Origin of the sequence: Frigidibacter sp. SD6-1 (assembly GCF_030143255.1) — a bacterium.
In the GTDB taxonomy this organism is placed as follows: Bacteria; Pseudomonadota; Alphaproteobacteria; order Rhodobacterales; family Rhodobacteraceae; genus TMP-24.
Map to the genome: position 1 here is coordinate 1 of NZ_JARJNR010000009.1, position 54,597 is coordinate 54,597.

61 protein-coding genes (1 of these 61 only partly in view) are annotated in these 54,597 nt (G+C 65.9%); 39 read left to right on the forward strand and 22 right to left on the reverse strand.

Annotation, left to right across the window (positions count from 1 at the left end):
* Positions 1-125 precede the first annotated feature (125 nt).
* The gene (locus P0645_RS15730; RefSeq protein WP_284165544.1) at positions 126-1,316 is read right to left on the reverse strand and encodes a 2-aminoethylphosphonate--pyruvate transaminase; all 1,191 of its coding nucleotides are present in this window, start codon (positions 1,314-1,316) and stop codon (positions 126-128) included.
* A gap of 127 nt (positions 1,317-1,443) precedes the next feature.
* On the opposite strand from P0645_RS15730, the gene P0645_RS15735 reads away from it, so the two are divergent.
* The gene (locus P0645_RS15735) at positions 1,444-2,316 is read left to right on the forward strand and encodes a LysR substrate-binding domain-containing protein (RefSeq protein ID WP_284165545.1); all 873 of its coding nucleotides are present in this window, start codon (positions 1,444-1,446) and stop codon (positions 2,314-2,316) included.
* Between the two features lie 81 nt (positions 2,317-2,397).
* On the forward strand, positions 2,398-3,273 hold the full coding sequence (locus P0645_RS15740) for a hypothetical protein (protein ID WP_284165546.1): 876 nt from the start codon (positions 2,398-2,400) through the stop codon (positions 3,271-3,273).
* Between the two features lie 19 nt (positions 3,274-3,292).
* On the opposite strand, the gene P0645_RS15745 is transcribed toward P0645_RS15740, so the two are convergent.
* Positions 3,293-3,550, reverse strand: coding sequence for a DUF2312 domain-containing protein (locus P0645_RS15745; protein ID WP_284165547.1), 258 nt, complete (start codon positions 3,548-3,550; stop codon positions 3,293-3,295).
* Positions 3,551-3,689: 139 nt separating this feature from the next.
* On the opposite strand from P0645_RS15745, the gene P0645_RS15750 reads away from it, so the two are divergent.
* Positions 3,690-3,905: a hypothetical protein gene (locus tag P0645_RS15750; protein WP_284165548.1), complete on the forward strand. Its 216-nt coding sequence runs from the start codon at positions 3,690-3,692 to the stop codon at positions 3,903-3,905.
* Positions 3,906-3,966: 61 nt separating this feature from the next.
* Complete coding sequence (locus P0645_RS15755) at positions 3,967-4,329, forward strand: VOC family protein (RefSeq protein ID WP_284165549.1); 363 nt, start codon at positions 3,967-3,969, stop codon at positions 4,327-4,329.
* A gap of 93 nt (positions 4,330-4,422) precedes the next feature.
* Here the strand turns inward: P0645_RS15755 and P0645_RS15760 are convergent, their stop codons facing one another.
* Both P0645_RS15760 and P0645_RS15765 read right to left on the reverse strand, forming a co-directional pair.
* Entirely contained in the window at positions 4,423-5,604 is a 1,182-nt protein-coding gene (locus tag P0645_RS15760) for a deoxyguanosinetriphosphate triphosphohydrolase (RefSeq protein WP_284165658.1), read from the reverse strand.
* A 62-nt stretch (positions 5,605-5,666) separates the two neighbouring features.
* Complete coding sequence (locus P0645_RS15765; protein WP_284165550.1) at positions 5,667-6,242, reverse strand: TetR/AcrR family transcriptional regulator; 576 nt, start codon at positions 6,240-6,242, stop codon at positions 5,667-5,669.
* A 123-nt stretch (positions 6,243-6,365) separates the two neighbouring features.
* On the opposite strand from P0645_RS15765, the gene P0645_RS15770 reads away from it, so the two are divergent.
* The 3 genes from P0645_RS15770 (at position 6,366) to P0645_RS15780 (ending at position 8,685) form a co-directional block, all read left to right on the forward strand.
* The gene (locus tag P0645_RS15770; protein ID WP_284165551.1) at positions 6,366-6,908 is read left to right on the forward strand and encodes a carboxymuconolactone decarboxylase family protein; all 543 of its coding nucleotides are present in this window, start codon (positions 6,366-6,368) and stop codon (positions 6,906-6,908) included.
* Between the two features lie 127 nt (positions 6,909-7,035).
* A complete protein-coding gene (locus P0645_RS15775; RefSeq protein ID WP_284165552.1) occupies positions 7,036-7,368 on the forward strand; it encodes a HesB/IscA family protein in 333 nt (110 codons plus the stop codon).
* Between the two features lie 45 nt (positions 7,369-7,413).
* The gene (locus tag P0645_RS15780) at positions 7,414-8,685 is read left to right on the forward strand and encodes a hemolysin family protein (RefSeq protein ID WP_284165553.1); all 1,272 of its coding nucleotides are present in this window, start codon (positions 7,414-7,416) and stop codon (positions 8,683-8,685) included.
* Between the two features lie 6 nt (positions 8,686-8,691).
* On the opposite strand, the gene P0645_RS15785 is transcribed toward P0645_RS15780, so the two are convergent.
* Positions 8,692-9,117 carry a hypothetical protein gene (locus tag P0645_RS15785; protein ID WP_284165554.1) on the reverse strand — a complete coding sequence of 142 codons (426 nt, stop codon included), beginning with the start codon at positions 9,115-9,117 and terminating at the stop codon, positions 8,692-8,694.
* Positions 9,118-9,270: 153 nt separating this feature from the next.
* Between P0645_RS15785 and xth the strand changes: the two genes are divergently transcribed.
* A complete protein-coding gene (gene xth / locus P0645_RS15790; RefSeq protein ID WP_284165555.1) occupies positions 9,271-10,050 on the forward strand; it encodes an exodeoxyribonuclease III in 780 nt (259 codons plus the stop codon).
* Complete coding sequence (locus P0645_RS15795; protein ID WP_284165556.1) at positions 9,998-11,329, forward strand: NAD(P)/FAD-dependent oxidoreductase; 1,332 nt, start codon at positions 9,998-10,000, stop codon at positions 11,327-11,329. The genes xth and P0645_RS15795 overlap by 53 nt, the downstream gene beginning before the upstream one ends.
* 88 nt (positions 11,330-11,417) lie before the next feature.
* Here P0645_RS15795 and P0645_RS15800 read toward each other — a convergent pair whose 3' ends face one another.
* Together P0645_RS15800 and dksA are read right to left on the reverse strand one after the other, a co-directional pair.
* Entirely contained in the window at positions 11,418-12,593 is a 1,176-nt protein-coding gene (locus tag P0645_RS15800; RefSeq protein ID WP_284165557.1) for an FAD-dependent monooxygenase, read from the reverse strand.
* A gap of 103 nt (positions 12,594-12,696) precedes the next feature.
* Entirely contained in the window at positions 12,697-13,119 is a 423-nt protein-coding gene (dksA, locus tag P0645_RS15805; RefSeq protein ID WP_284165558.1) for an RNA polymerase-binding protein DksA, read from the reverse strand.
* A gap of 177 nt (positions 13,120-13,296) precedes the next feature.
* Here dksA and P0645_RS15810 point away from each other — a divergent pair, with 177 nt between their 5' ends.
* From P0645_RS15810 to P0645_RS15825, 4 genes are all read left to right on the forward strand, one after another.
* Positions 13,297-14,136, forward strand: coding sequence for an AAA family ATPase (locus P0645_RS15810; protein WP_284165559.1), 840 nt, complete (start codon positions 13,297-13,299; stop codon positions 14,134-14,136).
* A 90-nt stretch (positions 14,137-14,226) separates the two neighbouring features.
* Entirely contained in the window at positions 14,227-15,615 is a 1,389-nt protein-coding gene (locus P0645_RS15815; protein WP_284165560.1) for a DUF2927 domain-containing protein, read from the forward strand.
* A 4-nt stretch (positions 15,616-15,619) separates the two neighbouring features.
* A complete protein-coding gene (locus P0645_RS15820) occupies positions 15,620-15,781 on the forward strand; it encodes a hypothetical protein (RefSeq protein ID WP_284165561.1) in 162 nt (53 codons plus the stop codon).
* A gap of 4 nt (positions 15,782-15,785) precedes the next feature.
* The gene (locus tag P0645_RS15825) at positions 15,786-16,967 is read left to right on the forward strand and encodes a vWA domain-containing protein (protein WP_284165562.1); all 1,182 of its coding nucleotides are present in this window, start codon (positions 15,786-15,788) and stop codon (positions 16,965-16,967) included.
* A gap of 86 nt (positions 16,968-17,053) precedes the next feature.
* On the opposite strand, the gene P0645_RS15830 is transcribed toward P0645_RS15825, so the two are convergent.
* The gene (locus P0645_RS15830; protein ID WP_284165563.1) at positions 17,054-18,217 is read right to left on the reverse strand and encodes a M20 aminoacylase family protein; all 1,164 of its coding nucleotides are present in this window, start codon (positions 18,215-18,217) and stop codon (positions 17,054-17,056) included.
* A gap of 61 nt (positions 18,218-18,278) precedes the next feature.
* Here P0645_RS15830 and mazG point away from each other — a divergent pair, with 61 nt between their 5' ends.
* The 4 genes from mazG to P0645_RS15850 all read left to right on the forward strand — a co-directional run bounded on the left by mazG (position 18,279) and on the right by P0645_RS15850 (position 23,640).
* Entirely contained in the window at positions 18,279-19,121 is an 843-nt protein-coding gene (gene mazG / locus P0645_RS15835) for a nucleoside triphosphate pyrophosphohydrolase (RefSeq protein ID WP_284165564.1), read from the forward strand.
* A 67-nt stretch (positions 19,122-19,188) separates the two neighbouring features.
* Entirely contained in the window at positions 19,189-21,486 is a 2,298-nt protein-coding gene (locus P0645_RS15840; RefSeq protein WP_284165565.1) for a glycosyltransferase family 2 protein, read from the forward strand.
* Positions 21,483-22,556 carry a glycosyltransferase family 2 protein gene (locus tag P0645_RS15845; RefSeq protein ID WP_284165566.1) on the forward strand — a complete coding sequence of 358 codons (1,074 nt, stop codon included), beginning with the start codon at positions 21,483-21,485 and terminating at the stop codon, positions 22,554-22,556. The genes P0645_RS15840 and P0645_RS15845 overlap by 4 nt, the downstream gene beginning before the upstream one ends.
* Positions 22,557-22,719: 163 nt before the next feature.
* A complete protein-coding gene (locus P0645_RS15850; protein ID WP_284165567.1) occupies positions 22,720-23,640 on the forward strand; it encodes a phosphoadenosine phosphosulfate reductase in 921 nt (306 codons plus the stop codon).
* Positions 23,641-23,749: 109 nt separating this feature from the next.
* On the opposite strand, the gene P0645_RS15855 is transcribed toward P0645_RS15850, so the two are convergent.
* The 3 genes from P0645_RS15855 to P0645_RS15865 form a co-directional block, all read right to left on the reverse strand.
* On the reverse strand, positions 23,750-24,364 hold the full coding sequence (locus P0645_RS15855) for a hypothetical protein (protein ID WP_284165568.1): 615 nt from the start codon (positions 24,362-24,364) through the stop codon (positions 23,750-23,752).
* Positions 24,365-24,442: 78 nt separating this feature from the next.
* Positions 24,443-24,751 (reverse strand): DUF4156 domain-containing protein, encoded by a 309-nt coding sequence (locus tag P0645_RS15860; protein ID WP_284165569.1) that lies wholly within the window; start codon positions 24,749-24,751, stop codon positions 24,443-24,445.
* A gap of 171 nt (positions 24,752-24,922) precedes the next feature.
* Positions 24,923-25,339: a lysozyme inhibitor LprI family protein gene (locus P0645_RS15865; RefSeq protein ID WP_284165570.1), complete on the reverse strand. Its 417-nt coding sequence runs from the start codon at positions 25,337-25,339 to the stop codon at positions 24,923-24,925.
* Between the two features lie 129 nt (positions 25,340-25,468).
* On the opposite strand from P0645_RS15865, the gene pyrC reads away from it, so the two are divergent.
* The 14 genes from pyrC (at position 25,469) to P0645_RS15935 (ending at position 37,893) form a co-directional block, all read left to right on the forward strand.
* On the forward strand, positions 25,469-26,509 hold the full coding sequence (gene pyrC / locus P0645_RS15870) for a dihydroorotase (protein ID WP_284165571.1): 1,041 nt from the start codon (positions 25,469-25,471) through the stop codon (positions 26,507-26,509).
* A 104-nt stretch (positions 26,510-26,613) separates the two neighbouring features.
* Positions 26,614-27,294: an orotate phosphoribosyltransferase gene (locus P0645_RS15875; RefSeq protein WP_284165572.1), complete on the forward strand. Its 681-nt coding sequence runs from the start codon at positions 26,614-26,616 to the stop codon at positions 27,292-27,294.
* A gap of 222 nt (positions 27,295-27,516) precedes the next feature.
* On the forward strand, positions 27,517-29,010 hold the full coding sequence (locus P0645_RS15880; RefSeq protein ID WP_284165573.1) for a replicative DNA helicase: 1,494 nt from the start codon (positions 27,517-27,519) through the stop codon (positions 29,008-29,010).
* A 146-nt stretch (positions 29,011-29,156) separates the two neighbouring features.
* A complete protein-coding gene (gene alr / locus P0645_RS15885) occupies positions 29,157-30,224 on the forward strand; it encodes an alanine racemase (protein WP_284165574.1) in 1,068 nt (355 codons plus the stop codon).
* Between the two features lies 1 nt (position 30,225).
* Positions 30,226-31,008, forward strand: a complete 783-nt coding sequence (locus tag P0645_RS15890) for an MlaE family ABC transporter permease (RefSeq protein WP_284165575.1) — start codon at positions 30,226-30,228, stop codon at positions 31,006-31,008.
* Positions 31,005-31,757: an ABC transporter ATP-binding protein gene (locus tag P0645_RS15895; protein ID WP_284165576.1), complete on the forward strand. Its 753-nt coding sequence runs from the start codon at positions 31,005-31,007 to the stop codon at positions 31,755-31,757. Before P0645_RS15890 ends, P0645_RS15895 begins: the two co-directional genes overlap by 4 nt.
* Positions 31,758-31,839: 82 nt before the next feature.
* Positions 31,840-32,187, forward strand: coding sequence for a hypothetical protein (locus P0645_RS15900; protein ID WP_284165577.1), 348 nt, complete (start codon positions 31,840-31,842; stop codon positions 32,185-32,187).
* Positions 32,184-32,636: a paraquat-inducible protein A gene (locus P0645_RS15905; RefSeq protein WP_284165578.1), complete on the forward strand. Its 453-nt coding sequence runs from the start codon at positions 32,184-32,186 to the stop codon at positions 32,634-32,636. The genes P0645_RS15900 and P0645_RS15905 overlap by 4 nt, the downstream gene beginning before the upstream one ends.
* Before the next feature lie 93 nt (positions 32,637-32,729).
* Positions 32,730-34,097: a DNA repair protein RadA gene (gene radA, locus P0645_RS15910; protein WP_284165579.1), complete on the forward strand. Its 1,368-nt coding sequence runs from the start codon at positions 32,730-32,732 to the stop codon at positions 34,095-34,097.
* Positions 34,098-34,121: 24 nt separating this feature from the next.
* Positions 34,122-34,772, forward strand: a complete 651-nt coding sequence (locus P0645_RS15915; RefSeq protein WP_284165580.1) for a CvpA family protein — start codon at positions 34,122-34,124, stop codon at positions 34,770-34,772.
* A 97-nt stretch (positions 34,773-34,869) separates the two neighbouring features.
* Entirely contained in the window at positions 34,870-36,333 is a 1,464-nt protein-coding gene (purF, locus tag P0645_RS15920; RefSeq protein WP_284165581.1) for an amidophosphoribosyltransferase, read from the forward strand.
* Positions 36,330-36,749 (forward strand): DUF1284 domain-containing protein, encoded by a 420-nt coding sequence (locus P0645_RS15925; RefSeq protein WP_284165582.1) that lies wholly within the window; start codon positions 36,330-36,332, stop codon positions 36,747-36,749. Before purF ends, P0645_RS15925 begins: the two co-directional genes overlap by 4 nt.
* Entirely contained in the window at positions 36,746-37,471 is a 726-nt protein-coding gene (locus P0645_RS15930) for an alpha/beta fold hydrolase (protein ID WP_284165583.1), read from the forward strand. Before P0645_RS15925 ends, P0645_RS15930 begins: the two co-directional genes overlap by 4 nt.
* Complete coding sequence (locus tag P0645_RS15935; RefSeq protein WP_284165584.1) at positions 37,468-37,893, forward strand: DUF1284 domain-containing protein; 426 nt, start codon at positions 37,468-37,470, stop codon at positions 37,891-37,893. The genes P0645_RS15930 and P0645_RS15935 overlap by 4 nt, the downstream gene beginning before the upstream one ends.
* A 62-nt stretch (positions 37,894-37,955) precedes the next feature.
* On the opposite strand, the gene P0645_RS15940 is transcribed toward P0645_RS15935, so the two are convergent.
* Positions 37,956-38,546, reverse strand: coding sequence for a biotin transporter BioY (locus P0645_RS15940; RefSeq protein ID WP_284165585.1), 591 nt, complete (start codon positions 38,544-38,546; stop codon positions 37,956-37,958).
* 108 nt (positions 38,547-38,654) lie between these two features.
* On the opposite strand from P0645_RS15940, the gene P0645_RS15945 reads away from it, so the two are divergent.
* From P0645_RS15945 to P0645_RS15965, 5 genes are all read left to right on the forward strand, one after another.
* The gene (locus P0645_RS15945) at positions 38,655-39,320 is read left to right on the forward strand and encodes an SDR family NAD(P)-dependent oxidoreductase (protein WP_284165586.1); all 666 of its coding nucleotides are present in this window, start codon (positions 38,655-38,657) and stop codon (positions 39,318-39,320) included.
* A 5-nt stretch (positions 39,321-39,325) separates the two neighbouring features.
* Positions 39,326-39,775 (forward strand): GNAT family N-acetyltransferase, encoded by a 450-nt coding sequence (locus P0645_RS15950; protein ID WP_284165587.1) that lies wholly within the window; start codon positions 39,326-39,328, stop codon positions 39,773-39,775.
* 296 nt (positions 39,776-40,071) lie between these two features.
* Complete coding sequence (gene surE, locus P0645_RS15955) at positions 40,072-40,857, forward strand: 5'/3'-nucleotidase SurE (RefSeq protein WP_284165588.1); 786 nt, start codon at positions 40,072-40,074, stop codon at positions 40,855-40,857.
* The gene (locus P0645_RS15960) at positions 40,857-41,507 is read left to right on the forward strand and encodes a protein-L-isoaspartate(D-aspartate) O-methyltransferase (RefSeq protein ID WP_502854229.1); all 651 of its coding nucleotides are present in this window, start codon (positions 40,857-40,859) and stop codon (positions 41,505-41,507) included. Before surE ends, P0645_RS15960 begins: the two co-directional genes overlap by 1 nt.
* A 58-nt stretch (positions 41,508-41,565) precedes the next feature.
* Entirely contained in the window at positions 41,566-42,765 is a 1,200-nt protein-coding gene (locus P0645_RS15965; RefSeq protein ID WP_284165590.1) for a peptidoglycan DD-metalloendopeptidase family protein, read from the forward strand.
* Positions 42,766-42,913: 148 nt separating this feature from the next.
* Here P0645_RS15965 and P0645_RS15970 read toward each other — a convergent pair whose 3' ends face one another.
* The 4 genes from P0645_RS15970 to P0645_RS15985 all read right to left on the reverse strand — a co-directional run bounded on the left by P0645_RS15970 (position 42,914) and on the right by P0645_RS15985 (position 47,333).
* Positions 42,914-43,885: a 2-hydroxyacid dehydrogenase gene (locus P0645_RS15970; RefSeq protein WP_284165591.1), complete on the reverse strand. Its 972-nt coding sequence runs from the start codon at positions 43,883-43,885 to the stop codon at positions 42,914-42,916.
* Positions 43,886-43,994: 109 nt separating this feature from the next.
* Complete coding sequence (sucD, locus tag P0645_RS15975) at positions 43,995-44,888, reverse strand: succinate--CoA ligase subunit alpha (RefSeq protein ID WP_284165592.1); 894 nt, start codon at positions 44,886-44,888, stop codon at positions 43,995-43,997.
* The gene (locus P0645_RS15980) at positions 44,885-46,084 is read right to left on the reverse strand and encodes a malate--CoA ligase subunit beta (protein WP_284165593.1); all 1,200 of its coding nucleotides are present in this window, start codon (positions 46,082-46,084) and stop codon (positions 44,885-44,887) included. The genes sucD and P0645_RS15980 overlap by 4 nt, the downstream gene beginning before the upstream one ends.
* A 10-nt stretch (positions 46,085-46,094) precedes the next feature.
* Positions 46,095-47,333: an aminotransferase class V-fold PLP-dependent enzyme gene (locus P0645_RS15985; RefSeq protein ID WP_502854371.1), complete on the reverse strand. Its 1,239-nt coding sequence runs from the start codon at positions 47,331-47,333 to the stop codon at positions 46,095-46,097.
* 186 nt (positions 47,334-47,519) lie between these two features.
* Between P0645_RS15985 and P0645_RS15990 the strand changes: the two genes are divergently transcribed.
* The 3 genes from P0645_RS15990 (at position 47,520) to P0645_RS16000 (ending at position 50,547) form a co-directional block, all read left to right on the forward strand.
* Positions 47,520-48,179 carry a response regulator transcription factor gene (locus tag P0645_RS15990; protein WP_284165595.1) on the forward strand — a complete coding sequence of 220 codons (660 nt, stop codon included), beginning with the start codon at positions 47,520-47,522 and terminating at the stop codon, positions 48,177-48,179.
* Positions 48,180-48,311: 132 nt separating this feature from the next.
* The gene (locus P0645_RS15995; RefSeq protein ID WP_284165596.1) at positions 48,312-49,289 is read left to right on the forward strand and encodes an HpcH/HpaI aldolase/citrate lyase family protein; all 978 of its coding nucleotides are present in this window, start codon (positions 48,312-48,314) and stop codon (positions 49,287-49,289) included.
* A gap of 1 nt (position 49,290) precedes the next feature.
* Positions 49,291-50,547, forward strand: coding sequence for a glycerate kinase type-2 family protein (locus P0645_RS16000; protein ID WP_284165597.1), 1,257 nt, complete (start codon positions 49,291-49,293; stop codon positions 50,545-50,547).
* Here P0645_RS16000 and P0645_RS16005 read toward each other — a convergent pair.
* The 6 genes from P0645_RS16005 to P0645_RS16030 all read right to left on the reverse strand — a co-directional run.
* Positions 50,541-51,680, reverse strand: coding sequence for a M56 family metallopeptidase (locus P0645_RS16005; RefSeq protein ID WP_284165598.1), 1,140 nt, complete (start codon positions 51,678-51,680; stop codon positions 50,541-50,543). The genes P0645_RS16000 and P0645_RS16005 overlap by 7 nt on opposite strands.
* Positions 51,667-52,062, reverse strand: coding sequence for a BlaI/MecI/CopY family transcriptional regulator (locus P0645_RS16010; protein WP_284165599.1), 396 nt, complete (start codon positions 52,060-52,062; stop codon positions 51,667-51,669). Before P0645_RS16010 ends, P0645_RS16005 begins: the two co-directional genes overlap by 14 nt.
* 78 nt (positions 52,063-52,140) lie before the next feature.
* On the reverse strand, positions 52,141-52,407 hold the full coding sequence (locus tag P0645_RS16015; RefSeq protein WP_349775093.1) for a DUF2160 domain-containing protein: 267 nt from the start codon (positions 52,405-52,407) through the stop codon (positions 52,141-52,143).
* A gap of 131 nt (positions 52,408-52,538) precedes the next feature.
* Positions 52,539-53,336 carry a carbohydrate ABC transporter permease gene (locus P0645_RS16020; RefSeq protein ID WP_284165601.1) on the reverse strand — a complete coding sequence of 266 codons (798 nt, stop codon included), beginning with the start codon at positions 53,334-53,336 and terminating at the stop codon, positions 52,539-52,541.
* A gap of 8 nt (positions 53,337-53,344) precedes the next feature.
* A complete protein-coding gene (locus tag P0645_RS16025) occupies positions 53,345-54,208 on the reverse strand; it encodes a carbohydrate ABC transporter permease (RefSeq protein WP_284165602.1) in 864 nt (287 codons plus the stop codon).
* Positions 54,208-54,597, reverse strand: the 3' end of a protein-coding gene (locus tag P0645_RS16030) for an ABC transporter ATP-binding protein (protein ID WP_284165603.1). Its footprint extends 690 nt past the window's final position; the window shows 390 of its 1,080 coding nt (coding positions 691-1,080); its start codon lies beyond the right edge, outside the window — the gene reads right to left on this strand; the stop codon is at positions 54,208-54,210. Before P0645_RS16030 ends, P0645_RS16025 begins: the two co-directional genes overlap by 1 nt.

Below are 54,597 nucleotides of genomic sequence, written 5' to 3' on the forward strand. Positions count from 1 at the left end.
GCACCCGTCCAGACAGATCGCCACGGCGGGGACCTTCGGCCAGGGATAGGCGCGGTCATTCGCGATCACCGGCGCGCGATTGATCATGTTCATTCTTCGTCCTTCCGTCAGATATCGGTGCCGCGTCAGGCGGCCAGTTTCGCGCGTTCGGCAATCGCCGCCGCAGGCGGCGCGGCCGAGGCCACGCCCATCTCGGCCAGCGCCTCCTGCGCGGCCTGCACCACGCGCGCCATCACATGTTCGTCCATCCGCCCGATGCAGCCGACGCGGAAACTGTCCACCACCGTCAGCTTGCCCGGGTAAATGATGAAGCCCTTCGCTTTCATCAGATCGTAGAAGGTGGCAAAGACGAACTTCGGATCGGCCGGGCAGAAGAAGGTCACGATGATCGGGCTGAGCCAGCGGTCTTTCAGCAGTGTCTCGAACCCAAGGCCGCGCATCCCCTCGACCATCACGTCGCGGTTCCTCGTATAGCGCCCCCCGCGCCCCGCGACCCCGCCTTCCGCCGCATGCAGTTCCAGCGCCTTCAGGAAGGCCGCGACCACATGTGTGGGCGGGGTATAGCGCCACTGGCCGGTTTTCTGCAGGTAGGCCCATTGCGCATGCACATCGAGCGCCAGCGAATGGCTGTTGCCCTTCGCCGCCTCAAGCTCGCTCTTCCGCGCGATGACGAAGCCGAAACCCGGCACCCCCTCGATGCATTTGTTGGCCGAGGAAACCATCGCCTCGTAGCGGATCTCGGTCACATCGAGGGAAAGCGCCCCGAAGGCCGACATCGAATCGATCAAAAGCTTGCGCCCCCGCGCATAGACCGCCTCCGATATCTCGGCGACCGGATTGAGGATGCCTGACGAGGTCTCGCAATGGATGGCGATCACATGGGTGATCGAAGGGTCTGCATCAAGCGCCGCCCCCACCTCGTCACCCCGCGGCGGCAGGTAATCGCCCTTGTCGATCAGGGTGTAGGCCCGGCCCAGATATTTCATCGTCTCGGCGGCCCTCAGCCCATAGGCGCCGTTCGCCAGGACCAGCACCTTGCCGCTGCGCGGCACGAACGTGCCCAGCATCGCCTCGACGCAGAAAGACCCCGAGCCCTGCATCGGCACACAGGCAAACTCTCCGTCGCGATCCCCCGCAAGCGCCACCAGCTGATCGCAGAGCGATTTCGTCATCGCCCGGAAATCGCCGTCCCACGACCCCCAGTCCCTCAGCATCGCCTCCTTGACCTCATAGGCCGTGGTCAGCGGCCCGGGCGTCAGAAGATAGGGTTCGCCAAGTCGCGGCGCGGGAAGGGGATTTTCGGGAGACTGGAGCATGATGCACCCTGCAGAACCTTGTTTGACCCCGTATGTCTCATGTACCGATATATCTGTAAAATCGTTATTTTGTATTGTCACATAAGTCTGACTTGTAGATGATCCGGGCGAAACCCGGAGGATAGACATGCGATACGTCCAGCTGCGCGCCTTCCACTATGTGGCAATCTGCGGCGGCTTCTCGCGCGCGGCAGAGGAGCTCTACCTCACCCAGCCCGCGATCTCCGATCAGGTCAGGAAGCTTGAGGAGGAATATGACCTCCTTCTCTTCAATCGCCACAAGAAACAGGTGATCCTGACCGATCAGGGCGCGCGGCTTCTCGACATCACACGGCGGCTCTTCGAGCAGGAGCAGCAGGCGCTGGAACTTCTCTCCGAGGCACGCGCGCTGCGCTCAGGCACGCTCCGCATCGTCGCCGACAGCGCCCACCATCTCCTCCATATCCTCGCCCGCTTCCGCGAGACCTATCCCGGGGTCCGAATCACCATGCGCGCGGGCAACAGCGACAATGTGATCGAAAGCCTCTACAGTTACGAGGCCGACATCGGCGTGCTGGGCGAGATCCCCCAAAGCCGCGACTTCGACTATCTGGCACTGAACGCGACACCGATCGTCGCCTTCACAGCCAGGACCCACCCGCTTGCCGGCCGCACCAGTTTCACCTTCGCCGACCTGGCGGAAGCGCCGCTCGTGATGCGCGAGCGCGGCTCGCGCACCCGGGCAAAGCTCGAAGAGGCAGCCGCCGCCGCCGGGGTACAGCTGCAGGCCGCCATCGAGGCCGAAGGCCGCGAGGCGGTACGAGAAATCGTCGCCTCCGGCGCAGGCATCGGCTTTGTCTCGGCGGCGGAATTCGGGCCCGACCCCCGCCTTGTCGCCATCCCGGTCGAGGGCACCGATCACGTCCGCATGGACGAGGCGCTGATCTGCCTGCGCGAACGCAAGGGCGGCAAGCTCGTGCAAGCTTTCTTCAACATCGCTGCCAGCATGGCGGCGATTTAGCCCTCGACGCGGCGCAGGGCGGTTTCCTCGCGCGATGCACCCGTATAAGGTGCGGGCCAAACGGGCAGAACCGGCAGGACGATGCGGATCAATTTTCACCTTGGTGTCCATGCGACGGACGACAGCCGCCTGATACGCGCCGTGTTGAAGAACCGCGGGACCCTGGCCGCGCAGGGCACCTATGTCCCGGCACCGCGCCAATACCGCTCGCTCATCCGCGATGCGCTCAACGCTCTCGGCGGCGGACGGGCCAGCGCCGATGCGCAGCAGGCGCTGATCGACGCCATCACCGACAGCGACGAGGTCAAACGTCTCGTGCTGTCGCATGAAAGCATCATCGCCATGCCGACGCGCGCCGTGCAGGAGGCAGGGCTCTATGTCCAGGCGCCGAGCCGGTTGAAAACCATCCAGAACCTGTTTCCCGACCACGAGGTCGAGTTTTCCATCGCGCTTTGCAACCCCGCGACCTTGATCGCCGGACTGGCAGCCCTCGCCGACGCGGCATCGCTGGCCGAAATGATCGCCGCCGCCGACGCGGTTCACCTGAGCTGGCTGCACACGATGCGCCGCATCTGCGACGCGGGACTGGAGCTGCCGGTGACCGTCTGGTGCAACGAGGATACGCCGCTCCTCTGGCCCGAGGTGCTGCGCGCGATCACCGGCTGGACAGAAGAGGCGCCGATGGAGGGCGAATTCGATCTGGTCGCGATGCTTCTGACCGACGAAGGTCTCGCGGCACTGCAACAGTCGCTGGCGGACGCACCGCCTGCCGATCGGGCCGACTATCGCGCGCGGCTCAGCGAGGCGCTCACTGCGCACGGGCGTCGCGATCAGCTGGAAATGGAGATCACCCTCCCCGGCTGGACCGAGGAGATCGTCGCGCGGATCACCGAGCGTTACCTGCGCGAGTGGGAGGAGATCTGCGCCCTGCCCGGCCTCACCGTGATCCGGCCCTGACACGGGTGTCCGGCCGTCGTCAGCTCATGCCGAGCGCGGCCTTGTAGACCTCCAGAACTGCCTCTTCCTCGGCCAGATCGTCCTTGTCGCGCTTCCTCAGCGCGATGATCTTCTTCATCACCTTGGTGTCATAGCCACGGCCCTTGGCCTCGGCCATCACCTCTTTCTGCTGCTCGACGATGTCCTTCTTCTCCGCCTCCAGATGCTCGAAACGCTCGATGAACTGCTTCAGCTCGTCGGCGGTCACGCTATAGGCATCGGGTGGGGCGGCGTTCATGGGCATCTCCTTCGGATCAGGCCCCCTGACTAGACCGCGCGGGCGCCCGCTTCAAGGGCCCCGCGCACCCACAAGGCAAGCCCTTGCCCGGCGGCCCGGTTCGGGCTAGGCGGAAGGCAAGGGACAGAGCGAGGGCAAGATGGACATCCTGATCTGGATCGGCGCGGGCGTCACGCTTCTGGGCGTTGCGGGGCTCGTCTGGTGCATCGCGACGGTCGCCCGCGCCCGCAAGGCGGGCCTCTCCGACCACGACCTGCGCGCCCGCCTGCAGAAGGTCGTGGCCCTCAACATCGGCGCCGTCCTCCTCTCCGCCCTCGGACTGATGCTGGTGATCCTGGGGATTTTCCTCGGCTGACCCGCCGCTTGCCGCCTGCACCCGACAGCGCTACGCTCGCCCGCACAGACAGGAGGCACCCATGCCCGTAACCGGCATCGGCGGCATCTTCTTCCGCGCGAAGGACCCCGCCGCCCTTCAGGACTGGTACCGCAGCCATCTCGGCACCTATATCGACTATTCCACCCCCTGGCAGCAGGAGGCGGGACCGACCGTCTTCATGCCCTTCGCCGCCGACACGGACTATTTCGCCCCCGACCGGCAATGGATGATCAACCTGCGCGTCCGGGATCTCGACGGGCTCCTCGCCGCGCTCCACGCCGCCGGGATCGAGGCCACGACCAATCCCGACTGGGACATGCCCGAGATCGGCCGCTTCGCCCGCGTCCACGACCCCGAAGGCAATCCGATCGAGCTTTGGGAACCCGCACCGGGCGCGCCCTAGCTTCGCCCCCTTCATCTTGGCTCAAATACCTCGGGGGGTCCGGGGGGCTGGCCCCCCGGCGGATCGGCCCGCCGAAGGCGGGACGAAACCGATCTAGCTCCCGCCGACCAGCCTTTCATGCTCCTGCAGCGCGAACCGGTCGGTCATCCCCGCCACATAATCGAGCACGACGCGGGCGAGCGCGGTCTCGTCCGCCGCCGCCGCCACATCCGCCTGCCATTCGTCGGGCAAGAGCCCCGGCTCCTTCAGGAACAGCGGAAAGAGATTGTTCACCACCGCCGTCACCCGCTTCCTCTCCACAACAACCGTCGGCGCGCGATACATGCGGGTGAAGAGGAAACTCTTGATCGCCTTGAGATTCTGGTAAAGCGGCTTTGAAAACCGGATGATCGGCCCGTCCATCGCCCGGATCGCGTCGGCCGACTGCGGCTGGCTCGCCTGCAGCCGGTTCTGCGCCACCGCGATCACATCCTCGACCATTACGCCAAAGACCCGCCGCAGCGCCTCGTGCCGCCGCCGCATCGGGTCGAGGCCCGGGTACATCTGGTCGACCTCATGGAAGGCCGGGCCCGTCACCGGCAGGTCCATCAGATCCTCTTCGGTGAAAAGCCCCGCGCGCAGCCCGTCATGCAGGTCATGATGATTGTAGGCAACGTCATCGGCGACCGAGGCCACCTGCGCCTCCGCACTCGCGAAGGTCGAAAGCTCCAGATCGATCCGCCCGTTCACCTCGGCCAAAGCATAGGGCATCAGCGCCGGATCGCTGACCGAATGCGAGCCGCTCGCATTCGGGCCGATCACCGGCCCATTGTGCTTGGCCATGCCCTCAAGCGTTTCCCAGGTCAGGTTCAGCCCGTCAAAATCGGCATAATGCCGCTCGAGCCGCGTGACGATCCGCAAGGCCTGCGCATTATGGTCGAACCCGCCATAGGGTTCCATCAGCACGGCCAAGGCATCCTCGCCAGTATGGCCGAAAGGCGGATGGCCGAGGTCATGGGCCAGGGCCACCGCCTCGGCCAGTTCGACATTCAGCCCAAGCGTCGCCGCGATCGTGCGGGCGACCTGCGCCACCTCGATCGTATGGGTCAGGCGGGTGCGGTAATAATCGCCCTCATGCTCGACGAACACCTGCGTCTTGTGCTTCAGCCGCCGGAAGGCCGAGGAATGGATGATCCGGTCGCGGTCGCGCTGGAAGGGCGAACGGAAGGTCGAGAGCTTCTCGGGAAACAGCCTGCCCCGGCTTTGATCGGGCTGGCAGGCATAGGGGGCGAGCATGGGCATGGGTCTTTCGTCTTTGCCCCGACTATAGGCGGCGAAGGCCCCAGCGAACAGGCCCTTCAGATCGACAGAAGCAGATCGTCCGCCGCCTCGCGCATCGCCGCCTCGTCGAACGCGCCCTTCACGAGGATCCGCAGCCCCACATAGGCGGCCAGCAGATGCCGCATCCGTGCCCGGCGCAGGCCCGCATCGTCGCGGTAGCGCGCGTCGGCCGAGAGCGCCCCGTCAAAGGCCGACGCCATCCGCCCGCTCATTATCGCCAGAACCTCCGCCGTCTCGGGATCAGCCGCACTCGCCTCGGCGCTGGCATTGGCAAGGAAGCAGCCGCGTACATCGCCCGCGTCCGAGGCCGAACGGATCACCCAATCCAGAAGCGCCGCGAAGCGCGCCCGCGCGGACCCCGGCGTCTGACCCAGTATGCGCTCGGCCTCCGCCACGACACAATCCTCGTATGTGCGCAGCGCCGCCAGATACATCGAATGCTTGTCGCCGAAGAGCCGGTAAAGGCTTTGCTTCCTGAGCCCCGTCGCCACCTCGATATCCTGCATCGACGTCGCCTCGTAGCCCCTCGCCCAGAAGATATTCATCAGCGCGGTCTTCGCTTCCTCAGGATCGAATCCGAGTGGACGTGCCATGGCCTGCTCCCGAATTTGTTACCAAATGGTCCGATATTATTATTTACCATACGGTCCGTAATATTATAGGACCCATGTACCGGCGCTGCAAAGCCCCTTCCCCAGAAAGTGAGAAAGACCGACATGCCCCGCATTTCCCCGCTGACCGATGCCAATGCCACGCCCGATGCCGCCGCGATCTTCGCCGCGGTCAAGGCCAAGATCGGCATGGTGCCGAACCTCTACCGCACCACGGGCCACAGCCCCGCGACGCTTTCCGCCCTCCTCGGCCTCGGCGAGGCGCTCGGCAAAGGCAACCTGACCGCGCAGGAACGCGAGGCGGTCGCCCTCACCGTCGGCCAGACCAACGGCTGCGATTATTGCCTCTCGGCCCACAGCGCCATCTCCTCGGGCCTGAAAGTGCCCGCGTCCGAGATCGCTGCGAACCGCCAGGCAGCATCTGCCACGCCGCGCACCGCGGCAATCCTCAAGCTCGCCCGCGCCATCACCGAGAAGCGCGGCCTGATCGCTGACGCAGACCTCGAAGCCGCCCGCGCTTCGGGTCTGACCAATGCCGATGTCGTCGAAACCGTGGGCGCCGTGGTGCAGAACATCTTCACCAACTACCTCAACCATATCTTCGCCACCGACATCGACTTCCCCGTGGTGCGCGCCGAAGCCGCGTGACCGGCATTCCGCAACCGGGTCCGATGTGCCTTGAACCCTGACCTTGGCCCAATGTCCCCCCAACCCGGTTGCGGAACCCCCTCCCCGCCACTATCTTCGGACATGAGAACAACCAGACGCGGCGACCATGTCCCTCACCCTGCCCCCGAAAGTCACCGACCGCGCCTTCGCGCGGCTGGCCGAGATCAATGAGGCCTCGGGCGAGGCCAAGGCCCTGCGCGTCGCGGTCGCGGGCGGCGGCTGCTCGGGCTTTCAGTATGAGATCAAGCTCGACGACCCCGCTGCGGACGATCTTGTGCTGGAAGGCTGGGGCCAGAAGGTGCTGGTCGACACGGTATCCCTGCCGTTCCTCGCCAATGCGACCATCGACTTTTCCGAGGAACTGATCGGCGCGCGCTTCGTGATCGACAATCCCAACGCGACGTCCTCCTGCGGCTGCGGGACCAGCTTTTCCATCTGATCCTTTCCCCCTATAGTCGCCCGACATTGCCGCGACCGGACCCGTATGCTCATTGAAATCCTGACCGTCCTCTGCCTCACCGTCCTCAACGGTCTATTGGCCATGTCGGAACTTGCCATCGTCTCGGCCCGGCCCACGAGGCTGAAGGTTCTGGCTGATCAGGGCCGCACGGGCGCCCGCACCGCGCTCGCGCTGCAGGAACATCCCGGGCGGTTCCTTTCGGCCGTGCAGATCGGCATCACGCTTGTCGGCATTCTTTCGGGCGCGATCTCGGGCGCCACGCTCGGCCTCAGGCTGACCAATGCGCTGGAGGCCGCGGGCTTTTCCGCCTCCTGGGCGCAGACGCTGGGCGTCGGCTCCGTCGTCGCCGCCATCACCTATCTGTCGCTGATCGTGGGCGAGTTGGTACCGAAGCAGATCGCATTGAAAAACCCCGAAGGGGTGGCGATCCGCATGGCCCCGCCGATGCGGGTGATCGCCGCGATCACGACGCCGCTTGTCTGGTTCCTTGACATATCCGGCAAGGCGCTTCTCTTCCTCCTCCGCCAGCATTCGGTCTCGGGCGAGGAGATGACCGACGAAGAGGTCAAGCTGACCATCGCCGAGGCGGAAACGGCTGGCGTCCTCTCCTCCGACGAACGCGAGATGATCGCGGGCGTCATGCGCCTTGCCGACCGGTCGGCCCGCACGCTGATGACGCCGCGCACCGATGTCGAGGTCCTGGACATCACCGCGGGCCCCGCCGCCGCGCTTAAACAGGCGCGCGAGACCGGCAAGGCGCTGCTGCCCGCGACCGAGGGCGGCGCGGATGCGATCATCGGCGTCATCCCGGTGCGCGACCTTCTTCTCGCCACCAAGGCCGCCACCGCCGACCTGCGCAAGTTCGTGCGCGAGGCGCCGATCGTGATCGACGTGGCCGACGCCGCGCAGGTGATCGAGAAACTGCGCGAAAGCACGGTGAACATGGTCCTCGTCTTCGACGAATACGGCCATTTCGAAGGCGTCATCACGCCCATGGACGTGCTCGAAGGCATCACCGGTTCCTTCGACACGCCCGGCGAGGAAGAACCCGACATGGTCGCGCGCGACGACGGGTCCTTCCTGGTGTCCGGCTCGATGGCGGCGGACGAGTTCGGCGACCGGATGGGCCTCAAGCTGCCCGATGACCGCGAATACGAGACCGTCGCGGGCCTCGTCCTCGACCATCTCGGCCATATCCCGAAGCTTGGCGAGAAACTCACCTTCGGCCCCCTGCAGATCGAAGTCATCGACCTCGACGGCTTCCGCATCGACAAGCTTCTCGTGCGCAACGCCTGACGGCGATCAGCCGTCCGCCGCGTTCAGTATCTTGCACAGGCCCGGCCGCACATGCCGGTCTTCCGCTACCTGCCCGGCCCTGATCCTGAAAGATGCCCGCGCCCGCGTGCCGTCCTTGGTCTTCTTGGCCGTGACCGTAAGCTTCTGCGTCCGCCCCGAACCCGAAGTCTCCTGATAGGCGGTGATGGTCAGACGCCCGCTGTCGACCTTGATGCCCGAAAAACCCTCGGACTTGACCGCGCGCGCCATGCGTTTCAGCGCCTTGTCGGGCGCCAGCCCTTTGAAATCCATCCAGGATTCGAAGACGATGGGCGTGACCAGCGGCACGCCGACCGCCGTGTAGTGCTTCTCGCACGGCCCCGCCGAGGCAGCCGTCGCGAACCAGACGGCGGCGAGCGCGGCAGGAAGGGCACGTATTGCAGACAAGGTCATGAACAGTCTCCGTGATCCGCCCCCCGGACCGCGACGAAAGCACGTCACGCGTGACAGATCGAGTAGGGAATTCCCGCCCCCCAAGGGCTCGCGCCCGACGGCTTGCGTCCGGGGCGCCCAGGACCGATGATAGGGTCAGACAGGGGAACCCGGATGAAGATCGCCACATTCAACATCAACGGCATCAAGGCCCGCGCCGAGGCGCTGCCCGCCTGGCTGGACGAGGCCGCGCCCGACATCGTGCTGTTGCAGGAAATCAAGTCGGTCGACGAGGCTTTCCCGCGCGACCTGTTCGAGGATCGCGGCTATTTCGTCGAAACCCACGGCCAGAAGGGCTTCAACGGCGTGGCGATCCTGTCGAAACTGCCCTTGGAGGATGTCGAACGCGGCCTGCCCGGCGATGCGGAGGACGAACAGGCACGCTGGATCGAGGCGACGGTTGTCGGCAAGGATGCCATCAGGCTCTGCGGCCTGTATTTGCCGAACGGCAATCCGGTGCCGGGACCGAAATACGACTACAAGCTCGCCTGGATGGGGCGGATGCGCGCCCGCGCGGCCGACCTGCTTGCGACCGAAATGCCGGTGGTGATGGCGGGCGATTACAATGTGATCCCGCAGGCGGAAGATGCGGCCAGGCCCGAGGTCTGGACCGAGGATGCGCTGTTCCTGCCCCAGACCCGCGCCGCCTTCCGCCGCCTCCTCAACCTCGGCTATACCGAGGCCTTCCGCGCCCGCGAGCCCCGCCCCGGGCACTATTCCTTCTGGGACTATCAGGCGGGCGCGTGGGAGCGGAACAACGGCATCCGCATCGACCATCTGCTTCTGAGCCCGCAGGCCGCCGACCGGCTGAGGGACTGCCAGATCGACAAGGCGGTGCGCGGTGGCGACAAGCCTTCCGATCATGTGCCGGTCTGGATCGACCTCGACGCCTGACATGGCTTTCCCCGACACCTGGTACGCCCGCACCGCCGCCGACCGGACCCGGCGCCCCGTGCTCTCGGGTCGCGAGGAGGCCGATGTCGCCATCGTCGGCGGCGGCCTTGCGGGCCTTACCACGGCGCTCGAACTCGCGCGCGCGGGTCTCGCCGTCGCGGTGATCGAAGCCGAACAGGTGGGTTTCGGTGCCTCGGGCCGCAATGGCGGGCTGGTCAGCCCGGCCTTCGCGGGCGGCGACGCCGCGATCCGCGCCCGGGTGGGCGAGACCGAGGCACAGGCCCTGCACCGCCTGTCCATCGAAGGGGTCGAGCGGCTGCGTGCCACGATCCGCGATCTGGAGATCGACAGCGCCGGGCTGGTGCCCGGCCTCCTCAGCCTGCGCCGCTTCGACCGGGCGGACGATCTGAAGGCACATGTCGACGAGTTTGCGTCGCTCTATGGCTACGAGTTGCACTATCTCGACCGCGCGGCCCTTGAAGCGCATGTCTCCAGTCCACGCTATTTCCACGCGCTCCACGATCCGAATGCCTTCCATATCCACCCGCTGAATCTCGTCCGCGCCATCGCGGTCGAGATCGACCGGCTTGGCGGGAGAATCTTCGAAGGCTCGCCCGCGACCGGCGCCCACCTCTCGGGCCCCGCCAAACGCATCGAAACCGCCCAAGGCACAATCGAAGCGCCGCGCCTCGTCCTCGCCACCGGCGGCTATACCGGCCGCCTCGTGCCCCGCCTGAAGCGCGCGGTCCTGCCGATCGCCACCTACATGATGGCAACCGAAGAGGCACCCGAGCTGATCGCCGGCGCGATCCGCACAAGCGCCTGCCTCTATGACGACCGCCGGGCGGGGGATTATTACCGGCTGGTCCAGGGGGGACGCAGGCTGCTCTGGGGCGGGCGGATCACCACCCGCGCCGCCGCCCCCGCGGGCATCGCCCGTGAACTCAGGCGCGAGATGCTGACCGCCTATCCGCAGCTTGAGGGGCTCAAGACCGAACTGTCATGGTCCGGCCTCATGGGCTACGCCCGCCACCTCATGCCGCAGGTCGGCGAGATGGCGCCCGGCATCTGGCACATCACCGCCTTCGGCGGCCACGGGCTGAACACGACGGCGATCGCAGGCAAGGTACTGGCCGAGGCGATTCTGGGCGAAAGCGACCGGATCGGACTGTTCGCGCCCTTCGGCCTCGACTGGGCGGGCGGCCCGGCGGGCCTGATCGCCGCCCAGTTGACCTACTGGAAGCTGCAGATTCAGGACCGGTGGCGCGAACGCGGCTGACAGGCGTCGCGGCCGGGCACCGGAAGAATTTTCACGAAAATTCTTCCGGTTGCGGAAAATTCTTCGCGAAGAATTTTCCGCCCCACCGTCACGCCCCGCTACCCGGGCGGGTCACGTCATGGCCGTAGAGCCATGCAAAGCGACCCGCCAGCATCCCGGGCGCAAACCGTTGCAGGCTGCGCAGCCCGAAATGCGCCAGATCGCGGCGCACCCCCGACAGGTGATAATTCCGCGCATTCGCGGTCGCCGCCGCGACGATCCGCTTGGCCCGGTCGCGCCGCGCCGCCTGATAATGGGCCAACGCCTCGGCCTCGTGATGGCGGGCGAGCGAGGCTGCCAGCACCCAGGCATCCTCCAGCGCCATGTTCGCCCCCTGCGCAAGGAACGGCAGGGTCGGATGGGCGGCATCGCCCACAAGCACCGCGCCATGGCCGTGCCAGTGCTCGGCCACCGGATGGCGGAAGAGGCCCCAGAGGTTCGGTCGTTCGATCCGGTCGAGCCAGCCGCGCACCTCGGGGATGAACGCTTCGAACGCGATCCGCAGCGCCAGCGGATCGTCGGTGAGGTTCCAGCTCTCCTCGGCCCATTTCTTCCGCTCCTCGACGGCAACGATGTTGCGCAGCCTGCCGCCCCTGAGCGGATAGGTCACGATATGCCGCCCCGGCCCCATATAGACCCGCGCGACCGGCGGAATATCCCCCTCTGCCGGAAGCGTCGCCCGCCAGGCGACCTGGCCGGTGAAGAAGGGCTTGCCGCCCTGGTCGAGCGCCGCCCGGACCCGCGAATGCAGCCCGTCGGCGCCCACGACCAGCCCCGCATGTTCCACCCCGCGTTCGGCCAGAAGATGTGGTCCCTGCGCCCCGAGCGTCAGGCTTTCGATCCGGTGACCAAGCTCGATCGTGGCGCCTGCCCGGCGCGCGGCCCCTTCCAGAATGTCGATCAGGTCGGCGCGATGGAAGAACCGGAACGCCCCCTCGGGCGCGATGCTGGCCAGGTCGATCCGGGTGACGAGTGCCCCCGTCTCGCCGTCGATCAGCTCGACCGCCTCGGCCGCCTGACCAAGCGCGTCACACGCCTCTTCCAGCCCCAGCGCCCTGAGAACCGCCATGCCATTGGGCGTGATCTGCAGGCCTGCGCCCACCTCGCGGATGACCGGCGCCTGTTCCAGAACCCGCACCTTCGCCCCGCGCTGGCAGAGCGCCGTGGCCACCGCCAACCCGGCAATCCCCGCGCCGATCACGGCAATATCGCGATCCCTGATCATGGTTCCTCATGCGAAAAGGCCGGAGCTTTCGCCCCGGCCCTGTCATAGACCTCGCCGATCGAGGTTAAAATCGGATTATTCGTCGCGGATCACTCGTCGCGGATCATTCGTCGCGGTGCACGCGCTCGCGCCGCTCGTGCTTTTCCTGGGCTTCCAGCGTCATCGTGGCGATCGGGCGCGCGTCGAGACGCTTGAGCGAAATGGGCTCGCCCGTCATCTCGCAATATCCGTACTCGCCATTGTCGATCCGGCGCAGCGCGGAATCGATCTTCGAAACCAGCTTCCTCTGCCGGTCGCGGGTTCTCAGTTCCAGCGCGCGGTCGGTCTCCTCGCTCGCCCGGTCGGCGATGTCGGGAACCGCGCGGGCGCTGTCCTGCAACCCCTCCAGCGTCTCGGCCGATTGTTCGAGAAGCTCTTCCTTCCAGGAAATCAGCTTGCGGCGAAAATATTCCAGCTGCCGCTCGTTCATGAATGGTTCGTCTTCCGCGGGACGGTAATCGTCGGGAAGAAAGACCTCGGGCTTCATACGCACTTCCTCCTCGGCCGGGTCGGTTGCACCCCCAAGGGGACGACCGGCCACTCGTGGGCGCCGCCATACAGGAAGCGGGAACGGATGTCACTAGCTGGCAGGGCTGGCATTGCAGCTTTGTGAACCGGCCGCTATGTCGGGCGGGACCTGACCGACAAGACTGCGGGAAAACGGATGAAATTCAACGGTACCGACGCTTACGTGGCGACCGAGGATCTGACTGTTGCGGTCAATGCATCAGTCGCGCTGGAACGCCCGCTACTGGTGAAGGGGGAGCCGGGAACCGGCAAGACCGAGCTTGCCCGCCAGGTCGCGCTGAGTCTCGGACTGCCTCTCGTTGAATGGCATGTGAAGTCCACAACCAAGGCGGCACAGGGGCTTTACGAATATGACGCCGTCTCGCGCCTTCGCGACAGCCAGCTGGGCGATGCGCGCGTGCATGACGTCAGGAACTATATCCGCAAGGGCAAGCTCTGGCAGGCGTTCGAAGCGCCGGGCAAGGTCGTTCTGCTCATCGACGAGATCGACAAGGCCGATATCGAGTTTCCGAACGACCTTCTGCAGGAACTCGACCGGATGGAATTCCATGTCTACGAGACGGGCGAAACCGTCCGGGCAAAACACCGGCCGGTGATCATCATCAGCTCGAACAATGAAAAGGAGCTGCCCGACGCCTTCCTGCGCCGCTGCTTCTTCCACTATATCCGCTTCCCCGACGCGGAGGTGCTGAAGCGGATTGTCGAGGTGCATTTCCCGGGACTGAAACAGGCACTCCTGTCCGAGGCGCTGACCCAGTTCTACGAGATCCGCGAAACCCCGGGCCTGAAGAAGAAACCCTCAACCTCAGAGATGCTCGACTGGCTGAAACTCCTGCTCGCCGAGGATGTCGGGCCCGAGGATCTGAAGCGCGACCCCAGGCACCTTCTGCCGAAGCTTCATGGGGCGCTTCTGAAGAACGAACAGGACGTGGCGCTCTTCGAGCGACTCGCCTTCATGGCCCGCGCCCGGGGCTGATCGGCCTATCCGTCCGCGCAGCAGGATTTGACTTCGCTTTTCACCCTGCGCCCGCTAGCGTGCCGGGAAAATCGAAGAACGAGGACGGCAGTGACAGGCAGATCTTTCCCGCGCGGGCTGGCGGTGGCTCTTCTCGGCCTTGCAGCACTCTCCGCCTGCGTCGCACCCAAACCTGCCCCCCGCGACACCGACGGCGCCGTCCTGCGCGCCTCTTTCGACCAGACGCCCCTGCCGCCCATGAAGCGTTTCCCGCCGGGGCCGGGCACGCCCGCGCGCCGCTCTAACGCCGACATGACGCGCGACTTCATGGACCTTTCCTTCCGGCTGGAAACCGGCCGCCCACTCGATGCCTTCTCGCGTTTCACCGGCCCCCTGAGCTACCGGCTGACCGGCGTGGTGCCGCCGACCGCCGCCAGCGATCTGGGCGAGCTGATCGCCCGCCTCAGGTCCGAGGCGGGCCTCGGCCTTTCCGCCGCTTCGCCGGACGAACAGGCCGCCATCACCATCGAATTCCTGCCGCGCCGCCAGTTGCAGGCCCGCGCCCGCGACGCCGCCTGTTTCGTCGCCCCCCGCGTGTCGTCCTGGGCCGAATACCGCCGCGCGCGCGCGTCCGATCTTGACTGGACCACCTTCACCTTCCGCGACCGGGTGGCGATCTTCATCCCCTCCGACACAGGCCCGCAGGAAATCCGCGACTGCCTGAACGAGGAAATGGCCCAGGCGCTCGGCCCCCTGAACGACCTCTATCGGCTGCCCGATTCGGTCTTCAACGACGACAATATCGAAGGCAGGCTCACCGGCTTCGACATGCTGATGCTGCGCGCCACCTATGCGCCGGACCTCTCGCCCGGCATGTCACCGGGCGAGATCGAGGCCCGCATTCCCGGCATTCTGGCCCGCCTCAACCCGGGCGGCGCACGGCCCGCCGACTATCCGCCCCAGACCCCGCGCGCCTTTGGCGAGGCGATCGCCCGGGCACTCGGCCCCGGCGGGCGCGGCGGTGGTGGACGCGTGCGCGCCGCCGAAGAGGCGCTCGCCATCGCCCGACCTTGGGCCGACTGGCGCACCGGCTTCGCCTGGATTTCGCTCGGCCGGGTCCTGCCGCGCGACCGGCTGGGCGAGGTGCGCGCCGCCTTCGCCAATGCCTCGGCCCTTTACCGGGCGCGCGGCCTGCCGCTGCATGCCGCCCATGCCGACCTGCAGCGTGCGCTTCTGGCACTGTCGGACGGCGCCTACAGGGATGCGCTCGCGCTCGCCGACGCGGCGGTCCCGGCCGCGCGCACGGGTCGCGATGCGGCGCTCCTCGCCGGTCTCCTCGCCGTCCGTGCGGCCGCACTCGAACGGACGGGCCAGCCCGACGCCGCCCGTGCCGCCCGCCTCGACAGTCTCGGTTGGGCGCGCTATGGCATGGCCTCCGACAAGGACGTCCGGGCGCGCCTTGCCTTCATTGAGGCGCTCGCGCCCGATCAGGGGAGGTAAGCCGATGGTGATATTTCTTGCAGCGCTCTTCGGCGCGCTTCTCGGCATCTACCGGGCGCGGGCGCGTGGCGGGAAGGGGCTGGACATGGCGCAATATGCCGCCGCGCATGCGATCCTCTTCGCCCTCCTCGGCCTTATCGTGATGATCTTCGCGACCCGGGCCTGAACCGATGTTCCTGCCCTTCTTCGCCGAACTGAGGCAGGCGGGCGTTCCGGTCAGTCTGCGCGAATATCTGGCCTTTCTCGACGGGATGGCGGCGGGCCTGGTCACCTACGAGATCGAAGGCTTCTACTATCTCGCCCGCACCGCGATGGTGAAGGACGAACGCCACCTCGACCGGTTCGACCGCGCCTTCGCCGCCGCTTTCAAGGGGCTTGAGGCTATCACACCCGATCAGGTGATCGAAGCGATCGACCTGCCCGCCGACTGGCTCAAGAAGCTGATCGAGCGCACCCTGACGCCCGAGGAAAAAGCCCAGGTCGAAGCTTTGGGTGGCTTCGACAAGCTCATGGAAACGTTGAAGAAACGGTTGGAAGAACAGAAGGGTCGCCATCAGGGCGGCAACAAATGGGTAGGCACCGCAGGTACCTCGCCCTTCGGCGCCTATGGCTACAACCCCGAAGGCGTGCGCATCGGCCAATCGGAAAGCCGCCACCAGCGCGCGGTCAAGGTCTGGGACAAGCGCGACTTCCGCAATCTCGACGATACGGTCGAACTTGGCACCCGCAATATCAAGGTGGCGCTGAAGCGGCTCCGCCGCTGGGCGCGCGAGGGCGCGGCGGAAGAACTGGACCTGCCCGGCACCATCCGCGCCACCGCCGAACATGGCTGGCTGGACGTGAAGACCCGCCCCGAACGCCATAACGCCGTGAAGGTCCTGCTCTTCCTCGATGTCGGCGGCTCGATGGATGCGCATGTGAAAGTGGTGGAAGAGCTCTTCTCCGCCGCCCGCGCCGAATTCAAGCATCTGGAATATTACTATTTCCACAACTGCCTTTACGAAGGTCTCTGGCGCGACAACCGCCGCCGCTGGGACAGGCAGACCCCGACATGGGAGGTGCTCAGGACCTACGGCAGCGATTACAAGGCGATCTTCGTCGGCGATGCCTCGATGTCACCCTACGAGATCGCCCATCCGGGCGGCGCCAACGAACATTGGAACGCCGAGGCAGGCGAGGTCTGGCTGCACCGCGTGCGCAGCCAATGGCCCGCCCATGTCTGGCTGAACCCGCTGCCAGAACGCTACTGGCCCTACACCCAGTCGGTCGGCATGATCGGCCGGATCTTCGAAAACCGCATGTTCCCGCTGACGCTCGATGGCATCACGCGCGCGGTAAAGGCGCTCGGCTGAAGCGCGCCTCACTTTCTGTCCGGAAATACTCTCGGGGGGAGGCCCCGGATGAAATCCGGGGCCCGGGGGGCAGACAGCCCCCCGCCTCACCCCAAAGGCTGCGCGCGCTCGACCAGCCGCGCGAAGAAACTTGCGCCGACCGGCGCGACCTCATCGTTGAAATCATAGGCCGGATGATGCAACCCCGCCCCCGGCCCCTGGCCGAGGAAAAGATAGGCCCCCGGCCGCGCCTCCAGCATGTAGGAGAAATCCTCCGACCCCATCTCGCGCGGACCGTCCGCCTCGACCGCCGCATCGCCCGAGATCTCGCGCGCCACATCGGCGGCGAAGGCCGCCTCGCCCGGATGGTTGATCGTCGCGGGATAGCCCCAGTCATAATCGATCCGCGCCGTCACGCCATAGGCCGACGCATGGCCCTCGACGATCTCGTAGATACGCTTCTTCAGCATCTCGCGCACCTCGGGCTTGAAGCAGCGGATGGTGGCGGCGAACATTGCCTCCTCGGGGATGATGTTCGACGCCGTCCCCGCCTGGATCATCGTGACCGAGATCACCGCCTCGTCCAGCGCATAGACATTGCGCGACAGGATCGTCTGGATCGCGCCGACCATGCCCACCAGCGCCACCACCGGATCGACGCATTCATGCGGCGTCGCCCCGTGGCCGCCCTTGCCGGTGACATGCACGATGGCCGTATCGACCGAGGCCATAAGCGCGCCCTGCGTCGTCTGGAAATGGCCGAAGGGAATGTTCGGCGCATTGTGGATACCGTAGACCTGGGCGATGCCGAACCGGTCCATCACCCCTTCGCGCACCATCACGTCGCCGCCGCCGCCATCCTCCTCCGCCGGCTGGAAAAGCAAAGCAACCTTGCCCCGGAACCGTCTGGTTTCGCACAGATATTTCGCGGCTCCCAGCAGCATCGTCGTATGGCCGTCATGGCCGCAGGCATGCATCCGCCCCGCATGGCCCGAGGCATGGTCAGCCCCCGTCAGTTCCTCGATCGGCAGCGCGTCCATGTCGGCGCGAAGGCCTATCACCGGCCCCTCTCCCTGCCCCTCAATGATCGCGACGATCCCGCTTTGCGCGATGCCTTCATGGATCTCGTCCACCCCGAACTCCCTGAGCCGTTCGGCCACGAAGGCCGAGGTCTTGGGCAGATCGAACGACAGTTCCGGGATGCGGTGCAGATGCTGGCGCCATTCCTTCATCTCGGGGGCAAGGGCTGCGATGCGATTGAGGACGGGCATGATGGACTCTCTTGAAGGCTCTTGTTAGCCGTCAGATGATCAAAATCCCGGGGGGAGAGCAATGACCAAAGACCGCGCGGCCTCCGACAGGCTGGTCCACGACCCTGACGGCGGCCTGCCCCGGCTTCTGGAAATCATGGCGCGGCTGCGCGACCCGCAGGGCGGCTGCCCCTGGGATCTGGAGCAGGACTTCGCCACCATCGCCCCCTATACGATCGAGGAGGCCTACGAGGTCGCCGATGCGATCGAACGGCAGGCCTGGGGCGAGTTGAAGGGCGAGTTGGGCGATCTGCTCTTCCAGGCGGTCTATCATGCCCGGATGGCGGAAGAGGCCGGGCATTTCAGCTTCGGCGATGTGACAAAGGCCATCGCCGACAAGATGGTGGCGCGCCATCCCCATGTTTTCGGCACGGAAAGCCGCGACAAGACCGCCGAGGATCAGACCCGCGACTGGGAAAGGATGAAGGCCGCCGAACGGGCCGGAAAGGCCGAAGGCGGCGTGCTCGACGGTGTGGCGGCGGGCCTGCCCGCGCTCATGCGCGCGGTGAAGCTTCAGAACCGTGCGGCGCGCGTCGGCTTCGACTGGCCCTCGACCGATGAGGTGATCGACAAGATCACCGAAGAGGCACGCGAGTTGAACGACGCCCGACAAACGCTTGGAGAAGAAGAAATTTTCGAGGAGTTCGGCGATCTTCTTTTCGTGGTCGCCAACCTCGCCCGCCATCTGAAGATCGACCCCGAGGCGGCGTTGCGTTCCGCCAATGCCAAGTTCACCCGCCGCTTCCGCTCGATCGAGGCCGCTCTTGCCGCCCGTGGCAAACGGCCCGAGGACAGCGACCTGGCCGAGATGGACGCGCTTTGGAACGCGGCCAAGGCCGCGGAGAAGGCCGAACACTTCGCCTGACCCGGCAGCGTTGCGCCGAACGCGCCCCGCTGCTATCCAAAGGAAAAGCGGGGCCCGGGCAGGACCGATGCAGACAAGAACCCCACCGCAACTTCATGTCCGCAGGCTCGCTTCCGGCACGGCGGGCGGCGTGAGCTGGCTTGATGCAACATGCGACCGCGACCCTGAAGGGCGGCGCGTGCGGATTTTCCTGCGCGCGGGCGAACGGCCCGCGCTTGCAGACGCCGCGCAAGGCTGCCTTGCCGTGCGGGAGGTCCGCGAAGTGTCGGGCGCGCTGATGATCAGCGGCCGTGATACGGCAGTCGACGACGCGCCCGCGCGACTCGTTGGTGACGCAGGGACCATCGAGATCGCCCTCAACCCGTCCGAACAAGAGCTTTTTGCCGGCCGCAACGTCCTCTTCGGGCTGCGCTCGGTCGAGACAGCCGAAACCGTGGTGGACTGGCTGACCTATCACGCGCGCCACCACGGTGCGACGGGGGCGCTGATCGTCAATCGACAGGACGACAAAGGCGTTTTTCAACAAAGCGTTGCGAGACTTCTTGAAAGTTCGGCCCTTGACGGGGAAATGCCCTTTGCCCTTCTTGTCGTCGAAAGCTCAATCCCCCTCGGCAAGGCCGATCTCGGCCCCGAACATCACCCCTATCTCGCCCCCGACGCGCCCGGCAAGTCGCGGATGGAGGTGCCCGCCCCCGACCCCTGGTTCTCGCCCCTCGGCGAGGGGCTGATCTTCGAGGCGATGAAGGCGCGCTTCCTCGCCCGCGCCCGCGCCGTCCTGCTGCTCGACCCTTCCGACATCCTTGCCGAACCGGGCCGGACGCCCAACGCCTTCGACCTCTGCCGGGCCGCGCCCAATGGCGTGATCCTCCTGGCCGGGCGGCGCATCTATCCCTGGCGCATCCGCAAGGGCGAGCCCGAGCGCTTCGGCGACCATATCTGCCGCCAGTTCGATGCAAGGCGCGGCATCGCGCGCTGGGGCGTCGCGCCGGAAAAGGCCGGTCTCGACAAGACCTGGCGGCTGATCCGCGTCGCCTATGCCCAGCCCGCGCCCGGGCAGATCGTGCCCTTCTGGCGGGCGATGGCGCTGAAGGTGCCGGGGCAGAAGCCCTCGGTTCTCGCCCCCAAGACCTCGCTTGTCGAGGACCCCGACCTTCTTCGCCTCGCGACCGGCTGCTTCGCCGCAAGACCGGTGCGGCCGAAACCTTCCGAAGTCGGCGCGGCCCCGATGCCGGACCCGGCAACGGCACGCACCGCGATCGTCACCACGATGAAGAACGAAGGCCCGTTCATCCTCGAATGGATCGCCTATCACCGCGCGATCGGGGTCAGCGATTTCCTGATCTACACCAACGATTGCACCGACGGCACCGACAGCTTCCTCGACCTTCTGCAGCGCAAGGGCCTTGTGCAGCATCGCGAGAACCCGTTCCGCTCGATGCCCGCAGAGGTCAAGCCGCAACATGCCGCGTTGCAGGCGGCCGAGGACGAGGACGTCGTCCAGAGCGCGGATTGGGTCATCTGCATGGATGTCGACGAATTCGTCGACATCAAGCTCGGCGACGGGCGGTTACCCACCCTTTACGCCGCGATGGGCGAGGCGAACATGATCGCCCTGACCTGGCGGATGTTCGGCAATGCCGATGTCGAGGCGTTCGAGGACCGGTTCGTCATCGAACAATTCCCCTGCGCGGCAGAGGAAATGATGCGCAAGCCCCATCAGGCCTGGGGCTTCAAGACCTTGTTCCGCAATATCGACATTTACAAGAAGCTGGGCGTCCACCGGCCGAAGGGGCTGAAATCCGACCTGTGGAAAGTGGTGAAATGGCTCAACGGCTCGGGCCAGCCGATGCCGCGCGAGATGCTCAGGAACGGCTGGCGCTCCTCGACCGATTCATTCGGCTATGACTGGGTGCAGCTCAACCATTATGCCTGCCGCTCGGTCGACAGCTACCTCGTCAAGCGCGACCGCGGCCGGGTGAACCATGTCGACCGCGATCAGGGGGTCAATTACTGGTTCCGCATGAACCATAATGCGGTCGAGGAACGCTCGATCCAGCGCATGATCCCCGCCCTGCAGGCCGAATGGGACCGGCTGATCGCCGACCCCGAGATCGCGGCCCAGCACGCGGCCTGTGTCGCCGCCCACCGCGCCAAGATTGCCGAGCTGATGGAACGGCCCGACCAGCAGGCGCTGCACGCCGAACTGGCGGGTGAGCGCATGCGGGCGCTGTCGCGCCTTCTGCGCCATTTCGGGGCGAATGTCTTCAATGCCGGCCCCCATGTCATCCCCGAAGACCTGCACCGGCAAGAGATCGGACCGGATTTCTTCTTCACCGTCGACCATTCGGGGGAGGCGCATCATTGAGGCTCCTCCTCATTCTCACCGTCCGCAACGAAGGCGCCTTCCTGATCGACTGGCTGGCCTGGCACCGGCACATCGGCTTTACCGATTTCCTTGTCTTTTCCAACGATTGCACCGACGGCACCGACGCGATGCTCGACCGGCTGGCGGCGATGGGCTGGCTCACCCATGTGCCGAACCCCGGGCCGCACGAAAAGGGCGCGCAATGGGAGGCCTTGAAGGCGGCGAACGCTCATCCGCTGAAGCGTCAGGCTGACTGGATCCTCACCGCCGACATCGACGAATTTGTGACGGTCCACGCGGGCGACGGAGGGCTGGCCGACCTGTTCGCCGCTTTGCCTGAGGCGACCGCGATCCCGCTCACCTGGCGGCTTTTCGGCAATGGCGGGGTGATCCGCCGCGACGGGCGCCCGGTGCCCGAGGTCTTCACCCGCGCCGCGCCTGCGGTCATGGGCTGGCCCTGGCGCGCGGCGATGTTCAAGACGCTCTTCCGCAACGACGGCAGCTATGGTGCGCTCGGCGTCCATCGCCCGAAGGATCCCACGCCCGAAGGCCTTGCCCGGCAGCGCTGGTTCGACGGCTCGGGTCGCGAACTGCCCGCAGAGTTCCATTCCGCCCGGCTCTTTTCGCCTTTCGGTCAGGACAATTACGGCCTCGTCCAGCTGAACCATTACGCCCTCGGCGCGATGGAGGATTATGTCCTGAAATGCGACCGGGGCCGGGCGAACCGCGCTGCCTCGGCCTTCGACCTTTCCTACTGGGTCGAGCGCAATCTCTGCGCGGTCGAGGACCGGTCACTCGCCGACCGGTTTGCCGCTTCGCGCCCGCTTTCCGAAGTGCTTCGCGCCGACCCGGTCCTTGTCGGTCTGGAACGGCAGGCGCGTGACTGGCGGGCGGGGCGATTGCGGGCACTGATGAAGGAAGAAGCCTACCGGTCGCTGCTCGGGCGACTGATGATGGCCCCACACAGCCGCCTGTTGAGCGAGCGCGAAAGCCGATTCCTTTTCGATCTGGCCAGGCAGAACCAATCCGGCGCCGAGACCGGAACTGGCAGAGCTCCGGAAACGAATTAACGACGCAAAACCGGCGCTTTTCCGCTTTCCGTCCCGTCGCCCTTGTGTGCGTGCGCGGCACTTCCCACACATATCTTGCGTCATCGGCACAAGCCGGTGCTAGGATTGCCGGGTACGGGCCGCGCTGCCGGACGTCGGGGCGGGGAATGTGGGCAGAGGGTGAATGGTGAAGGACCGCGAGTCTTTGTCTGAGGACGAGTTTGTCGAGCGTCTGAGCCATGTCGGGCGCCGCGAAGGGTTCTTTGCGCCACTCGGTCAGGATCACGCCGCCCTCTTCGCCGATCGCGAGGCGGTGCTTCTCGTCACGTTCGACGCGGCGGCGCATATCTGCAGCCAGTTTTCCGACGGGCTTCCCTATGGCTTTTCGCTGGCCCAGGGGCGCGACTGGTCGCACCTCAGCCTCATCGCTCACCGCCAGACCTGGTTCCGCGACCCCGAGGTCTATGGTTTTTTCGACCGGCTGACCGACGACGGGTTCTTTGACCAGTATGACCGGGTGATCTTTTTCGGCGCGGGTCCCTGCGGCTATGCCGCTGCCGCCTATTCGGTCGCGTGCCCCGGCGCCACGGTGATCCTCGTCCAGCCGCAGGCGACGCTCGACCCGACCTATGCCGGCTGGGACCCGCGGTTCGAGAACCACAGGCGGCTGAACTTTACCGACCGCTACGGCTTTGCCCCCGACATGAGCGACGGCGCTCGGGAAGTCTTCGTGATCTTCGACCCGGCCCAGACCTATGATGCGATGCATGCAGCACTCTTCCGGCGCAGCTTCACCACCTTCCTGCCCTGCCGGAACATGGGATCGGACCTTCTGGCCACACTGAGCGCGATGCATGTCCTGCCATCAACCCTCGCCGCGGCGGGCGACGGGGCCTTCGACGCACGGCTCTTCTGGACCTTCTACCGCGCGCGCCGCAACCACCTGCCCTATCTGCGCCGCCTTCTGAACCGGCTGGAAACCGACGGGCGGCCGGGCCTTGCGGCCCTTCTGGCCAACAATGCGGGCGGGCGGCTGAATGACGAGAGATTCCGCGCCCGCGCCCGCGACCTTGCCGCAAGCGTCCGGGGGATGACGGCGGGCTGAGGCGGCGCGGCGCTCGACGGACGGCGCGCGGGCCCCGCCCGGGACCGAAGTCTTGCAAAGACTTCGGACCGGAATTCTTCCAGAATTCCGGCGCCTGGGTGACGGCGCCTCACTCGGCCGGAAGCGGCTCGATCGCAGTAAGCTCGTAGCGTTCCTTCGGCCCCCCAGGCCCCGCCCGGCCAATGAGCGTCGCAAAACCGAAGTCGGGAAAATAGAGGAAGCTTTGCCCCTCCCAGTCGCGCGCGCGGATGAAGGTCGCCTCGACCGTCACCGCATCGAAGCTGCAGGCGCCGACCGCGACCTTGACTTCGCTGCCGAAGACGAAGGCGGCGGTTTCCGGCACCGGCGCGTCGCCGGGAAAGGTCGCGATCACCTGCCCGACCCAGCCCGTCTCGCCCGGCGCCGGTTCGATCAGCGGCCCACCGTCATAATCGTAGGTCACCCGGCGGTCCGGTCCTGCCCCGGCACCCGCCGCCGCTGCCTCAAGATCATAGAGCCCGTAGCGGCTGGCAAAGGTCAGATCGCCGCCATCCGCGCCGCTGCCGATCTCGGTGAATTCGATCAGCCCGTCGGAGCGCAGCCTTACACTGGTCGTGCCGCCCGCCCCATAGGTAAGCCGCAGGCCCTGTTTCATGTCGCCGGGCGCTGCACAGGCAGACGCGAGAGCCATGCCAGGGCCCAGAAGGCCCGCAAGCAAGGCGGCTGAACAGACAAGCTGGCGCATCTCGTTCGGTCCCGGAAGGAAGTCAGCCGCCACTGATCCACAGCGCGTCGCACGGGGCAAGCCCCGCTGCAGCGGTCGTCAGCAGGCGTAGACCTTGGCACGAAGCTCATAGAGCTCGGTCCCCGGCGGCACCAGATCGAAGACCACGGTATTGGCGCCCGACTTGCGCGCCTCGTCCTTCACCTGATTGCGGGTGTATTTCAAGCCTTCCGGCCCGAGGATCGGGCCGTAAACGCTTGGTGTTCCAGTGATATCAGAGACATAGCGGCAGCTTGTCACCTCCGCCGCCGTCGCCTCGCGCACATCCGGCACGCCGGTGAAACCCGGATCGTTCGTGCACCCCGCCAGCACCAGCCCGATCGCCGCCACCCCCGACATCCTGCCCATGATCTGCCCTTTCGCCTGTCCGGCGGTCGCCCGCTTCCGGCGCCGCCCTGGAAACAATGATGCCGTGCGCGCTTCGCAGGCGCAATGGCGGGCGCAAACAAGCGCGCGCCGTCGCCGCCATCCGGCAGCGATTCGGCGGAAGACCGCCTTCGGAAGCGGCCTGGTCGGCGCTCAGCGCTGGCCCCTGACACGCTCGGCACTCTCCAGGAGCAGCGCCTCACGCTCGCCCATCCTCAGGCCGAGGCAGCCGAGATATTCGATATCCGAGGCCTGCCCGCCGCCAAGTTCCGCCGCCGACGCCTGACAATCGGCCTCAAGTTGCGCATCCCAGGCCGCCTGATCGGCCAGAATTGCCTCGTCCGACGGAACCGGAACCGAGCCTTTCGCCGGATCGCTCTCGGCGGCCGCCTGCCGCAGCGCCTGCAGCGCGGCCTTCATCCGCTCCTCCGCCCGAACAAGCAGGGCGCGATTGCACTCCATCATGTCGGAATGGGTCACCGGGCTTTGGCATTCCGGCGGCGGGGCATCCTCGGCAAGCGCCGGGGCGGCAAGCAGCGTGAAGGTGAGGGCGATCAGGTTCTTGCACATCGGGGGGCCTCTTTTCCCTCTGCTTTGCCGAGTACAGGCCCAGCTTCAAGTCGGGTTTTCCTGCCCATCGCTCGCTTGACGTCATCCCGAGACTGGAAATGCGCCCGCCGATCCTGTAGCGCTCGACCCATGAGCCAGAGCCTGACGATCCGCCGCCCCGACGACATGCACCTGCATCTGCGCGACGGCGCGATGCTGGAGGCTGTCCTGCCCGAAACCGCCCGCCATTTCGGCCGCGCCATCGTGATGCCGAACCTCGTGCCCCCCGTGGTGACCGGCGATCAGGCCCGCGCCTACCGCGACCGTATCCTGAAGGCGCTGCCCGAAGGCATGGCGTTCGAACCGCTGATGGTGCTCTACCTGACCGAGGCGACCGACCCGGACGATGTCGCGGCCGCCCACGCTTCAGGCCTCGTCAAGGCGGTGAAGCTTTATCCCGCCGGCGCCACCACCAATTCGCAATCGGGCGTCACCGACTTCGACAAGGTCCGCCATGTGCTGGAACGGATGGCGGAAATCGGCCTGCCCCTCTGCGTGCATGGCGAGGTCACTGACCCGGCCGTCGACATCTTCGACCGCGAGGCGGTCTTCATCGACCGGGTGCTGGACCCGATCCGCCGCGCGACCCCGGGCCTGCGCGTCGTGATGGAACATATCACCACCGAGGAAGGCGTGGCCTATGCGGCCGCAGGGGGCGAAACGCTCGGCGCGACGATCACGACCCATCACCTGATCATCAACCGCAATCATATCCTCGCGGGCGGCATCCGGCCGCATTACTACTGCCTGCCCGTCGCCAAGCGCGAGAAGCACCGGTTGGCGCTGCGCCGGGCCGCAACCTCGGGCGATCCGCGCTTCTTCCTCGGCACCGATTCCGCGCCCCATGCCGATCACCTGAAGGAACAGGCCTGCGGTTGCGCGGGCTGTTTCACCGCGACCAACACGCTGTCGATCCTCGCCCATGTGTTCGAGGAGGAGGGCGCGCTGGACCGGCTGGAAGCCTTCACCTCGCTCAATGGCGCGCGCTTCTACGGCCTTGTCCCCTCCGAGGACCGCATCACCCTGACAAAGGGCGATGCCATCACCTACCCCGCCAAGATCGATACCGGCGCAGGGCCGGTCACCCTCTTCGACCCCGGCTTTGCCCTTCACTGGTCTGTCGCCGGTTGACCTTTCACTGTGGCACAAATATCCCCGCCGGAGGCTCCCTGCACCGAGGGCGGATGCCTCCGGCGGGAGTATTTGGGCACAGAAGAAGCAGCGAGGCAGAGCCGATGATTCCGAGTACCTTCCCGCCAAGGGATGAAATCGCCCGCCTGACCGCGCGCATGCTGCTGGAGATCAAGGCCGTCCATTTCAACGCCGAGACGCCCTTCACACTCTCTTCCGGCCTGCCGTCGCCCACCTACATCGACTGCCGCAAGCTGATCTCCTACCCCCGCATCCGCTCGGTGCTGATGGACTTTCTTGCCGTCACGGTGATGCGCGACGCGGGTTTCGAGGCCTTCGACAATATCGCGGGCGGCGAGACGGCGGGTATCCCCTTCGCCGCCATGGTCGCCGAACGGCTGGCGCTGCCGATGACCTATGTGAGAAAGAAGCCGAAAGGCTACGGCCGCAATGCCCGCATCGAGGGCGCGATGAGCGAGGGCCAGCGCGTTCTTCTGGTCGAGGATCTGACCACGGATGGCGGCTCGAAGCTGTCCTTCGTCGACGCGATCCGCGACACGGGCGCCAGCTGCGCCCATACGGCGGTGATCTTCTACTACGGCATCTTCCCCGAAACCGTCGACGTTCTGGGCAAGCATGGCGTCGCGCTGCATTATCTCTGCACCTGGTGGGACGTGCTGGCCGAGGCGCGCGCGCAAGGCGCCTTCGACGAAAAGACCCTCGGTGAGGTCGAGGCCTTCCTGACCAATCCCCGCCCCTGGCAGGAGGCGCGGTCGGCCAGATAGCGCCGCCCCGCAAGATTCCTGTGGAAGCGGCCTGTGGGCAGACACTGGATAACTCTTGCGAGACTCGGCTCCGCTTGTGTGGGCCGACTATGAAGGCACCAGATCATGTGGTATGATGACCTGCGCCACGAGGCGCTCCCAGGCTTGTCCACCGATCCGTCCAGTCTGCCAGAATCAGATTAACCCGCCTATGACGGACCGGGGACAAAGAAGAGCTGAGGCATGAGCGAACTGGCAACCTTGCGGCAGGTCCTGCCGTCGGCACCGGCGCCCGAGGGCGAGGTGCTACCGCATAATATCGAGGCCGAACAGCAATTGCTGGGCGCGATCCTGACCAACAACGACATCTACGACCGGATCGCCGCGATCGTGCGGGCCGACCATTTCTTCGATCCGGTCCATCAGCGCATCTTCGAGATCGCCATCGCCCGCATCCAGAAGAATGCGCTGGCCTCGCCGGTGACGCTGAAAGGCTATCTGGAGGAAGACCCGGGCCTGAAGGAACTGGGCGGCCCGGCCTATCTCGCACGGATCGCCGGCGCGGCCATCTCGGCCTATGCGGCGCGCGATTATGCCCAGATGATCCATGACCTTGCGGTCCGGCGCGAGCTCATGGGCCTCGGTCGCGACATCACCGCGCGCGCCCAGGTGATCGAGGTCGACAATGATCCCAAGGACCAGATCACCGAGGCCGAACAAAGACTTTACCAGCTGGCCGAACAGGGCACGGTCGAAAAAGGCTTCGTCTCGTTCCTGAAGGCCACGACCGAGGCGGTGCAATCGGCGCTTGCCGCCTATCAGCGCGACGGCGCGCTCTCGGGCATCTCGACGGGCCTTGCCGATCTCGACAAGAAGCTCGGGGGGCTCCACCCGTCCGACCTTCTGATCCTCGCCGGGCGGCCCTCGATGGGCAAGACCTCGCTTGCCACGAACATCGCCTTCAACATCGCCAAGGCCTACAAGAAGGGCAAGAAGCCCGACGGCACCGAAGGCGCGGTCAATGGCGGGGTCGTGGGCTTCTTCTCGCTCGAGATGTCGTCCGAACAGCTGGCCGCCCGTATCCTGTCGGAAGCCTCCGAAGTGCCCTCCGAACAGATCCGCCGCGGCGACATGACGGAACAGGAATTCCGCCGCTTCGTCGAGGCGGCGAAGGCCTTGGAGACCTGCCCGCTCTATATCGACGACACGCCCGCGCTTCCCATCAGTCAGGTCGCCGCCCGCTGCCGCCGCCTGAAGCGCACCCATGGGCTCGACGTCGTCTTCGTCGACTACCTCCAGCTTCTGCGCGGCACCGGGAAGGGTGACAACCGCGTGCAGGAAATCGCAGAAATCTCCATGGGTCTCAAGGCCCTGGCCAAGGAACTCAGCATACCCGTCGTGGCGCTTTCCCAGCTCTCCCGCCAGGTCGAAAGCCGCGAGGACAAGCGCCCGCAACTGTCCGACCTTCGGGAATCCGGCTCGATCGAGCAGGACGCCGACGTCGTGATGTTCGTCTTCCGCGAGGAATATTACAAGGAACGCGAGAAACCGGGCGATCATGACCTTGAAGGCATGGCCAAATGGCAGGAGATCATGGAACAGGTCCATGGCAAGGCCGAGGTCATCATCGGCAAGCAGCGCCACGGGCCGATCGGCACGGTGGAACTGTCGTTCGAAGGCCGCTTCACCCGCTTCGGCAATCTGGTGAAACCCTGGCAACAGGGCGACAGCTTCTAAGGGCGGCCGCCGGCCTCAAGATACCGGCGAACCCTTTCATCTTGGCCCAAATACCTCGGGGGGTGCGGGGGGCTGGCCCTCCGCCCTCATCCCGGCGGCTTCGAAAGACACTTGACCTCCGTCGCAGGACCGTCAAAACCCCCGCCATGGCTTCCGGCATCCTCGACATCGACCTCGACGCGATCACCGCCAACTGGCGGGCGCTCGATGCCATGTCGCCCGCCCATGTCCAGACCGCCGTGATGGTCAAGGCCGATGGCTACGGGCTCGGCGCCGCACCGATCGCACGGGCGCTGATGGCGGCGGGCGCGCGGCGTTTCTTCGTGGCGCTGACCGAGGAAGGCGTGGCGCTCCGCCTCGCCCTTGGTCCGGAGGCTGAGATCAATATCCTGTCGGGCCATATGGAGGGCGATACCGCCCGTATCGGCGCCTTCGACCTCGTGCCGATGCTGAACAGCCGCGCCCAGGTCGAGCGGCATTTCTCGGAACTTCCAAATCACCCGTTCGGCATCCAGCTGGAAACCGGGATGAACCGGCTCGGCATCGACGCGGCCGACTGGCGGCTGATGGCCCCCTCGGTCCTGGCGCACGGGCCCCGGCTCCTCATGTCGCACATGGCCTGTGCAGACGAGCCGGGCCACCCGCTGAACGACCGCCAGCTGGAAACCTTCCGCCAGATGACCGACGGCACCGGCGTCGCGCGGTCCTTTTCGGCCACCGGCGGCATCCTTCTGGGCCGCCAATATGATTTCGACCTGACCCGCCCCGGCATCGGCCTTTACGGCGGCGCGCCCTTCACCGACGCCCGCCCGGTCGTGAAACTTTCGCTGCCGGTCGTGCAGGTCCGCACGCTCTCGCCCGGCGACACGGTGGGCTACAATGCGACATGGCAGGCGACGGCCCCCGCCCGGATCGCGACGCTGGCGGCGGGCTATGCCGACGGTCTATTCCGGGCGCTGTCGAACCGCGCCACCCTCTACCACGGCGAAACCCCCTGCCCGCTCGTTGGCCGCGTGTCGATGGACCTCGTGACTGTGGATGTCACGGCCGCCGACGGCACACCCGAAACGCTCGACCTGCTCTGCCCCGCCCAGACCATCGACGACCTCGCCCGTGCCGCCGGCACCATCGGCTACGAGATCCTGACAGCGCTCGGCCAGCGCTATTCGCGCAATTACATGCGCGGCACCCGGCGCGCGGAAGAGGCCGCCTGACATGTCGCTCCTGTCGCCCCTCGCCGCCCTCGGCCGCCTGACGCAAGGCGCGCTCGCCACCATCGGGCGCATCGCACTCTTCGCCGCCGACGCCGTCAGCCACCTGTTCCGCCCGCCCTTCTACCCGCGCGAATTCCTCGTGGCACTCCTGCAGATCGGCTGGTTCAGCCTGCCGGTCGTCGGCATGACCGCCCTTTTCACCGGCGGCGCGCTTGCCCTGCAAATCTACGCGGGCGGCGCGCGTTTCTCGGCCGAGGCCGTCGTCCCCTCGATCACCGCCATCGGCATGGTGCGCGAGCTTGGCCCCGTCCTCGGCGGCCTGATGGTGGCGGCGCGGGTCGCTTCCTCGATCGCGGCCGAGGTCGGCACGATGAAGGTGACCGAACAGATCGACGCGCTCGTCACCCTCTCCACCCATCCGATGAAATATCTGACCGTGCCGCGCATGCTGGCCGCTACGCTCGCCGTGCCGGTCCTCGTGGCGGTCGGCGATTCCATCGGCATCTTCGGCGGCTATCTCGTCGGCGTGAACCGGCTGGGCTTCAACCCGGCGACCTACCTTGCCAATACCCGCGCTTACCTCGAGGCCTTCGACATCATCTCGGGCCTGATGAAGGGCGCGGCCTTCGGCTTCATCATCGCGATCTGCGGCTGCTTCTACGGGATGAACTCCGCGCGCGGCGCGCAAGGCGTGGGCCGGGCGACGAAATCCGCCGTCGTCGCGGCGTCGGTCCTGATCCTTGCAGCCAACTACCTGATGACGGAGGTCTTTTTCTCCGCATGATCGAGCTTCGGGGCGTCAGGAAAAGTTTCGGTCCGAACCATGTCCTGCAGGGCGTGGACCTGACCGTTGCGCGCGGCCAGTCGATGGTGATCATCGGCGGCTCGGGCACCGGCAAGTCGGTGCTTTTGAAATGCGTGCTCGGCCTTGTCACGCCGGACGCCGGCCAGATACGCGTCGACGGCCAGCCCGCCACCACGAAGGGCGCGGGCCGCGAGGCCTTCCTCGACCGGTTCGGCATGCTCTTTCAGGGCGGCGCCCTCTTCGACAGCCTGCCGGTCTGGCAGAATGTCGCCTTCCGGCTCCTCCGCGGTCAGAAGAAACGCCCCAGGGATGAAGCCCGCGCCATCGCCATCGAGAAGCTGCGCCGGGTGGGGCTGAAGGAACAGGTGGCCGACCTCTTCCCCGCCGAGCTTTCCGGTGGCATGCAGAAACGCGTAGGCCTCGCCCGCGCCATCGCCGCCGAGCCCGAAATCATCTTCTTCGACGAGCCGACGACCGGCCTCGACCCGATCATGGCGGGCGTCATCAACGATCTGATCCGCGAGATCGTGACCGAGATCGGCGCAACCGCGATGACCATCACCCATGACATGACCTCGGTCCGCGCCATCGCCGACCGGGTGGCGATGCTGCATGGCGGCGTGATCCGCTGGACCGGGCCGATTGCGGAAATGGATTTGACGCCAGACCCTTACGTCGATCAGTTCATCCACGGCCGCGCCACGGGCCCGATCGAATCCGTACGCTGAGCCCCGAAGAACGCCCGGCATTTGACGGGCCTGACCTTTGCCGCTACCCTGCGCCAAGGTCAGGACGGAACGCCCGCGCACCATGATCATCAAGGCTTCGACGGTCGCCGTCCTTCTCATCAGCCTCATTCTCTGTCTGCCACCCTATCTGGTGCTGCGCCTCTTCGCGCGCTTCTACAAGCGCGCCCGGCGCCGCAATATCAACCGCAAACGTTATCTTGTCGGCATGGCAGCCGCCCTTCTGGCGCTCGGCTTCAATGTTTTCGCCTTTCTCGGCATTTCCGCTTCGGTCGCACAGGGCAAGTCTGTCTATGGCACGATGAGCTCCATCGCCGTTGCCATCGCCTGGGTCTCGTTCTGGCTCTGGCTTTTCCTCGCCTTCGCCTTCAACCGCGACATTGCCCGGCGCCCGCAGGCGGGTGACGAATGACCCGCCTCACGCCGCTGGCACTCGCCAATCTGGCACTCCTCATCCTCTTCCCGCTCAGCTGGGTGGCGCCGCTTCTGCGCGCGGGCTGGCTGCCGTTATTCGAGCTTGACGAAATCTCGGTCCTGACCGGCCTGCAGGCGATCTGGGAAAAGGATGCGTTTCTGGCGCTTCTCGTCACCTTCCTTGCCCTCTTCGCGCCGATGGCCAAGACGCTCGGCCTCGCGCTTATCCATTTCCGCCTCGCCTCGCCGCGCCTCCTGCCGGTCCTGGAAACCCTCGGCCGCCTCGCCATGGCCGATGTCTTCCTCATCGCCCTCTATATCGTGCTCGCCAAGGGCGCCTTCGTCGGGCGGCTGGAAACCGCCTGGGGCCTCTATCTCTTCACCGCCTGCATCCTGGCGAGCCTCGCGATATCGGCGGTCACCGCGCGCCGCCTTCACCGGGCGTGACCCTGCCCTCTTTCGTTGACAAATATCCCGGGGTTTGGGGCAGAGCCCCAATCCGCGCTTGCCCGCCCGCGCGGCGCACGCCATGAAAAGCGCATGAGCAAATCCTCCCCCAGTTTCACCTGTTCCGCCTGCGGTGCCGTCCACAAGAAATGGGCCGGGCGCTGCGATGCCTGCGGCGCCTGGAATTCGATCGTCGAGGAGGCGCCGCTCTCGGCCGGCCCCGCCGCGAAAAGCCTTGGTGCCGCGCGCGGCCGCAAGGTTGCCCTGACCAGCCTGCAGGCCGACGAACCGCCGCCGCCGCGCACCGCCAGCGGAATGGACGAGTTCGACCGCGTCCTTGGCGGCGGGCTGGTGCCCGCGTCCGCGATCCTTGTCGGCGGCGATCCCGGCATCGGGAAATCGACGCTGCTTTTGCAGGCCACCGCCGCCTTCGCCCGCAAGGGGCTGAAATGCCTCTATATCTCCGGCGAGGAAGCCGCGGCCCAGGTCCGGATGCGCGCGCAGCGCCTCGGCCTTGCCGACGCGCCGGTGGGCCTTGGCGCCGAGACGAACCTCCGAGATATCCTGACCACGCTCGACGCCGAGCGCGCCGACCTTGTCATCATCGATTCGATCCAGACCCTCTGGGCCGACATGGTCGAGGCCGCGCCCGGCTCGGTCGCGCAGGTCCGCGCCGCCGCGCACGAGCTTGTCAGTTTCGCCAAGAAACGCGGCACCTCCGTCATCCTCGTCGGCCATGTGACGAAGGAAGGCCAGATCGCCGGACCGCGCGTCGTCGAGCACATGGTCGATTGCGTCCTCTATTTCGAGGGCGAGCGCGGCCACCAGTTCCGCATCCTGCGCGCGGTCAAGAACCGTTTCGGCCCGGCCGACGAGATCGGCGTCTTCGAGATGACCGGCGCGGGCCTTGCCGAAGTGGCCAACCCTTCGGCCCTCTTCCTCTCTGAACGCGGACAGGCGAGCCCCGGCTCGGCGGTCTTCGCCGGGATCGAGGGCACCCGGCCTGTCCTCACCGAAATCCAGGCACTCGTCGCTCCCTCCACCCTCGGCACACCGCGCCGCACGGTGGTGGGGCTCGACAGCGGCAGGCTCTCGACGATTCTCGCGGTACTGGAGGCGCGCTGCGGCATCCCCTTCACCGGCCTCGATGTCTTTCTCAATGTCGCGGGCGGGCTCAAGGTATCCGAACCCGCCGCCGATCTTGCCGTCGCCGCCGCCCTTCTCTCGGCGCGCGAAGATGTTTCCCTGCCGCCCGACATGGTGGTTTTCGGGGAAATTTCCCTCTCGGGCGCCCTCCGCCCGGTTTCGCAAACCGAAAACAGGTTGAAAGAAGCCCGAAAACTTGGTTTCTCACAGGCAGCGGCCCCCGAGAGGTCGAAGGCAGAAGGCGACGAGGGCATGAAGATGCGGAAATTCACCGATCTCACCGCCTTCGTGGGCGAGATGTTTGCGGCGGGCTGAGCCCCCGGGAGAGTAGGGACAGGTATGGACAATTTCACAATCGTCGACGCCGCCGTCGCGGTCATCGTTCTGCTCTCGGCGATCCTCGCCTACAGCCGGGGCGTGGTGCGCGAACTCTTTGCCATCGCAGGTTGGGTGGTCGCGGCCTATGTGGGCTTCCTCTTCGCCAAGCAGGCCGCCCCCCTCGTTCGCCAGATCCCGGTGCTCGACAAGTTCCTCGACAATTGCGAACTGGCGACCATTGCGGGCTTCTTCGTGGTCTTCGCAGGCGCGCTGATCCTCGCCTCGATCTTCACGCCGCTCTTCTCCGCCATCATCCAGCGGTCTGCTCTGTCCGGCATCGACCAGGGCCTTGGCTTCCTCTTCGGCGTGGCGCGCGGCGTCCTTCTCGTGGCGGTGGCCTTCCTCGTCTATGACCGGATGATGCCCGAGGCAGGCATCCCGATGGTCGACAATTCGCGCTCCGCCGTCGTCTTCGCCTCGGTCCAGGACAGGCTCGCCGCCGAAGTGCCGACCGACGCGCCCGGCTGGTTCAAGGAACGCTACAACGAGCTTGTCGGCGATTGCGGCACCGGCACCACCACCGTGAGCGAGCCCACGCTGCCTGAAGGCTCGGCAGAAGGTTCGGGCGAAGGCACCACCAACAACACCGGCGCCAAGACCGTCACGCCCTGACCCGGATTTCCACGGGCCGAGACCGGTTCTGGTGGTGACAGCGCTTCCGTGACAGACTATGGAAGCGCCAACTGCCCCGGAATCGGAGAGACGGCCTATGCGCCCCTTCCTGTCGCACCCATTCGATGACGACAAGCTGAAGGAGGAGTGCGGGATTTTCGGCGTCACCGGCGTTGCCGACGCCGCGAATTTCGTGGCGCTCGGGCTTCATGCGCTCCAGCATCGCGGGCAGGAGGCGGCGGGCATCGTCGCCTATGACCCGGTCGAGGGCTTCAACAACGTCCGCCGCTTCGGCTATGTGCGCGACAATTTCACCAAGCCCGACGTCATGCAGATGCTGCCGGGAACGCTCGGCATCGGACATGTCCGCTATTCGACCGCCGGATCAAAGGGCCACACGGCCATCCGCGACGTGCAGCCCTTCTTCGGCGAGTTTTCGATGGGGGGCGCGGCGATTGCCCATAACGGCAACCTGACCAATGCCGCCTCGCTGCGGCGCGAGCTGATCGAGCGCGGCTCGATCTTCCAGTCCTCGTCGGACAGCGAATGTATCATCCACCTGATGGCGCGCTCGATCCAGAAGAACATCTCCGAACGGATCAAGGACGCGCTGCGCCGCGTCGAAGGCGCCTTTTCCGTCGTCGCCATGACCCGCACCAAGCTGATCGGCGTGCGCGACCCGATGGGGGTGCGCCCGCTCGTCCTCGGCCGGATCGGCGATTCCGGCTGGGCGCTCTCGTCGGAAACCTGCGGCCTCGACATCATCGGCGCCGATTTCGTGCGCGAGATCGAGCCGGGCGAGATGGTGGTGATCGAGGGCAACAAGGTCGCGTCCACCCGGCCCTTCACGCCTGCCACCTCGCGCTTCTGCATCTTCGAACATGTCTATTTCTCGCGCCCCGATTCGATCCTCGGCGGCCGCTCTGTCTATGAGACCCGCCGCCAGATCGGCGTGGAACTGGCCAAGGAAGCGCCGGTCGAGGCGGACCTCGTCTGCCCGGTCCCGGATAGCGGAACGCCTGCCGCCATCGGCTATTCGCAGCAGTCGGGCATTCCCTATGCGATGGGGATCATCCGCAACCAGTATATGGGCCGGACCTTCATCGAGCCGACGGAACAGATCCGCAACATGGGCGTGCGCCTCAAGCTCAACGTCAACCGCGCGCTGATCAAGGGCAAGCGGGTGATCCTCGTCGACGACTCGGTCGTGCGCGGCACCACGAGCCGCAAGATCAAGGACATGATCCTCGACGCAGGGGCGGCCGAAGTCCATTTCCGCATCGCCTCGCCGCCCACCGCCTGGCCCTGCTTCTACGGCGTCGACACGCCGGAACGCTCCAAACTCCTCGCGGCGACGATGACCGAGGAGGAGATGCGCGACTGGATCGGGGTGGACAGCCTCAAGTTCATCTCGCTCGACGGCCTCTACCGCGCCGCGGGCGAAGCCGCGGGCCGCGATCCTGCGGCACCCCGCTATTGCGACGCCTGCTTCTCGGGCGACTATCCCGTCGCCCCCGCCGACCAGATCGAGAACGGCTTCCAGATGAAGGCGGCGGAATGAGCGGGCCGCGCCCGATCCGCTACCGTCCCCACCATTTCCTCTGCTCGCTCGGCTTTCAGGGCAAGGGCTATTCCGAGGGTTTCACCGCCAATATGACCGCCATCGTCATGGGGCGGCTGCGTGCGACGGGCGGCGACGCGACCGTGATCGAAGTGACCGGCGCCACCGACGATATCTGCGCCCCCTGCCCCAAGCGGCGCGGGCAGCTCTGCACCAATCAGGACAAGATCAAGACGCTCGACCGCGCCCATGCAGCCGCATTGCGGCTGGAACCGCACGAGACCCTCACGTGGGGCGAGGCCAAGGGCCGCGACAAGACCTGCCCGCAATATTGCGACGCCTGCTTCTCGGGCGAATATCCCGTGGCCCCGTCGGACCAGATCGCGAAGGGGTTTGCGATGGAGGCGGCGGAGTGATCGCAACCCTCTATCTGCATGGCCTTCCCGGAGGCGCGGCAGAACTGGACCTCGGCGGCTCTCCGTCCGGGTGGATTGTGCCGGACCGTCTGGCATGGACGGATTACGACACCGGCGTCACACAGCTTGCCGCGCGCCTTCCCGAGCAATGCCGTCTGATCGGCTTTTCAATCGGGGCAATGACCGCGCTCAGACTTGCGGCGAGGGCGCCTGATAGGGTCGTGGACCTCACGCTGATCAGCCCGGCCGCCCCTTTGGAAACGGGCGATTTCCTGCCTGACATGGCCGGTCGCAAGGTGTTCGAAGCTGCACGGCGCGGTGGCTGGCCCTTCCGCGCGCTGACCGCTGCTCAATCCTTGATTGCGCGTTCCTTCCCCCGGCTCCTCATGCAGATGCTCTTTGCCGGGACCACGAAGGCAGAGAAATTCCTGGCGGATGCACATTCTTCTGAACTTTCGGGGGTGATTGCCACAACCTACGGATCGGGGCGCGCGGCTTATCTGGACGAGCTGCAGCACTACGTCCGACCCTGGAGAGGTGTCCTTGCAGGCGTCAGGGCGGCCGTCACTGTCCACCACGGTGAAGCAGACAACTGGTCCCCTCCCGCGATGGGGGCCGCACTGGTCGCCTCATTGCCCGATGCAAAGCTGATCCGTTACCCGGAACTGGGACATTACGGCACGCTTGCGACATTTCTGGAACAAGAGGGGCGTTTCAGATGAGTAACACCCCGGTCCGCTACCGCCCGCACCATTTCCTCTGTTCGCTCGGCTTTCAGGGGAAGGGCTATTCCGAAGGCTTCACCGCCAATATGACCGCCATCGTCATGGGGCGGCTGCGTGCGACGGGCGGCGACGCGACCCTCATCGAAGTGACCGGCGCCACCGACGATATCTGCGCCCCCTGCCCCAAGCGGCGCGGGCGCCTCTGCACAAATCAGGACAAGATCAAGACGCTCGACCGCGCGCATGCCACTGCCTTGAAGCTCGAACCGCACGAGCGGCTGACATGGGGCGAGGCGAAGGAACGCATCCGCTCGAACGTGGCGCCGGGCACGCTCAAAACCCTCTGCGCGGGCTGCGAATGGGAGCCCTACGGCATGTGCGAAGAGGCGCTTGCCGCGCTCCACGCCGACCAGACGTAATCCAAATGCAAACGCCGCCCCGAAGGGCGGCGTTCAAGCCTTTCGTCTGGCAAGGCCTGAGATCAGGCCTTGCGGCCTTTCAGCGCCGCCCAGCCGCCGGTCACGACCAGCGCGGCGATGATCGCCTTGACCGTATCGCCGATCAGGAAGGGTGCCATGTAATAGGCCCAGATCATCTGCAGGGTATCAGCACCCCATTTGGACGCATCGAAACCGAAGACCGCATCCGCCGCCATCGCCCAGGCATTGCCGGGGACATAGAGCAGCGCCGAGGCAAGGATGCCAACCAGCGCCGTGCCGATCAGGCCCTTGACGCCGCGATCAGCGGCATAGCCAGCGACGGCGACGAGCAGCAGGAAGCCCAGAAGGAAACCGGCCGTCGGACCGGCAAAGGCGGCGGCCGAGCCGAAGCCCGCGAAGACCGGCAGGCCCGCCGCGCCTTCGGCCAGATAGGCCGCGACCGTGGCCACGCCCATCCGCGCGCCATAGGTGAAGCCGACCAGAAGGATCGCCAGCGTCTGCAGCGTCATCGGCACCGGATACATCGGCACCTGCACCTGCGCGGCGATGGCGATGAAGAGACTGCCACCCAGCACCATAAGCGCGCGGGTCAGAAGCGATTGCGAGGGCACGAGGGCCTTGGCGAGGGTCATCTGGGTTTCCTTTCCCCTGCAAGAGTCGCGCGCACATTTGCTGCGCTGCAGCTACATGTCAACATTTACCATTGCGCGCTACTTTATGGAATGCGACATGGCTTGGCCATGACCGACACACGCCCCCTTGCCGAACGCCCGCTCGCCCTCGTCACCGGCGCCTCGCGCGGATTGGGCTTCGCGCTCGCCTCCGCGCTCGGCGCCGCGGGCTGGCATGTCCTCGCCGTGGCCCGCACCGTGGGCGGGCTCGAGGAGCTTGACGACCGCATCACCCGCGCGGGCGGCACCGCAACCCTCGCCCCCCTCGACGTGACCGACGAGGGCGCGATGGACCATCTGGCGAAATCCATCGCCACCCGCTGGGGCGGGCTCGGGCTCTGGGTCCATGCGGCGATCCACGCGCCACCCCTGTCGCCCGCCGGTCATCTCGACATGAAGGACATGGACAAGGCGCTGAAGGTGAACCTCCGCGCCACCGCGACGCTCATTCCGCTGATGGAACCGCTCTTGCGGGCCGGAAACGGCACCGCGCTCTTCCTCGACGATCCGCGCGCGGGCGAGAAATTCTTCGGCGCCTATGGCGCGACCAAGGGCGCACAGATGGCTCTGGCCCGCAGCTGGCAGGCCGAGACCGAACGGACCGGCCCGCGCGTCCTCATCGCCACCCCGCGCCCCTCCGCCACCGCGACCCGCGCCCGCTTCTTCCCCGGCGAGGACCGCGCTGTCCTCGCCGATATCCACGAGGAAGCCGCCCGCCTCCTCACCCTTCTCTGACCCGGATGACCGCCGCTGTCGACATCCGCGACGTGACGGACGCCGACGAGGCCGACTGGCGGCGGCTCTGGGCGGGCTTCCTTGCCTACTACGATATCAAGCTCGACCCCGGCATCACCGATTTCACCTGGGCGCGCCTGCTCGCCCCGGCGAACCCGCTCACGGCCCGCATCGCCCGTCTTGACGGCCGGGCCGCAGGCTTCGCCATCCACCAGCTGCATCCCTCGACCTGGGTGATGGGCGAGGATTGTTATCTCGAAGACCTGTTCGTCGCCGAAGAAGCGCGCGGACAGGGCATCGGCCGGGCGCTCATCGAGGATCTGAAATCCGTCGCCCGCGCCAAGAGCGCACACCGGCTTCACTGGTTCACCGACAGCGAGAACACCCGTGCCCGCGCCCTCTATGACAAGCTGGCCGAAGCGGACGGCCATATCCGCTACCGCACCGTTCTCTAAACCCTCCTCCATCATCTTGGACCAAATACCTCGGGGGTGATGAGAGGTAAGCCGAGGTCCAGTGGACCTCGGCCTCGAAGAACGCCCGCCCGCGTCGGGCGGGCTGGGGGGCAGCGCCCCGATCCACTCCCCGGTCCACGCCCCCCCATCCGCGCCCCCGTCCGCGTGAAACGCGGAGGCCCCGTCGAGGGCCGGGGTGGGTGGGCGGGGCCCGAGACGGGGCCTTCTTCCAGCTAACCGCTTTACCCCGGCCGTCATTCCTTCTACATCTGGTAGTGGAACCGGGGCGGGCTACCATGCGCATTCTCATCACCAATGACGACAGCATCAACGCCCCGGGGCTCGAGGTGCTGACCGCCATCGCCCATGACATCGCCGGACCGGACGGCGAGGTCTGGACCGTCGCCCCCGCCTTTGAACAATCGGGCGTCGGGCACTGCATCAGCTACACCCATCCGATGATGATCATGAAGCTCGGCCCCCGCCGCTATGCGGCCGAGGGGAGCCCCGCCGATTGCGTGCTCGCGGGCATCTATGACGTCCTCCACGGCGCGCGGCCCGATCTCGTCCTCTCCGGCGTAAACCGCGGCAACAATGCCGCCGAGAACGTGCTTTACTCCGGCACGATCGGCGGGGCGATGGAAGCCGCCCTTCAGGGCCTGCCCGCCATCGCACTCAGCCAGTTCATGGGGCCAAGGACCGACGAGATCGACGACCCGTTCGAGGCCGCCCGCAGCCATGGCACCCAAGTCGTGCGCACCCTCCTCGACAAGGCCCTCTGGGACGAGAAGGACTATCGTCTCTTCTACAACGTCAATTTCCCGCCGCTTCCGGCGGCCGAGGTGAAGGGCCTGAAGGTCGCGGCGCAGGGCTACCGCACCGACACGTTCTTCGGGGTCGAACCGCATGTCTCGCCTTCCGGCCGCAAGTTCCTCTGGATCACCGGCGGGCCGCAACATCAGGCGACCGCCCCCGGCACCGATGTCGCCGTCAATCTCGACGGCCATATCTCGGTCACGCCGATGCGCGCCGACCTTACCGCCCACGATACGCTCACGGACCTCGCCCGCCGCCTCGAATGATGGCTGACATGACAGACCGCGCCGAACAGCAGATGCGCTTCCTCTATACCCTCCGCTCGCGCGGGGTCACCGACCCGCGCGTTCTGGAAGCGATGGAAAGGGTCGACCGTGGCCTTTTCCTCAAAGGCATCTTCGCCGACCGCGCCTATGAGGATGTGCCCCTTCCCATCGCCTGTGGCCAGACCATCAGCCAGCCCTCGGTCGTGGCGCTGATGACGCAGGCGCTGGACGTGACCCCGCGCGACAAGGTGCTCGAAGTGGGCACCGGCTCCGGCTATCAGGCGGCGATCCTCAGCCAGCTCGCCCGCCGCGTCTATACCGTCGACCGTCACCGCCGTCTGGTGCGCGAGGCCGAAAGCGTCTTCCGCGAACTTGACCTCGCCAATATCACCGCCTTCGCCGCCGACGGATCTTTCGGCCTGCCCGATCAGGCACCCTTCGACCGCATCCTCGTGACTGCCGCCGCCGAAGACCCGCCCGGGCCGCTCTTGGCGCAGCTCCGCGTTGGCGGTATCATGGTCCTGCCCGTCGGGCAGTCGGACGCGGTACAGAGCCTGATCAAGGTCACGCGGTCCGAGACGGGGTTCGATTATGAAGAATTGAGGCCGGTGCGCTTCGTGCCGCTGGTCGAAGGTCTGGTGCAGGACTGACACCGGACTTGAATGGCAACCAGAGGCCGGAACGCGGCCCGGATGGTGAGGATATGAGATGACAGGCAAGCTGACCCGGACTATCGCGCGCACCTTTCTGATAGGCGGCTCGCTTCTTGCGCTTGCGGCCTGCGAAAGCGACGGTCGTTTCGACGGCGATTTGAGGCATTTCGGCCAGAACATTTTCGATACGTCGGACGCGGCGCGCACCGCAGGCGCGGCGCGGCCGACCCCCGACCAGCGCGGCATCATCTCCTACCCCGGCTATCAGGTCGCGGTCGCCCGCCAGGGCGACACGGTCGCCTCGGTCGCCGCGCGGATCGGCATGGATCCGAACGAGCTGGCCAACTACAACGCGCTGCAACCGGCCTCGACGCTCCGCGCCAATGAAGTGCTCGCCCTGCCGCGCCGGGTGGCGGAGGCGCCGATGGTCAGTGAACCGGGCACGGTCGATGTGACCACGATCGCGGGCGGCGCCATCGACCGCGCCACCGGCCAGCCGGGCACGGTGCCCGCCTCCGCCCCCACCGGCACTGTCACCGCCACCCCGCTCACGCCTTCAAAGCCCGCGGCGCCCGCCCCGACCGGGGCCGAGCCGATCCGCCACAAGGTCGAACGCGGCGAAAGCGCCTATTCGATCGCGCGGCTTTACAATGTGAACGTCAAGGCACTCGCCGACTGGAACGGGCTTGGCAAGGACCTCTCTGTGCGCGAAGGCCAGATCCTCCTCATTCCGGTGGGCGCCAAGGGCGGCGTTGTCGTGACCGACAATAGCAGCAAGCCCGGCGAAGGGTCGAAGACCCCGACCCCGCCCTCGGCCGCAGAGCCGGTGCCCGAGGAAAAGACCCAACCAGCGGCCGAGCCGGTGAAGAAGCCCCCGGCACCCGATGTCGGCGCGACGACGTCCAGCGCGAAGCTTTCGATGCCGGTCCAGGGTTCGATCATCCGTGGCTATCAGAAGAAGAAGAACGACGGGATCGACATTTCGGCTTCGGCCGGTACCGCCGTTGCCGCTGCAGGCGACGGGACGGTCGCGGCGATCACCAAGGACACCGAGGGCGTGCCGATCCTCGTCATCCGCCATGCGGGCAACCTTCTGACCGTCTATGCCAATATCGAGGGGATCGCGGTGAAGAAGGGCGACAAGGTCAAGCGCGGCCAGACCATCGCCAAGGTGCGCGGCTCCAATCCCGCCTTCCTGCATTTCGAAGTGCGGCAGGGCTTCGAGTCGGTCGATCCGATGCCCTATCTGCAATGAGGTTCGATCGGCGCCGGTTTCCGGGTCTGATTGTGAGCGTCATGGAAACGGATTGTTGAAAAAGTGAAAGGCGCCGGGAGCTAACGGCGCCTTTCTCTTCCCGGGGTCTTGTTGGCCCTGACCCCGGCAAGTCGTCTCGCATGTCGCTTCAGGCCACCCGGTCGGGCGGCGCCTTCCCATCGAAGAAGGCGCTTATGTTGTCCATCACCCTGAACCCCATCGCCTCGCGCGTGGCGCGCGTGGCTGAACCGAGATGCGGCAACATCACGAGGTTCGGGCAGTCCATCAGCGCCGCCGTGACCTGAGGCTCTCGTTCGAACACATCAAGTCCCGCACCGCCGATCCTGTGCGCCGCCAGTGCTGCGGCGAGTGCTGCCTCATCCACCACCTCGCCGCGCGCGGTGTTGATGAGGAACGCATCCCGGCGCATCAGCGCCAGCCGGTCGGCATTGATCAGATGCCGGTTCGCCGCCCCGCCCGGACAGTGGAGCGAGACGAAATCGCACTGGGGCAGCAACTCCTCGACCGACGCCACCTGCCGCGCGCCATAGCGCGCCAGCACCTCGGCGGCGACCGGGGACCGGTTCTGGATCAGGATCTTCATCCCGAAGCCATGGTGCGCCCGCTGCGCCATCGCCTGACCGATCCGGCCGAAACCGATGATGCCGAGCGTGGCACCTGAAACCTTGGTGCCGATCATGTGCGTCGGGCGCCAGCCGGTCCAGTTCCCGGCCCGCAGTTCCCGCTCCCCCTCGCCCGCGCGCCGCGCGGCCATCAGCATCAGGGTCATCGCGATGTCCGCCGTGCAGTCCGACAGGACGTCCGGCGTATTGGTTACAGCCATCCCGTGGCGCCTCGCGCCCTCAAGGTCGATATGGCTGAAGCCCACCCCGAAATTGCCAAGGACCTTGGTCCGCGCCTGCGCCAGATCAAAGACCTCGGGACCAAGCTTGTCCGTCACCGTCGGGCAGACCGCGTCGAAGGTGGCGAAGGCCGCGCGGAAGTCCGCCGCGCTCATCGGCCGGTCAGGCTCGTTCAGCGTCAGGTCGAAACGGTCGGCCATCGACCGTTCCACCGCTTCCGGCCAGCGCCGCGTGGTCAGGACCTTCGGTTTCACCATCGTTTCAACTTCCTTAAGGCCGCGCGCGGGGAATACGCTCAGGCATACGTTCTGCCATACGTTCCGCATACCTTGCCGGACGGACCCGCCGCCCGGCAAGGCCGCGCATTCAGGCCGCCTTGCGGCGCAGCACCCGCGCCACGGTTTCGCCGATGACGGACGGATTTTCCGCCACCGTCACGCCCGCCTCGCTGAGGATCTCGACTTTCTCGGACGCACTCTCGCCGAAGGCCGAGATGATCGCGCCCGCATGACCCATCGTGCGGCCCTTCGGCGCGGTCAGACCGGCGATATAGGCGACGACGGGCTTCGTCATATGTTTCTGGATATACTCCGCCGCCTCCGCCTCCTGCGGGCCGCCGATCTCGCCGATCATGCAGACGATCTCTGTCTCGGGGTCGGCCTCGAACGCCTCCAGCACGTCGCGGAAGCTCGACCCGTTGATCGGGTCGCCGCCGATGCCCACGCTGGTCGACACGCCGATGCCGAGGTCCTTCAACTGCTGCGCCGCCTCGTAGCCAAGCGTGCCCGACCGGCCGACAATCCCAACGTTTCCGGGCAGATAGATATGGCCCGGCATGATGCCCAGAAGCGATTTCCCGGGCGAGATGGTGCCCGCGCAGTTCGGCCCCGTCAGCACCATGCGCTTTTCGCGCGGGTAGCGCATCATGTAGCGCTTCACGCGGATCATGTCCTGCGCGGGGATGCCGTCGGTGACGCAGACGCAGTAGCGGATGCCGCCGTCGGCCGCTTCCATGATGCTGTCGGCGGCAAAGGGCGGCGGCACGAAGACGATCGAGGCATTGGCCCCGGTCGCCGCGACGGCTTCCTTCACCGTGTTGAAGACCGGCACGCCATGGACGGTCTCGCCACCCTTGCCCGGCACCACGCCGCCGACGACAAGCGTGCCATATTCCACCATCTCCTGGGTGTGGAACTGCGCGATGCGGCCGGTGATGCCCTGGACGATGACGCGGGTATCGCGGTCGATGAAGATGGTCATTTCACGGCCCTCACTTTGGTATTCTGCGCCATATCGTTCTTCCAGGCCGTCACCGCCCGCTGCGCCGCTTCCATCAGCGTCGTCGCCCGGATGATCGGCAGGCCGGATTTTGCAAGAATCTTAAGGCCTTCCTCGACGTTGGTGCCCGCGAGGCGCACCACGACCGGCACGTCCACCGGCTCGGCCCGCAGCGCCTGCACGACGCCTTCGGCCACCCAGTCGCAGCGGTTGATACCGGCGAAGATGTTCACGAGAACGGCCTGCACGTTCTTGTCGGAGGTGACGAGCTTGAAGGCTTTCGCCACCCGCTCGGGCGTCGCGCCGCCGCCGATGTCGAGGAAGTTCGCAGGCTCCCCGCCCGCAAGCTTGATCGTATCCATCGTCGCCATCGCAAGACCGGCGCCGTTGACGATGCAGCCGATATTGCCGGTCAGCCCGATATAGGAGAGCCCCCGGTCGGCAGCGCGGGCCTCGCGCGGGTCTTCCTGGCTCTTGTCGCGCAGTTCGGAAATCTGGGGATGGCGGAACATCGCATTGCCGTCGAAGGTCATCTTGGCGTCCAGCGCCATGATCCGGCTGTCGGCGGTGATGACGAGCGGGTTGATCTCGACCATCGTCGCATCCAGCTCGGTGAAGGCGCGGTAGCAACCTTGCAGCGTGCGGACCATCTGCTGGGTCATCGCCGCCGGAATGCCAAGCGCGAAGGCGATCTCGCGCGCCTGGAAGTCGCGCAGGCCGACCGCCGGTTCGACGGTGGACCGGACGATGGAGTCGGGCTTCGTCGCCGAGATATCCTCGATCTCCATGCCCCCCTCGCCCGAGGCCACGATCATCACCCGCTGGGTCGTGCGGTCGAGAACGAAACCGAGATAGATTTCCCGCTCGAACGCCGTCGCCGCCTCGACATAGACGCGGTAGACACCCTTGCCCGCCGGGCCGGTCTGATGGGTAACGAGCTTCATCCCGAACATGTCGGAGGTGACGTCGAGGATCTCGTGATCCGAGGAACAGAGCTTGACGCCCCCCGCCTTGCCGCGCCCGCCCGCATGGACCTGCGCCTTCACCACCCAACGGTCGCCGCCCAGTTCGCGGGCACGGTAGGCCGCCTGTTCAGGGCTGTAGGCCAGCGCCCCGTCCGGGACGGCGACCCCGAAGCTCTTCAATATGTCCTTGGCCTGATATTCATGGATATCCATGGCGTCCTCCCTATTCCGCGGCCAGCGCCGCACGGTAATGACGGGCGAGCCCCGCCATCACCTGTTCCTTGTTCACGCCCGCGCCGAGCGCGTTCAGCGCATCGGCAAAGCGGCTGACGATCTCGGTGATCCGCGCTTCGCCCAACTGGTTCAGGATGCCGACGCGCACCTGCACCGGTTCCGACAGGGTCGGCCAGATGCCGAACCCCTCGGCGCGGCATGTCTGGACCAGCTCCTTCTCGCGGCCCTTGAGCGCGGGCGGCAGGTTCAACACGACGAGCGACGTCATGTTCGAGGTGACGACGCAGCCCATCGCCTCGACCGCCGCGCGCAGAGCGGCCTCGTGGAATGCATAATCACGCGCCTTCCGGGCGCGGCCATGGTCCAGCGTCAGGCGCAGCGCCTCGTGGAAAGCGGCGATGGCGTAGCCGGAATGGGTGCGGTGATAGGCGGGCTGGGCTACATCCTTGCCGTCGATCACGCCCCAGTGGCGCGCCTCAAGCACCGGATGGTGAACATAGGTCGCGCAGCCATTCGCCCGGACCTCGGCGATATAACGGTCGGTGAAGGACACCGGCGCATAGGTGAGCGGCAGGCAGAGCACACCCTTCTGCGGGCAGGAGGCCCAGCCATGCACGCCCGGATAATCGTCGATCGAAAAATCGGCGATGCCGAGCGAGGAAACCGCATCGACGAGGCCAAGCGCACCATGGCGTTCGCAGGCGTCGGAGAAACCCTTCAGATCGTTGATCCGGCCCGACCCGGTTTCCCAATGTGCCATGAAGGCCCACTTCGGCTTGCGGGCGGCGAGCGCCTTTTCGACCATCTCTTCGGTCACCGACTGGCCATGCGGCACGGTGACGATGGTGACCGACGCGGCCTGCGGGTTCATCGGATCGGCCCGCAGCTCCTCCCGCGTCGCGGCCTTCAGGCGGATCGTCAGGCAGTCGATCCCGCTGAACGTACCGTTGGTGAAGGCGACCACCGTGTCGCCGGGCAGGATGGCGCTGAGCATGCAGTCGAGGCCGGAAAAACCGGTGCCGCCGACGCCGAACGTATGGATATTCCGCGTGCCCCAGAGGCTGCGCAGCATCTGCTTGCATTCGATCATGCCGCGCAGCACATCCGCCTGCATATGGTCCGCAACCCCTGCACCGGCAAAAGCCGCAAGGACCCGGGCGTCGGTATTGCCCGGGCCCGGACCCGCAGCGAGCGTGTCGGGGATCGAGAGGGCTGGGAAGGCGATCATGTCTGGCATCGGCGGTCCTGGGCAGAGTGTGGCGCCAACAAAAACCGGTTGCCCCGGCGCCACAACCTGCCTTACTCCTGCTTTCGGGTATCTTTTGAGGCTGTTTTTTTCCTACCCATTCAGGTTGGAATACCGCTGTATGCAATATGACCTCCTGCCAATACGGGTAGGTTTCAGGAAAATAAGATGACTGATCAAAGACTTAACGTAACGGAAAGCCCGATCGACCTGTCACTCGCCGACAGCAATCCGCTGGTGCTTCAGGCTTTGTCGGAGCTTTTCGACCGCGATCCGCGATTCTCGCTGGTCGCGACCTCGGCGACGGCCGAAGGGTTTCTCGGCGCGGTGATGCGGGTACCGGTCCGGGTGGCGGTGATCGACTGGATGCTGCCCGCGCTTGGTGGCCAGAAACTGATCGAGGTCCTGCGCGACCAGCCGGGCGCGCCGCGCATCGTGGTCTATGGCGAGGAAAGCCGGGGCGAAGTGGCGCGGCTCGCCATGCTGGCAGGCGCCGCGGGTTTCGTCGCCCGCACCAATCCGGCCGAGAAGCTGCTTGAGACCTGCCTTGCCGTAGCGGCGGGCCAGATGGTCTTTCCCTTCCTCGATGTGCGCGACCTGCAGGCCGATCCGATCGCGCAACTGACGCGCCGGGAAAAGGCGCTGCTGGACTCTCTGGCGAAGGGTCATTCGAATAAGGAACTGGCGCGGGATTTCGAAATATCGGCCAATACGGTGAAATTCCACCTCTCGAACCTCTTTGAAAAACTCGGCGTCCGCAATCGCGCCCAGGCCATCGCTTTTTACTATTCCTCGAGGCTCGCGAAGGACGGCGCGGGGCGGTCCTGATCCCTCGCAACCGCCCCGTCACGATCTTTCCCCGCGACAGTCTGTCACGCAATTTTCTTGCTTGACAGGGGCCGTTTCCTTCCCCCTTCTCTGCCGCCCGTCGATGACACCCAGCCGCGAAGGATTCGCCCCATGAGCTTCCACACCGTCGAACAGGCCCCTGCCCGCCTCAACCGCTCTGAACTCGCCGTTCCAGGCAGCGCCGTTCAAATGTTTGAAAAGGCTGCGCAATCGGACGCAGATGTGATCTTCCTCGACCTAGAGGATGCCGTCGCGCCGGACGACAAGGCGCAGGCGCGCAAGAATATCATCAAGGCACTGAACGAGATCGACTGGGGCACAAAGACCATGTCGGTCCGCATCAACGGGCTCGACACGCACTACATGTACCGCGATGTCGTGGACGTCGTCGAACAGGCGGGTGAGCGGCTCGACCTGATCATGATCCCGAAAGTCGGCACGGCGGCGGATGTTTATGCCGTCGACATGATGGTGACGCAAATCGAAGATGCGATGGGTTTTAAGAAGCGCATCGGGTTCGAGCATATAATCGAAACCGCACTCGGCATGCAGAATGTGAATGAAATTGCCGCCGCCTCGAAACGGAATGAAAGCCTGCATTTCGGTGTGGCAGATTATGCCGCCTCGACCCGCGCGCGCACGACCATCATCGGCGGCGTCAATCCCGATTATTCGGTCCTGACCGACCCCTTGGAGGACGCGACTCGCGCCACCCATTGGGGCGACATGTGGCACTATGCCTTGGCGCGCATGGTGGTCGCGGCGCGCGCGAACGGGCTCCGCCCCGTCGACGGCCCGTTCGGCGATTTTTCCGATCCCGAAGGCTACAAGGCAGCGGCGAAGCGTGCCGCTGTCCTGGGTTGCGAGGGCAAATGGGCGATCCACCCGAGCCAGATCACGCTGGCAAACGAGGTGATGAGCCCCTCGGAAAAGGAAGTGACGCGCGCCAAGCGCATCCTTGAAGCGATGATGGAGGCGGCCAAGCAGGGCAAGGGCGCGGTTTCGCTGGACGGGCGGCTGATTGACTACGCCTCGATCCGTCAGGCAGAGGTGCTGGTGGAGAAGGCCAAGCAGATCGCCGGAGTGTAAGATGGACATGCGCGCAGAGGCGACCCGGCTTTTCCAGGCGGCCGTCAGGGCCGCCGACCCGGCCGGGGCGCTGAAGCGCGCTTTCCGCGACATTCCGGTCCAGCCGCCGTCCGCCGGCGGCGGCTGGAGTCTTGTCGCGGTCGGCAAGGCCGCCGTGCCCATGGCCGAAGAAGCTCTCGGACAGCTGAGCGGCGCACCGGTCAGGGCGCTGGTCATCACGAACTACGAAAACGCGAGGCCCGTGGCGGGGGCCCGGGTCATGGCCTCGGGCCATCCGGTGCCGGACGAGAACGGGGCGGAGGCCGGGGCTGCCGTCACCGCGCTGCTTGAAGCTGCCACCGCCGCCGACCGGGTGATCGCGCTCATCTCGGGCGGCGGCTCCGCGCTTCTGCCCGCGCCCGCGCCGGGGCTGACACTCGCCGACAAGGCGGCGGTCAACCGGTTGTTGCTGGCGCATGGCTACGCGATCACCGAAATCAACCTGATCCGCCAGCAACTGTCGCGGCTGAAGGGCGGCGGGATGCTCAGGCTCGCGGCCCCGGCCCCGGTCGAGGCCTTCATCCTGTCGGACGTGATCGGCGATGACCTGCGTGCCATCGCCTCGGGCCCGACGGTCGCGCCGCTCGGCACACGCGCCGATGCGAGGCGACTGCTGGAGGCGCGCGGCGTCTGGGCAGAGCTGCCAGCCGCCGTACGCGCCCATCTGGAGGTGCCGGAGACCAACACCGCCCCCCTGCCCCTGGCCCGAAACCGCTTGATCGGATCGAACCGCAAGAGCCTTGATGCCATCGCCGAAACCTGTGGTTCAGAGGCTGAAATCATCTCGGACCGGCTGACGGGCGATGTCGGCGATGCAGCGGGCGAAGTCATCGCCGCCGCGCGCCGGGCTGGACCCGGCGCCTCTTGCCTGATCTTCGGGGGCGAGACGACGGTCATCCTCAAAGGCACGGGCCGTGGCGGGCGCAATCAGGAACTGGCGCTGCGCGTGGCGCTTGCGATGCCCGATCTGGGGCGTGACTGGCTGTTCCTCTCGGGCGGGACCGACGGGCGCGACGGGCCGACGGACGCCGCGGGCGGCATGGTGGATGCGGGCACGCGGGCGCGGATCGTGGCGGCGGGGGGCGACCCGGAGGCGCTTCTGGCAGAGAATGATAGCAACCGCGCGCTTGCGCTTGCGGGCGATCTGTTCGTCACCGGCGCCACCGGCACCAATGTCGCCGATGTGCAGATCCTGCTTCTGGGGCCGAGGGCTCAGTAGCTCGGCTGTTTCAGCGTCGAATTCGCGTTCATCACCGCCAGCCGTTCGAGGTTGATGATGGTGGACAGCATCAGCCGGTCCTGGCTCCAGTCGCCGGGCCGCTGGATGGCGACGGCGGCAAGGAACGTCAGTGCGACCAGCGGGCCAAGAAGCAGCGCCGCGACAACTCCGGGATGACGTTCCGCCTTGCCGTCGATCAGCGACACCATCCGGTGGCGCAGGACTTGCGCCGAACGATGGCCGAAGAGGCGGCTTTCGGTTTGCACCAGCGCCACGACCGGCGCCTGCAGGGCGAACAGCCGCCGCCGTTTCAGACTGTTGTGGCAGACCCTCAGAAGGCACTGGCAATAGGCGGCGACGTCATAGCCGCGCCGCTCGATCACCTGCCGGTCGCAGGAAAGTTCGCGCAGCTCCTCGCCCATCCGCCGCCAGATGTGGAAGGCGGGATTCCAGAAGAAGAAGGGTTTCAGCACTTCCATCCCGATTTCCCAATCGACGTCATGCTGGCGCAGATGCTGGAGCTCGTGGCCGAGAGCGATCCGCAGGTCATCGGGTTCAGCGAGCATGGCGGAAGGCAGGACGATGATCCGGCGGCGCAGGCTGCGTGTCGAGAAGGGCACCGTCGTCGTATCCGCAAGCCGAAGTTCGACCCGGCCAATCCGGCGCCAGACAAAACTGTCGTCAAGCACCCGGCGCAGTTTCAGCATGCTCGCCGCGAGCCGGAAGAAAAAGAGGGCGAACCCCGCCGCAAAAAGCGCCAGAACGAGCGTCACCAGCCCCCCGAACTCCCCCGCCGCCAGCGTGCGCCGCGCGCCAAGGATGGTTTCCAGCCGCTCGGGCCGCATCTGGAAATTGCCTTGCAGATATTGCGAGACGACGAAATCGGTCAGATTGACCCGGTCAAACAGCGCCACATCCGCCCGGTCGGTCGCCTGCGTCACCACCCACACCGCGAACGGCGCGATGACGATGGCAAGAAACACCGCGCGGATCGCCCTGAGTTGCGCTGTATAGGCATGGCCAAGACCCGCAAGCCGGAGCGCCATCCGCGCAATGATCCACAGCACACACGCAAAGGCCAGAAGGATATTGACGTCGAGATAGGCGTCGATCAGGTCCCTAAGACTTGCCATTCCTGAGCCTCCTATCCAGAAGCGCCCGAATCTCGTCCAATGCCTCCTCGGACAGATCGTTGTCGTCGACGAGGCGCGCCACGAGCGAGACGGGCGTGTTGTCAAACAGCTTCTCGGATAGGTTTCGCAAGCTGCGCGACTGATAGAGATCCTTGGTCAGCGCTGGCCTGTAGGTGAAGGTCTTGCCCTGTTTCGTGCTGGTCACGAATTGTTTTTGTTCGAGAATTCGAAGGATCGTCGCCGCTGACGTATAGGCGAGCTTGCGGCCCTCGCCGAGCGTATCAAGCACGTCGCGCACCGTTCCCTCGCCAAGCTCCCAAAGCCGGGACATGAACTCCAGCTCGACTTCGGTCAGCATCTCTGGCTTTTTCTTCGGGCGCATTTGCGGGGTGGATCCTTGGTTCGTCACCTTGCACTCCAGCGATCCTAGCAGCGGCTTTCGCATTCTCAAAGCGCGGCCTCACACTTTCCAGAAACAGAAGACGCCCCATGCAATGGCGAGTGCGAGCGGCCACCACAGCGGCATGCCCATGATCCCAAGCCAGGCCATGAAGATATAGGAGGTGCCGAGAAGCGAGATGAAGAGCCGGTCGCCGCGTGTGGTGGTCAGTCCGAGCACGCCCTGCCGCTCGTCCCCGCCCGGGCGGCGGATCTCGAGAACCGTCAGTACGGCCATCGCCGCGAAGATGCCGATGAAGACGAGAAGCGTGGCGGGCGTCCAGGCCATCCAGAACGAAGGCCAGAGGGGCGCGGTCCAGGAAAAGCCTTTGTCCTCGGCCTTGCCGAGATTGCCCCAGCCCGCCGTCTGGGCATTGGCCAGGACCGGCATCAGGGTCAGAAAGAACGCTGGGTATCTCATCACACCCTCCCCAGGGCGAAGCCCTTGGCGATGTAGTTGCGGACGAACCAGATGACGATGGCGCCCGGAATGATGGTCAGCGTGCCGGCGGCGGCGAGAAGGCCGAGCTCGTATCCCGCCGATGACGCGGTCTTGGTCATCGTCGCGGCGATGGGTTTGGCGTAGACCGCAGTCAGGGTCTTGGCCAGGAGAAGCTCTACCCACGAGAACATGAAGCAGAAGAAGGCAGCGACGCCGACGCCCGCCTTGATCGTCGGCAGGAAGATTTTCAGAAAGAAGCGTGGGAAGGAATAGCCATCGACGAAGGCGGTTTCATCGAGTTCCTTCGGCACCCCGCCCATGAAACCCTCAAGTATCCACACCGCGAGCGGGATATTGAAGAGGCAGTGCGCCAGCGCCACAGCCCAGTAGGTGTCGAATAGCCCGACCGCCGAATAGAGCTGGAAGAAGGGCAGCGCGAAGACCGCCGCTGGGGCCATGCGGTTCGTGAGAAGCCAGAAGAACAACTGCTTGTCGCCAAGGAACCGGTAGCGCGAGAAAGCATAGGCTGCGGGCAGCGCGACGGTGACGGAAATTACTGTGTTTATCGTCACATAGGCGATGGAGTTGATGTAGCCCCAATACCAGGTCGGATCGGTGAAGATCGTGCGGTAGCTCGCCAGCGTCCAGGTCTGGGGGAAAAGCGAGAAGCCGCCGAGAATCTCCTGCGTCGTCTTGAAACTCATCGCCACCAGCCAGTAGATCGGCAGCATCAGGAAAGCGATGTAAAGGATCGGAATGATGGATCTTTTGCGCATCCTGCGTCTCACTTCACATCGTTGCGGGTCATGAGCGTGTAGAAAAGCCAGGAGGCAAAAAGCGTGATCGCGAAGTAGATCAGGCTCATCGCCGCCGCCGGGCCGAGGTCGAACTGGCCAAGGGCGATCTTCACGAGGTCGATCGACAGAAGCGTCGTCGAATTGCCCGGGCCGCCGCCGGTGAGGACGAAGGGTTCGGTATAGACGTTGAAACTGTCCATGAAGCGCAGAAGCACCGCGATGGTCAGGACCTGCTTCATTTTCGGAAGCTGGATGTAGCGGAAGACCGACCAGTTCGAGGCCCCGTCGATCTTTGCGGCCTGATAATAGGCGTCGGGGATCGAGACGAGGCCCGCGTAGCACAGAAGCACGACAAGCGAGGTCCAGTGCCAGACGTCCATGGTGATGACCGTGATCCAGGCGGCGGTCGGGTTCTGGGTCATGTCGTAGGAAATGCCGAGGACATGGTTGAGGAAATAGCCCAGAAGCCCGATGTCGGGCAGGGTGAAGATGTTCCACATCGCGCCGACCACGTTCCATGGAATGAGCATCGGCAGCGCCATGGTCACAAGGCAGACCGGCACCCAGAAACCCTTCCTCGGCATCGACAGCGCGATGATGACGCCGAGCGGCACTTCGATGATCAGGATGAGGAAGGTAAAGAAGGCCTGCCGCCCGAGCGCCGCCTGAAACCGGTCGGATTTCAGGATATCCTCGAACCAGCCGAGCCCGTGCCAGAAGAAGACATTGTCGCCGAACGTCTCCTGCACCGAATAGTTCACGACCGTCATCATCGGGATGAGGGCGTTGAAGGCGACAAGCACGACGACCGGCAGGACGAAGAGCCAGCCCTTCTGATTGACCTTGCGCATCAGGCAGCCTTCCCCTGTTCACTGGCGATCCAGCCGTCGCGGTAAAGCCGGGTCTGGTCAGGGCGGAAAGTCAGATGGACCGCCTCGCCCTGCCCCGGCACCGCGCCCTCGACGATGGCGTTTACCTTCGTGTCACCCAGCATCGCCTCGACCACGGCATGCCGCCCGAGGTCGGAGACCTTGCGCACCGTGGCGGGCAGGCCGGTCGCACCGAGCGAGACAAATTCGGGCCGGATGCCGACTTCGGTCCTTCCCGAGCTGCCTGTCACAGCCCCTTCCAGCGATACCTGATGGCCCGCGACGAATGCGCGGCCGTCGCGCAGGTCGCACGGCAGGATGTTCATGCCGGGCGAGCCGATGAAATGGCCGACGAACGTGTGCTGGGGCCG

Coding starts and splice junctions, on each gene's coding strand:
- P0645_RS15730 (WP_284165544.1), bottom strand. CDS start 1,316: ATGCTCCAGTCTCCCGAAAATCCCCTTCCCGCGCCGCGACTTGGCGAA.
- P0645_RS15735 (WP_284165545.1), top strand. CDS start 1,444: ATGCGATACGTCCAGCTGCGCGCCTTCCACTATGTGGCAATCTGCGGC.
- P0645_RS15740 (WP_284165546.1), top strand. CDS start 2,398: ATGCGGATCAATTTTCACCTTGGTGTCCATGCGACGGACGACAGCCGC.
- P0645_RS15745 (WP_284165547.1), bottom strand. CDS start 3,550: ATGAACGCCGCCCCACCCGATGCCTATAGCGTGACCGCCGACGAGCTG.
- P0645_RS15750 (WP_284165548.1), top strand. CDS start 3,690: ATGGACATCCTGATCTGGATCGGCGCGGGCGTCACGCTTCTGGGCGTT.
- P0645_RS15755 (WP_284165549.1), top strand. CDS start 3,967: ATGCCCGTAACCGGCATCGGCGGCATCTTCTTCCGCGCGAAGGACCCC.
- P0645_RS15760 (WP_284165658.1), bottom strand. CDS start 5,604: ATGCTCGCCCCCTATGCCTGCCAGCCCGATCAAAGCCGGGGCAGGCTG.
- P0645_RS15765 (WP_284165550.1), bottom strand. CDS start 6,242: ATGGCACGTCCACTCGGATTCGATCCTGAGGAAGCGAAGACCGCGCTG.
- P0645_RS15770 (WP_284165551.1), top strand. CDS start 6,366: ATGCCCCGCATTTCCCCGCTGACCGATGCCAATGCCACGCCCGATGCC.
- P0645_RS15775 (WP_284165552.1), top strand. CDS start 7,036: ATGTCCCTCACCCTGCCCCCGAAAGTCACCGACCGCGCCTTCGCGCGG.
- P0645_RS15780 (WP_284165553.1), top strand. CDS start 7,414: ATGCTCATTGAAATCCTGACCGTCCTCTGCCTCACCGTCCTCAACGGT.
- P0645_RS15785 (WP_284165554.1), bottom strand. CDS start 9,117: ATGACCTTGTCTGCAATACGTGCCCTTCCTGCCGCGCTCGCCGCCGTC.
- xth (WP_284165555.1), top strand. CDS start 9,271: ATGAAGATCGCCACATTCAACATCAACGGCATCAAGGCCCGCGCCGAG.
- P0645_RS15800 (WP_284165557.1), bottom strand. CDS start 12,593: ATGATCAGGGATCGCGATATTGCCGTGATCGGCGCGGGGATTGCCGGG.
- dksA (WP_284165558.1), bottom strand. CDS start 13,119: ATGAAGCCCGAGGTCTTTCTTCCCGACGATTACCGTCCCGCGGAAGAC.
- P0645_RS15810 (WP_284165559.1), top strand. CDS start 13,297: ATGAAATTCAACGGTACCGACGCTTACGTGGCGACCGAGGATCTGACT.
- P0645_RS15820 (WP_284165561.1), top strand. CDS start 15,620: ATGGTGATATTTCTTGCAGCGCTCTTCGGCGCGCTTCTCGGCATCTAC.
- P0645_RS15825 (WP_284165562.1), top strand. CDS start 15,786: ATGTTCCTGCCCTTCTTCGCCGAACTGAGGCAGGCGGGCGTTCCGGTC.
- P0645_RS15830 (WP_284165563.1), bottom strand. CDS start 18,217: ATGCCCGTCCTCAATCGCATCGCAGCCCTTGCCCCCGAGATGAAGGAA.
- mazG (WP_284165564.1), top strand. CDS start 18,279: ATGACCAAAGACCGCGCGGCCTCCGACAGGCTGGTCCACGACCCTGAC.
- P0645_RS15840 (WP_284165565.1), top strand. CDS start 19,189: ATGCAGACAAGAACCCCACCGCAACTTCATGTCCGCAGGCTCGCTTCC.
- P0645_RS15850 (WP_284165567.1), top strand. CDS start 22,720: ATGGTGAAGGACCGCGAGTCTTTGTCTGAGGACGAGTTTGTCGAGCGT.
- P0645_RS15855 (WP_284165568.1), bottom strand. CDS start 24,364: ATGCGCCAGCTTGTCTGTTCAGCCGCCTTGCTTGCGGGCCTTCTGGGC.
- P0645_RS15860 (WP_284165569.1), bottom strand. CDS start 24,751: ATGGGCAGGATGTCGGGGGTGGCGGCGATCGGGCTGGTGCTGGCGGGG.
- P0645_RS15865 (WP_284165570.1), bottom strand. CDS start 25,339: ATGTGCAAGAACCTGATCGCCCTCACCTTCACGCTGCTTGCCGCCCCG.
- pyrC (WP_284165571.1), top strand. CDS start 25,469: ATGAGCCAGAGCCTGACGATCCGCCGCCCCGACGACATGCACCTGCAT.
- P0645_RS15875 (WP_284165572.1), top strand. CDS start 26,614: ATGATTCCGAGTACCTTCCCGCCAAGGGATGAAATCGCCCGCCTGACC.
- P0645_RS15880 (WP_284165573.1), top strand. CDS start 27,517: ATGAGCGAACTGGCAACCTTGCGGCAGGTCCTGCCGTCGGCACCGGCG.
- alr (WP_284165574.1), top strand. CDS start 29,157: ATGGCTTCCGGCATCCTCGACATCGACCTCGACGCGATCACCGCCAAC.
- P0645_RS15890 (WP_284165575.1), top strand. CDS start 30,226: ATGTCGCTCCTGTCGCCCCTCGCCGCCCTCGGCCGCCTGACGCAAGGC.
- P0645_RS15895 (WP_284165576.1), top strand. CDS start 31,005: ATGATCGAGCTTCGGGGCGTCAGGAAAAGTTTCGGTCCGAACCATGTC.
- P0645_RS15900 (WP_284165577.1), top strand. CDS start 31,840: ATGATCATCAAGGCTTCGACGGTCGCCGTCCTTCTCATCAGCCTCATT.
- P0645_RS15905 (WP_284165578.1), top strand. CDS start 32,184: ATGACCCGCCTCACGCCGCTGGCACTCGCCAATCTGGCACTCCTCATC.
- radA (WP_284165579.1), top strand. CDS start 32,730: ATGAGCAAATCCTCCCCCAGTTTCACCTGTTCCGCCTGCGGTGCCGTC.
- P0645_RS15915 (WP_284165580.1), top strand. CDS start 34,122: ATGGACAATTTCACAATCGTCGACGCCGCCGTCGCGGTCATCGTTCTG.
- purF (WP_284165581.1), top strand. CDS start 34,870: ATGCGCCCCTTCCTGTCGCACCCATTCGATGACGACAAGCTGAAGGAG.
- P0645_RS15925 (WP_284165582.1), top strand. CDS start 36,330: ATGAGCGGGCCGCGCCCGATCCGCTACCGTCCCCACCATTTCCTCTGC.
- P0645_RS15935 (WP_284165584.1), top strand. CDS start 37,468: ATGAGTAACACCCCGGTCCGCTACCGCCCGCACCATTTCCTCTGTTCG.
- P0645_RS15940 (WP_284165585.1), bottom strand. CDS start 38,546: ATGACCCTCGCCAAGGCCCTCGTGCCCTCGCAATCGCTTCTGACCCGC.
- P0645_RS15945 (WP_284165586.1), top strand. CDS start 38,655: ATGACCGACACACGCCCCCTTGCCGAACGCCCGCTCGCCCTCGTCACC.
- P0645_RS15950 (WP_284165587.1), top strand. CDS start 39,326: ATGACCGCCGCTGTCGACATCCGCGACGTGACGGACGCCGACGAGGCC.
- surE (WP_284165588.1), top strand. CDS start 40,072: ATGCGCATTCTCATCACCAATGACGACAGCATCAACGCCCCGGGGCTC.
- P0645_RS15960 (WP_502854229.1), top strand. CDS start 40,857: ATGGCTGACATGACAGACCGCGCCGAACAGCAGATGCGCTTCCTCTAT.
- P0645_RS15965 (WP_284165590.1), top strand. CDS start 41,566: ATGACAGGCAAGCTGACCCGGACTATCGCGCGCACCTTTCTGATAGGC.
- P0645_RS15970 (WP_284165591.1), bottom strand. CDS start 43,885: ATGGTGAAACCGAAGGTCCTGACCACGCGGCGCTGGCCGGAAGCGGTG.
- sucD (WP_284165592.1), bottom strand. CDS start 44,888: ATGACCATCTTCATCGACCGCGATACCCGCGTCATCGTCCAGGGCATC.
- P0645_RS15980 (WP_284165593.1), bottom strand. CDS start 46,084: ATGGATATCCATGAATATCAGGCCAAGGACATATTGAAGAGCTTCGGG.
- P0645_RS15985 (WP_502854371.1), bottom strand. CDS start 47,333: ATGATCGCCTTCCCAGCCCTCTCGATCCCCGACACGCTCGCTGCGGGT.
- P0645_RS15990 (WP_284165595.1), top strand. CDS start 47,520: ATGACTGATCAAAGACTTAACGTAACGGAAAGCCCGATCGACCTGTCA.
- P0645_RS15995 (WP_284165596.1), top strand. CDS start 48,312: ATGAGCTTCCACACCGTCGAACAGGCCCCTGCCCGCCTCAACCGCTCT.
- P0645_RS16000 (WP_284165597.1), top strand. CDS start 49,291: ATGGACATGCGCGCAGAGGCGACCCGGCTTTTCCAGGCGGCCGTCAGG.
- P0645_RS16005 (WP_284165598.1), bottom strand. CDS start 51,680: ATGGCAAGTCTTAGGGACCTGATCGACGCCTATCTCGACGTCAATATC.
- P0645_RS16010 (WP_284165599.1), bottom strand. CDS start 52,062: ATGCGCCCGAAGAAAAAGCCAGAGATGCTGACCGAAGTCGAGCTGGAG.
- P0645_RS16015 (WP_349775093.1), bottom strand. CDS start 52,407: ATGGCCTGGACGCCCGCCACGCTTCTCGTCTTCATCGGCATCTTCGCG.
- P0645_RS16020 (WP_284165601.1), bottom strand. CDS start 53,336: ATGCGCAAAAGATCCATCATTCCGATCCTTTACATCGCTTTCCTGATG.
- P0645_RS16025 (WP_284165602.1), bottom strand. CDS start 54,208: ATGCGCAAGGTCAATCAGAAGGGCTGGCTCTTCGTCCTGCCGGTCGTC.